Origin of the sequence: Neisseria sp. HMSC70E02, assembly GCF_001838645.1 — a bacterium.
Taxonomy (GTDB): Bacteria; Pseudomonadota; Gammaproteobacteria; order Burkholderiales; family Neisseriaceae; genus Neisseria; species Neisseria macacae.
In genome coordinates this window covers 459-57,180 of record NZ_KV838147.1, presented here as the reverse complement: position 1 = coordinate 57,180, position 56,722 = coordinate 459, and the positions used below count along the sequence as shown (strand labels likewise).

The following is a 56,722-nucleotide window of genomic DNA, read 5'->3' as shown; positions in this document are numbered from 1 at the left end:
CGCCGTACTGGTTTAAAGTTAATCCACTATAGAAAGTTTAAACTTAATTAACCTATGAAGAAGCCGAGAATAAGAAAAACGACCGATACGCTGTATCGGTCGTTTTTTACGAATACCTGCTAAATTAGAACCAAGCTTTGATCAAAGCGGCAGTACCTGCGATACCGCCAATCAAGCCGACTGCATTGGCTGCGGTACCCATTGCGCCGTTGACTTGGTCACGTTTGTCTTGACGTTTTTCGCGTTCCAATGCCAACTCTTCTGAAACATTGGTACGTTGACGGCGGTGTTGTTCCAGCTCGGCACGGGAGAGTTGTGCAGATTCGCGGTTGCGGCCAGCTTTGATGGCTGCGGAATCGCTACCGATAGCCAAATCGCCTACGGAGCCTCCGGGCGCAGAGCAACCGGTGATAACGAAAGAAGTCAGGAGCAGGGCTGCGATTTTATTTTTCATGATGTTACCTGTTTGAAATATAAGTATTAGGAATCCAATAATCCGTAAGGACCGGTGATCAGTGAAGGATGTAGATGCGGTTGTTGCGGTTTGCGCGGTTGATAGCGTCGGCTTCATCCATCATTTCTTGACGGCGCTCGCGGCGGCGCTCTGCACGTTCTGCACGTTCGTCAGCTTGAACGCGGCGGGAGTCGGCACGCATGGTGGCTTCTTGTTCATAGGATGGTGAGTAGTGCATATGGCCGTAAGTACAGCCGGTAAGCGCACCAATCAGAGCAGTCAGTAAAATAGCTTGTTTTAACATAGGTAATAATCTCAGATGAAAAGAAGGGCTGGTGAAAAATTTTCTGTATATTATTTTAATCTTATGGAATTTACAAGTTAAAACTTCTGTCGTAATTCAAAAAAGTATATTAACGAATGTTTTGGAATTTATTTCATATATGGAAGAAACAAATCAAATCGTTTTTTGCAATGAAACTGTATGACAATATTGGGTTTTATGGAAGTTCCTCGATAAATTATTACTTGGAAAACTTATTTAAATCTTACGAAAAAAGAATTTCAGAGATTAAATGAGAAATACTTAGGTTTGCTGCTGAAACAACGAAAAAGATGTCTACTATTTAGAATATTATGATAATAGAAATTTTCCCGCCGTTTTGTCAGCATGTCTTTAGAGTCATCAATCAAAATTTTGGGATAAGTCAAACTAAGCAGGGAAATTCTGGTCTGAAGGGTTGTTTTCTCTGAATTATGGGAAACATTCAATCTTATTTATATTAAGATTCGGTTTATTGTAAACAGGCGAATTGTGTCATGAGCGAACATTTGGAAGAGCAGGCTGTAGGCTTGGGTATTGATTTGGGTTTCCACGACATCGGTGGAATTTATCATGCGACCAAGCCCGAGGTTTTGGAAGGGATTATTAAGGCTTTGCAGCAGGACGGTTTTTCAGACGACCTTTATGCGGATACTTTGGTCGCGCATGAAAACGGTCGGGAATCTTTGCAACTGCCTGCTGAGTTTCATGACGCGGCTGAAATTTGCTTGGAAGACGAAGCGGGCGGACGGCAGGTTTTGGTGTTGAGCCATGGCGAAGACGGCGCGCTTTGGGTTGCGCTGCCGGCTTTGGCTTGCGGCTATTACACTTTGTCTGCGGAAGTGGAAGGCGGCGTCCGCAAGGTGCGGCTGGTGGTTGCGCCGCAGTCGGTTTATCAGCCGAAAACGCTGGAACACGGTTTGCGCATGAACGGACTGACAACGCATCTGTACAGCCTGCGTTCGCAACGGAACTGGGGCATCGGGGATTTTACCGATTTGCTGGATTTGATGGCGTTTGCGGCGGATAAGCAACTGGATTTCGTCGGCATCAATCCGCTGCATGCGCTTTTCAGTGCCAAGCCTGCTTTTGCCAGCCCGTACAGCCCGTCTTCGCGCGAATGGCTCAATCCGATTTATCTGGATGTGGAAAAGGTCGGCGCGTTTACTTACAACGAAAAGCTGAAAAACTGGCTCAAGCAGCCGAATATCTGCCAGCGCATTGCGGCGTTGCGGATTACGGAAACCGTCGCTTATACGGCGGTTTGGGCGTTCAAGCGCGATGCTTTGCAGAGGGCGTTTGACGCGTTTGAAAACGACGGATGCGAAGCCGCCGAACAAGAGCGGGCGGCATTTGACGCCTTTGTCGAAGAACGCGGCTGGGCTTTGGAAGGCTTCGGTTTGTTTGAGGCGTTGGATCAGTATTACAACCGCTCCGGTGAAGTGGGTTGGCTGTCTTGGCCGGCGGAGTTTCATGATCCGCATGGTGAGGCAGTTCAAAGATTTGCACAGGGCCATCGCCGCGAAATCCGTTTTTATATGTGGCTGCAATGGCTTTGCGCGGAGCAGTTGCGCGAAGTGAACGAGACGGCTGCGGCGCGCAGCGTGAAGCTGGGGATTTACGGCGATTTGGCGGTCGGCGTAGCACGCGGCAGCGCGGACACTTGGCTTAACCGCGCCGATTACTGCATGGATATGGCGGTCGGTGCGCCGCCCGATCCATTCAGCCCGACGGGGCAAAACTGGGATTTGCCGCCGCTCAATCCGATGATGTTGAAGCACACGGGTTATGAGAAGTTCGTCCGCCTTTTGCGTGAAAATATGCGGCTTTACGGCATCTTGCGCATCGATCATGTGATGGCTTTGTGTCGTCTGTGGTGGGTTGCGGGCAAGACGGCGGACTTTGGCGCGTATGTGCATTACGACGCAGATGTGATGTTTGCCATCCTGGCTTTGGAAAGCCGGCGGAACCAATGCGTCGTTATCGGCGAGGATTTGGGGACGGTACCCGATCAGGCGCGGTATTTGCTGAACCGCTATCAGGTGTTTTCTTATAAGGTCGTGTATTTCAGCAAAGGCTGGCACGGCTTTGAGTTGCCCGAAGAATATCCCGAACAGGCGATTACGGTGGTCAGCACGCACGATGTCGCGCCCTTGGCAGGCTATTGGACGGGCAAGGATTTGGATTTGATGTTCCGCTTGGGTACGATTCCCGATGCGGAAACTTTTCAGACGACCTTGGAAGCGCGCGAACACGATAAGGCGGATTTGTTCGATAAGTTGAAACACGCAGGCTGCCTGCCTGCCGACGCCGAGATGTCGTCTGAAATTGATGAAACGCTGTTAACCGCCTTGCACTGGTATGCCGCCATGAGCCGCAGCAAACTGTATGCGGTGCAGCTGGAAAACCTGCTGGGCATGAGCGACAACCTGAATGTGCCGGGCGTTTCCGAGGGTTATCCTAACTGGGCGCGCAAAATGCCCGTCGCGCTTGAAGATTTTCCCCACAACCGCCTGATGGGCGGCCAACTTGCCATGATTGGAGAGGTACGCATGAAGAAAAACAGCCGGATGAAGCCTTATCACGAGCTTGACCAAGTCGAACGCGACACGGTCGAAAGCCTGTTTCTTGCCACCCACAGCGATTTGTTCGCCTATTTGGGACGACACCGCCTTGCCGAAGGCGACGAGGTCGTGCGGACCCTGATTCCGAACGCTTCGGGCGTGGATATTGTCAACCGAGAAAGCGGCGAGGTGATTACGTCGTCTGAAAAAGTCGATGAACGCGGATTCTTCGTTGCCGTGCTGCCCGAAGGCGCGCCCGACTATGCTTTGAACGTCCGTTATACCGAAGATGCCGAGCCTGTGCGCGAAGAAGACCCATACCGCTTCGGCTCCGCCTTGAAAGACATGGATTCTTGGTTGCTGGCGGAAGGCAAACACCTGCGTCCGTATGAAACTTTAGGCGCGCATTTTGCCGAAGTGGACGGCGTGAAAGGCGTCAGCTTTGCCGTATGGGCGCCGAACGCGCAGCGCGTATCCGTCATCGGCGAATTCAACCACTGGGACGGCCGCCGCCACGTCATGCGTTTCCACCGCGACAACGGCATTTGGGACATCTTCATCCCCGCCGTCAAACTCAACGCCCTCTACAAATTTGAAATCCGCGATGCCAACGGCAATGTTCGGCAAAAAACCGACCCGTATGCCTTTGGCGCAGAGTTGCGCCCGAATACCGCGTCTGTCGTGCGCGGTTTGCCGGAAAAGGTGGACACACCCGACTTCCGCGCCCGTGCCAACGCCATTGATGCGCCTATCAGCATTTATGAAGTGCATTTGGGTTCGTGGAAACGCAATCCCGAAAACAACTTCTGGCTGACTTACGAACAGCTTGCCAAAGACTTGGTAGCATACGTCAAAGACATGGGCTTCACCCATATCGAGTTCCTGCCCGTGTCCGAATATCCGTTTGACGGCTCGTGGGGCTATCAGGCGACAGGATTGTATGCGCCGACCAGCCGTTTCGGTTCGCCCGACGAATTGCGTGCCCTGATTAAAGCCGCCCACAACGAAGGCATCGGCGTCATTCTCGACTGGGTGGTCGGACACTTCCCGACCGACGACCACGGGCTTGCCAAGTTTGACGGTACCGCGCTGTACGAACACGCCGACCCGCGCGAAGGCTACCACCAAGACTGGAACACCCTGATTTACAACTTCGGCAGAAACGAAGTCAAAAACTTCCTGCAAGGCAATGCCCTGTATTGGATAGAGCGTTTCGGTTTCGACGGCATTCGCGTAGACGCCGTCGCCTCCATGATTTACCGCAACTACTCGCGCAAAGACGGTGAATGGATACCCAACCAATACGGCGGCCATGAAAACCTCGAAGCCATCGCCTTCCTGCGCGATACCAATACCATGCTGAAAGAGGTCGTCCCGTCTGCCACCGAAATCGCCGAAGAATCGACCTCGTTCGCCAACGTAACCCGCCAAGAAGGCTTGAACTTCAGTTACAAATGGAACATGGGCTGGATGAACGACACTTTGCGCTACATGATGGAAGACCCCATCAACCGCAAATACCACCACAACAAAATGACCTTCGGCATGATGTACCAATACAGCGAAAACTTCGTCCTGCCGCTCTCGCACGACGAAGTCGTACACGGCAAACGCTCGCTGCTCGGACGGATGCCCGGCGACTGCTGGCAGCAATTCGCCAACCTGCGCGCCTACTACGGCTTCATGTACGGCTTCCCCGGCAAAAAACTCCTGTTTATGGGCAACGAGTTCGCGCAAGGCAGAGAGTGGAACTACAACGAAGGACTGGATTGGTTCCTGCTCGACCAAGAAGGCGGCTGGCACAAAGGCGTACAAAACTTCGTGCGCGATTTGAACCGCGTCTATAAAGACACCGCGCCGCTTTACCAGCTCGACCAATGGCCGGAAGGCTTCGAATGGCTGGTTGCCGACGACGGCAACAATTCCGTCTTCGTCTTCGAACGCCGCGACCGCGAAGGCAACCGCGTCATCGTCATCAGCAACTTCACGCCCGTCGTCCACGACAGCTACCGCTTCGGCGTGAACGAAGCCGGCGAATACCGCGAAATCCTCAATTCAGACGACCCCGGCTACAACGGCAGCGGCGTATCCGCCGGACAAACCCTGCAGACCGAAGAAATCTGGTCGCACGGCAGACCCAACTCGCTCGCCGTCAAAGTCCCGCCGCTGGCAACGGTTTACCTCTACAAAGCCGCCGAGCCCAGGGCAACGGACTCAGCCGATCAGGCAGAAGGCGAAGCGTAAGCTTGAACTGAACTTGTTTTTGAACGCAGAAAGACAGCTTCAAACCAACCGCTTTGTCTGTTTCAGACGACCTTTTGAGATGAAGGGGTCGTCTGAAATTTTTTTGGGGGAACGAATAAGGTTTCGTCTTGTTATAGTGGGATTAAATTTAAATCAGGACAAGGCGACGAAGCTGTAGACAGTACAGATAGTACGGAACCGATTCACTTGGTGCTTCAGCACCTTAGAGAATCGTTCTCTTTGAGCTAAGGCGAGGCAACACGCCGTACTGGTTTAAATTTAGTCCACTATATTTTCATTTATGTTTGCTCAGCCGTTGTTACTCGGGCAAGAATGGCGGCAAACCGTCAGGCTTGCAGTTCAACGATACTGGGTTTTAAGGGTATTGGTTTATGTTAGTGCCTCCTTCAAATCGTCTAAAACCGTTTTTTCAGACGACCCATATCTTCTCAAAACAAATTTAACTATCGGATTTTAATGATAATTGGAAGATAGCTTGCATTGAAGGCGGGGGCGGTTTGTTATATAGTGAAATAAAAAAACAGACAGGATGACGGAATCGGGGCGTTTTGCGTGCTCATTATAGTGGATTAACTTTAAACCAGTACGGCGTTGCCTCGCCTTGCCGTACTATCTGTACTGTCCTGCGGCTTCGGCGCCTTGTCCTGATTTAAAGTTAATCCACTATAAAATAACGGTTGGTTGGCATTTGTATCGGCTCGGCTTGGGATGGGGCGTTGGTTTGCAACAGTAGCGTCTGAAGGCGGTCTGATATTTCAGAAGATTTTTGTTTCATTTGAGTCTTGGATATTTGTCCTATGACAACAATACAGGCAGATGAGGTGAAGATAATGAACGGTGTGACCAGTGCGCAATTTATTTCTGCAGGCATTCATTTTTATCCCAGATGCGGCTACAAGCGGCTGTCCGAGCAGGCGATCGCGGAGCATTTGAATTCGAATTTGGAAACGTTCAATAGGATGTTTGCCGATAAAGACGAATTCGTGAAGGCGATGTTGATTGAGTACAGCAATCGGGCTTTGGGGCGGGTGTCGTTCGATTTTGCCCAAAATATCGAAGATACGGAGCGGCTGTATCAGATTGTCTGGCGGCTGGCGGTAACGATACGCGAACATTTGGCGTGGATACACAGGATGCTGCTGGACAGCGAAGAAGGCGTGGATTTGATTACCAAAGCGTTGAAAAAGCAGCATAAGATGCTTGCCTGCGGGATGATTCAGCATATTAAGGCGTGCAACGGCAGGGAGGATGTGCCGGAACTGGCTCTGTTTAATCAGTTTGAGTTTCTCAACGGCGCGGTCATCTCGCCGATGATTATGAACACGCGCTACCGTATGCTGGGGATACTGACCGATGAGATGAACGGGCGGCATGAGGATTTGCTGACCGATTCGTCCATCCACCAAAGGATAGATTGGGCGTTTGCCGCGCTGTTTCCGCATTACCGCTCTAAGGCGCGTCCGTTTTGACGATTAAGGTGTAACGCAACATGAAAAAAGCTGTTATTGCTTCTCTTGCCGTCGCGCTGGCTGCGGGCGGCGTGTGGTATGTCCTTCAAAACCAAAAAGAAACCCTACCGGCATGGATTGCGCAATCCAACGGGCGGCTGGAGCTGAACCGCATTGATGTCGCCAGCCTGTATCCGGGGCGGGTGAAGGCGGTATTGGTGGAAGAGGGCGCGGACGTGAAAGAGGGCGATATTCTGGCGGAACTGTCGTCTGAAACCAGCAACAGCCGTTTGGAAGAAGCGCGGGCGGCAGAATTGCGGCAAGAAGAGGCGGTCGGGCGCGCCAAAGCCGCCGAAGCGCAGATGAAACAGACGGTTGCGCGCGCGCAGGCGAATGTGGACGCGAACAGGCAGCAGCTTCGTGTGGCGAAAATGGAGCTGGACAATGCGCGCAAATTGCTTGCCGACCAGCTGGTGTCGCAATCGGAAGTCACCAAGCGTCAGGCGGATTATGAACGCGCTGTCGCAGCGGTCAAAGCGGCAGAAGCGGCGCGGGACGAAGCGCGGGCGACGGTGGCGCAAAGTACCGCCGCGCAAGCGGAAGCGCGCGCCGGTGTGGAACAGGCGAGGGCGGCAGTCAAATCGGCCACATCCGCCAACGATGATATGAACATCCGCGCGCCGATAGCCGGCAGGGTGGAATACACCATTGCGGAAGCGGGCAACGTGGTCGCGGCGGGTTCGAAAGTGGTCAGCCTGCTTGATCCTGCCGATGTTTCGATGAATATTTTCCTGCCGACCGACAGCATGAGTCGTCTGAAAGTCAATGATGATGCGCGTATCCGTTTGGACGGCATTGACGCGGTGTTTCCCGCCAAAATCAAATTTATCGCGACGGACGCGCAATTTACGCCTAAGTCGGTGGAAACGGTCGATGAACGCGCGAAGCTGATGTTTAAAGTGAAATTGCAAGTGCCGCGCGAAACGGCGGTGAAATACAACCGCCTGCTGAAAGGCGGGCTGACGGGCAATGGTTTTGTAAAAACCGACGCTAAGGCGGCTTGGCCTGCCGATTTGGCGGTGAGGTTGCCGAATTAATAGCGCTCAAATTCGGACTACCTCAAGTTAAAACAAAGGTTTATGGCTGGAAGAGGTCGTCTGAAAACGGGATTTTGCTTTTCAGACGACCTCTTTCCCTTCAAGCATCACCACATTATAGTGGAATTAACATAAATCAGGACAAGGCGACGAAGCCGTAGACAGTACAGATAGTACGGAACCGATTCACTTGGTGCTTCAGCACCTTAGAGAATCGTTCTCTTTGAGCTAAGGAGAGGTAACGCCGTACTGGTTTAAAGTTAATCCACTATAAAAAGAACATCTATCCGGAAGCGCAGCCCGAAGCGTCTCCATCAAATCAGGACAAACAAAATGAAAACCAAAACATGGCGCATTGAAGAAGGTGCGCCTTATCCGATGGGCGTGTCGCTGACTGAGGAAGGGGCGAATTTTGCGCTGTTTTCCATCCATGCCGAAAAAGTCGAGCTGTGCCTCTTTGACAAGGGAAAGGAAACCCGTTTGGAAATGCCTTCGCGGCGCGGGTCGGTATTTTACGGCTTTGTGCCGGAGGTTAGGGCAGGGCAGCGGTATGGTTTTCGTGTTTACGGACGCGCTGATGCGCCGGGCGGCTCGTGTTTCAATCCAAACAAATTGTTGATTGACCCGTATTCCAAAAAAATCGATGGCAAACCGAGTTATCGGGACGAGGAGGAAATGGCATGGTTTCGTCCGGAAGACGGGCGGGACAATGCGGCGGTGGCGCCCAAAAGTGTGGTAGTGGGCGATGATGATTTTGATTGGGGCGGCGACCGCCGTCCGAACCATCCGTGGGGCAGGACGATAGTGTATGAAGCCCATGTGAAAGGGTTTACCAAGCAGTTCCCCGATTTGGAACACGCGGGAACGTATCAAGCGCTGACCGATCCGCGCGTGATTGATTATTTGAAAACTTTGGGCGTTACCGCCGTCGAGCTGCTGCCGGTACACCAGCATTTGGACGAATACCACTTGCAAAAAAAGGGCTTGAGCAATTATTGGGGCTACAACACTTATTCCCATTTTGCCGTCGAGCCGTCTTATGCCGCCGATGCCGAGCGTGCGGCAGAAGAATTGAAGCAGGCGGTCAAAGCCTTGCATCAGGCGGGCTTGGAAGTGATATTGGATGTCGTGTACAACCATACCGCCGAGCAGGATGAAAAAGGTCCGATGCTTTGCCAGCGCGGCATAGACAATGCTTTGTGGTATTGGCTGAAGCCCGACGGCAGCTATGAAAACTGGTCGGGCTGCGGCAATACGTTGAACATCGTCCGCCGCGACGTAACCCGTTGGGCGGCGGACAGCCTGCGCTATTGGGCGGAAACGTTTCATGTGGACGGTTTCCGCTTCGACTTGGGAACGGTATTGGGGCGCGAACCCGATTTTCAGGCTTACGGACGCTTTTTTCAGGTGGTGTACCAAGACCCCGTGTTGGCACGCTGCAAACTGATTGTCGAGGCGTGGGACATTGGCGAAGGCGGCTATCACTTGGGCAATTTCCCGCAGCCTTTTGCCGAGTGGAACGGACGTTTCCGCGACGATATGCGCGCGTTTTGGGTGTGGGAAAGCGGCAATTTAGGTGCGTTTGCCGAACGTCTGGCGGGGTCGTCTGATATTTTCAACCACAGCGGCCGTCATCCTTCCGCCAGCATCAATTTCATCACCGCACACGATGGTTTTACGCTGCGCGATTTGGTCAGCTACAACGAAAAACACAACCATGCCAACGGCGAAGACAACCGCGACGGGCATAACGAAAACATCAGCTATAACCACGGCATCGAGGGCGAAACCGAAGATGCGGCAATTTTGGAAGACCGCTCCTACACCGTCAAAGCCTTGCTTGCTTCGCTGTTCCTTGCCAACGGCACGCCCATGCTGCTGGCGGGTGACGAGTTCGGCAACAGCCAACAGGGGAACAACAATAGTTATTGTCAGGACAACCCGATTACTTGGCTGGATTGGCAGCAGGCGGACGAAGCGTTGCAAGGCTATACGCGCGATTTAATCCGCCTGCGCCAAGAAATCAAATTATTGGGCGATGATGTCTGGTGGAAACAAGAGCGCGTCCGCTGGCTCAATATTCAAGGCGAACCGATGAGCGAGCTTTGTTGGCACAACCGCGGCGCAAAAGCCATGCAGATCGTTTTGGATGATGAATGGCTGCTGTTGATCAATGCCAAGCGTAGTCAACAAATATTTAACCTGCCTCAAGGAAGTTGGCAGATTTCTTGCGTACCATCCGAGAAGTTTAATTACAATGCAGACGGCAAGCTGACAGTCGAACATATGGGTATTTGGATTTTGCAACGTAAAAATACATCGCCGAATATATGACATATGTCATTAATAAGATGTTTTTAAAAGAAACCCTATTATTTAAACTGCCTCAGTTATAATGTCGAAGATGAGTAATAAATTTACCTGCTTGACTTGCTTAACGGAACATAAAGGCATACGGCTTTTCAGACGACCTCAGACCGCCAAAAGATACAAATTCCCCGCTTCATCATCCCATCCCCAACAGAGAAAGGCTATCATGGCTAAGAAAAAACAACCCATTTCAGGTTTTGATTATGTCATGCCGAAACCGGATGCCGAAACCATCCGCAAGTCCATCGTCTATAAATTGATTTTCATTTTGGGCGTCGATCCGAAAGAGGCGACCGAACACCAATGGCTCAACGCCGCCATGCTCGCCGCGCGCGACCTGATTGCCGAAGACTTCCTGCAAACACGCCGCGCCCACATCGACAACGGCAAACGCATGGTTTACTACCTTTCCATGGAATTCCTGTTGGGACGCGCCTTCGTCAACGCTTTGATTAACGAAGGCGTGTATGCCGAATTTGAAGAGGCGTTCAAACAACTGGGTAAAGAGTTCGCCGACATCTGCGAACAAGAACAAGACCCCGGCTTGGGCAACGGCGGTTTGGGCCGCCTGGCCGCCTGCTTCCTCGACTCGCTCGCCACCTTGCGCATTCCCGCCATGGGCTACGGCATCCGCTATCAATACGGTATGTTCAAACAAGAAATCGTGGACGGCCAGCAGGTCGAAAAACCCGATTTGTGGCTCGACCAAGATTTGGCATGGCAAATCGGCCGCCCGAGCAAACAATACGCCGTCAGCTTCGGCGGACAGGTCATCAATATGGGTGACAAAAAAGAATGGCATCCGAGCGAAGAAATTTCCGCGATGGCATACGATGAAATCATTCCCGGCTACGGCGGCGACGTCGCCAACCCGTTGCGCCTGTGGACGGCTCACGCCGGTAACCGCTTCGACTTGGCAGACTTCAACCGCGGCGATTACGCTTCCGCAGTCCGTGCGCAAAACAGTGATGAAAATATCTCGCGCGTCCTCTATCCGAACGACTCCACCGACAGCGGCCGCGAACTGCGCCTGAAACAGGAATATTTCTTGGTTTCCGCATCCGTACAAGACATTGTGGCGCGCCACAAATGCCGTTTCCCCAGCATCAAAAACCTTGCCGACAAAGTCGCCATCCACCTGAACGATACCCACCCCGTGCTGGCGATTCCCGAGCTGATGCGCATCCTGATTGACGAAGAAGGCATCGCATGGACCGAAGCATGGAATATGTGCTGCAAGATTTTCTCTTACACCAACCACACCCTGATGAGCGAAGCCTTGGAAACTTGGCCGGTCGATTTGATGGGCCGCCTGCTGCCGCGCCATTTGGACATCATCTTTGAAATCAACGCCTACTTCCTGAACGCCCTGCGCGCCATCGGCAACTTCGACGACGACTTCGTCCGCCGCGTGTCCATCATCGATGAGAACAACGGCCGCCGTGTCCGCATGGCATGGCTGGCAGTCATCGGTTCGCACAAAGTCAACGGCGTGGCGAAAATCCACTCCGACCTGATGACCACTTCCATCTTCGCCGACTTTGCCAAAGTGTTCCCCGAACGTTTCACCAACGTGACCAACGGCGTAACCCCGCGCCGCTGGATCAACATTGCCAATCCGCCGCTGACCACCTTCCTCGACAAACATCTCGGCGAAGACGACTGGCGCCTGCATTTGGACAATCTGACCAAGCTCAACGAAAAAGTTGACGATGCAAGCGTGCAGGCAGAATTCGGCGCAGTGAAAAAAGCCGCCAAAGAACGCCTCGCCAAATACATCGAAACCGAATTGGGCATCAAGGTTAACACGGACGCGCTGTTTGACATTCAAATCAAACGCATCCACGAATACAAACGTCAGGCGTTGAACGTGATGCACATCGTCGACCGCTACAACAAAATCTTGGAAAACCCAGATTTCGACTGGCAGCCGCGCGTTTTCATCTTTGCCGGTAAAGCCGCATCCGCCTACTACATGGCGAAAAAAATCATCCGCCTGATTAACGACGTAGCGAAAACCATCAACAACGACGAACGCATCCGCGACCTGATTAAAGTCGTCTATATCCCGAATTACAGCGTCAGCCTCGCCCAAATCATCATCCCCGCCGCCGATTTGCACGAACAAATCTCATTGGCAGGCACAGAGGCATCGGGTACCAGCAACATGAAATTCGCCCTCAACGGCGCGCTCTGCATGGGTACGCTGGACGGCGCGAACGTTGAAATTCTGGAAAAAGTCGGCGCGGACAACTGCTTTATCTTCGGCAACACCGTCGAGCAAGTGGAAGAACTTCGCCGCAACGGCTACGATCCGCTGGGCTACATCGAACGCGATCACGACCTGCGCCGCGTCGTCAACCAAATCAGCAGCGGCACATTCTCCCCCGAAGAGCCGAACCGCTATAACGACGTCCTGCAACCTTACGGCGATTTCTATCAACTGATGGCGGATTTCCGCAGCTACATCGACACGCAATACAAAGCGGACGAACACTACCGCAATGTTGCCGCATGGCGAAGATCCGCATTGATCAACATCGCCAATATGGGCTTCTTCTCGTCCGACCGATCCATCGCCGACTACTGCCGCGATATTTGGTACATCAAGCCGCTGACTTTGAAAGAGCTGCCTAAGCACCAATTAGTTTGATATGAATGAAGCAGTAAACGAAACAGCCGATACGGGAAAGTATCGGCTGTTTTTGCTTGTATGGCTTAGTTCAAGGAGAACCCTGTAAGAAGGGTCGTCTGAAAACCATTTTCCTTGGTTTTCAGACGACCTCTGTTCTCTTTATATCAAGGCTATTCGGTGCAATCAGATATATTGAACCGAAATAATGTCGTATTCGCGAACGCCGCCGGGGGCTTGCACTTCGGCGACATCGCCTTCCTCTTTGCCGATTAGGGCGCGGGCAATGGGGGAGCCGACGTAGATTTTGCCTTCTTTGATGTCCGCTTCGTCTTCGCCGACGATTTGATAGGTAACGTGTTCTTCGGTTTCCAAATCTTCCAGTGTTACGGTCGTACCGAAGACGATTTTGCCTTCTGCGTGGATCTCAGCGGGATTGATGATGTGCGCCATGGACAATTTGTGTTCCAACTCGGAAATTCGTCCTTCGATAAAGCCTTGTTTTTCTTTGGCGGCTTCGTATTCTGCGTTTTCGGACAAGTCGCCGTGCGAACGGGCTTCGGCGATGGCTTCGATGATTTCGGGACGGGCAACGCTTTTGAGGCGTTGCAATTCTTGTTTGAGCAATTCTGCGCCGCGTACGGTCAATGGAATTTTTTGCATGGTTTGTCATCTCCGCAAAAGCGTTTGGACTGCTTTTGCCTGGTAAAAACACGGTAAATATAGTGGATTAAGTTTAAATCAGGACAAGGCGACGAAGCCCGAAGACAGTACAGCACAGTACTGGTTTAAACTTAATCCACTATAAAATCCGCAAAATGAAAATAAAAATACAAGCCGCCTAAATCTCGGCGGCTTGTCTGTGTAAGAATGAATGGCGGTATTGTACCAAAATCGGGGGAAACTGCAACGGCAATCGGCTTTTTCCCTGCTCTGGTGTGGCTTTAGTCCAAATGTTCGCTGCTTTGCGCCAAAACGGTACGGTTGCCGTTGGTTTCGGCAGGCGAAACGATGCCGTCTGCTTCCATTTGGTCAATCAGGCGGGCGGCGCGGTTGTAGCCGATGCGTAATTGGCGTTGGATACCGGAAATGCTGGCTTTGCGTGTTTTCAGAACGACGGAGACGGCTTCGTCATACATCGGATCAACTTCGCTGTCGCTGCTGCGGCTGATGCCCGGCAGATCGTCGGTTGTGCCGCTCATCAGAATATCGTCGATGTAATCGGGTTCGCCGAATTGTTTCAAATATTCGACTACGCGGTGTACTTCGTCGTCTGAAGCGAATGCGCCGTGGACACGTTGCGGATAACCTGTACCGGGCGGCAGGAACAGCATATCGCCTTGTCCGAGCAGGTTTTCCGCGCCCATTTGATCGAGAATCGTGCGGCTGTCGATTTTGCTGGACACTTGGAAAGCGATGCGTGTCGGGATGTTGGCTTTAATCAGACCTGTGATGACATCGACGCTGGGGCGTTGCGTGGCAAGGATCAAATGGATGCCTGCCGCGCGGGCTTTTTGGGCAAGGCGGGCAATCAGTTCTTCGATTTTCTTGCCTGCGGACATCATCAAATCGGCAAACTCGTCAACCACGACTACGATAAACGGCAGTTTTTCCAAAGGTTCGGGATCGTCGGGCGTCAGGCTGAACGGGTTGGCAATTTTCATGCCTTGTGCGGCAGCTTCCATGATTTTTTGATTGAAGCCCGCAAGGTTGCGAACGCCCACATGGCTCATCAAACGATAGCGTTTTTCCATTTCGTTGACGCACCAGTTAAGCGCGTTGGCCGCCAGCTTCATGTCAGTAACGACGGGCGCGAGCAGGTGCGGAATGCCTTCGTAAATGCTCAATTCCAGCATTTTCGGGTCAATCATAATCATGCGCACGTCTTCAGGTGTCGCTTTGAAGAGCATAGATAAAATCATGGCATTAACGCCGACCGATTTACCCGAACCGGTCGTACCGGCAACCAGCAAATGCGGTGCTTTGCCCAAGTCGGTAACGACGGACTGACCGGTAATGTCCTGACCGAGCGCGAGCGTCAGCTTGGATTTGGATTCGGCAAACGCGGGTGAATTGAAGATTTCGCTCAGGCGTATCATTTGGCGTTTCGGGTTCGGCAGCTCCAAGCCCATGCAGGTTTTGCCGGGTATGGTTTCGACGACGCGGATAGAGGCAACACCGAGCGAGCGGGCGAGGTCTTTTTCAAGGTTTATGACCGAATTGCCGCGCACGCCGACATCAGGTTCGATTTCGTAACGTGTAATCACCGGACCGGAATAGGAATCCACGACTTTGACTTTAACCTTAAATTCCGCCAGCTTTTCTTCGATGGTGATGCTGTTGTTCAGCAATTCTTCTTCGGTCTGCGTGGCGGCAGGGTCGAATTGGGGCGGGAGGAGCAAGTCTGTGGTTGGCAGTGGGTACTTCAGGTCGTCTGAAAACTTGTAAAACGCCCCGGTCTCTTCTTCTGAATCTGCATCAGCATCATCGGCAGCATAACCTGTCGCAAGATCGGCATGATGTATCGGCTGATGATGTTCAAAGGCAGAAATTTCCGCATCTTCCGTATGGGTGGATTCGGTTTCAGCATTTCTCTGTATATTTCCGCCTGCGACTTCATCCTCCGTTTCGGATTCACTGATTAAGTAATCATGAATCGAGCGGACAGGATTATCGCTGACATGCGCATTGACTTCAGAATGGAAAGCAGGGATTTCCCAAGCGGGGCGCGCTACCGGAGGATCGACGATTTCAGGTGCAACAGCTGGCGGCGTAAAGCTCGGCGGTGTCGGGATATCGATTGGCGTCGGGGTAACGGTCGGTACTTCGGGCGGCTCGACTACGGTTGCGGTAGGGGCGGGCTGTCTTGAAATATAGACTGCTTTTTCTTTTGGCGGAGCGACAGGTTCGGTGCGAAGCGTTTTAGGCGGGAACAGCGGTTTGCGTGTGACGGAACGCTCAACCGTTTGCTCAGGTCGCAGATCGGCTTCTTCCGACAATTTCACCTGCGCGGCAGCAGATTGCTGCTTGCGCGCCAGTTTTTCCGCCGCCGCTTCAGCATGGCGAACCGTCCGTCGGCGGCTTGCAGGAATCAGGTTTGCCAAAATTTCATCGTTTTGAATGATTTGCGGCTGGAAATCGCGCACAGGCGCAACAGCGGCGGCAAGGCGCTGGCGTGCTGCCGTACTTCGAGCTAATGTGTTCCGAATGTCCGTCACATCAATCTCTGCACGGCTATCCAGATTGTCAACGACAGGCAAAATGGCTTCGCGCTCGGCCGTGCGCAATGCGGTTTGCACGGTTTCGATATGTGGCGCACTGGCTTTGGGGATTTGGATGCCATTGACGCCCGCCATGACGCGCTCGCGGGTCCGGCGCAGTACGGGATCGTTGAAATCGATAATCTGCAAACCTTTCATCGGTGTTACCGATGCGCGGATGGGTTGGATTTCCCCGTCATCGTTATTCCGGTCGCCTGCAGGATGGCTGACGGTCTGCTGCTCTTCCCATTCCTGTAACGCCGCTTCATTGAGCGAACGGGTTGCTTCTTCCAAAGTGATTTCTTCAAAGCCTTCGTCTTTAACGATACGGGGAATATATTCAGGCTCTTCGGTTTCGACAAAAGGAACGATATACGGCGTATCTTTCCTTTCGGCTGCGTGTTGTTGAGGCGGCTCGGCTTGGGGGACTTGTTCTGCCGACGGATTTTCAGACGACCTTTCAATATCGGCATCTTGATGATATTCGTGTTTTACTTCTTGGCTTTCGAAGAAACCCTCTATGTCTTCCATACCGGTCTCAGATTCTTCGTGTTCAGTGTTTGCCGGTTGCTCGGATAATTGCTCCTGCTGCGGAGTGTAACGCGCCGCCATCAGGCGCAGGCGTGCGATGGTTTTTCCGTATGCCGCTTTGGCATCTTCTGAAAATTGATGTGGAGAATCAGCATCCTGACCGTTAGGAATATATTTGCCCTCTTGCATGCCGCGCTCTAAGCGCGCCAATTCGTGCTGCCACTCACGTTCTTGTTTTCTGTGCAGCCAAAATACGCCGCAAATGGCACACAATAAAATGATAATCAGCACTGTCCAAAACATTCGCTGTTTCCCTTGAAATAAACGGCAAAGGTCGTTATTTTAGCGTGTTTCAGCACTAAACAAAACAAGTCCGCAGCGAATTTCGTCTGCGGGGTATAATGCAGGTCGTCTGAATATTTACCCTCGGTCTGGTTTCGTATGAATTTTCAAGCCGCATGGTTTTCCAGTTCGATTTTAATCGCCGCTTGGCTGCTGTTGTCTACTCTGCTTCTCGCTTGCGCGCGTCCGGCATGGCGATCCATGCAGAAACACCATTCCGCCTTCATCCTCTCGGCCCTGATACTGACGACCGCATGGTGCCTGAATGCAATGACTGACGAAGGGCAGCTCGCGCAAATGAGCTACCACCTGCTTGCCATGAATTTGGTTGCCTTAATGATTGGCGCACCCGCTGCATTATGGCTGGGTTCGGCTTTGCTTCTTCCTTATCTTTTATTGTTCAACGGTGGCGACGGATACGCCTATCCCGTCAACGCCCTCGCCTTGCTCTTACCGCCGCTTATCGTCAATCAGCTCTCTTGCCGCTTGGTCAACCGTCTTCCCGCTAATATTTTTATCTTCATTTTTGTCAACGGCTTCATTGCGTCCGCCGTAGGCATGATGCTGACCGGATTGGTACTGGTCAGCGTTTTGGATATCAGCCATGCCTTCCCAACCTCCGTACTTTGGACCACTGCCTTTCCTATTTTCATCCTGATCGCCTGGGCGGAAGCCTTTCTCAGCGGCATCACTACCGCCATTTTCATCGCACTCAGACCGCAATGGATCAACACTTTTGACGACAACCGATATTTGAAATCCAGCAATAAAATTTGGTAAACGGTAAAGGGTCGGTAGTACATGAGGAATTGATATTTCAAGTTATAGACCGCAATGAGGTCATAAGGTCATAATGATGGATATAACATCTTTCTTAAAAACGGGCAGATTTAAAGATTTATTTGTTGGTATGTCGTATAGTGACTTTCACAAGCATAAACGGTTTAAAAAGCTGACTAAATGGTTATACGACGAAGGTAACGTAGAGGGTGGTTTTTCCATTTTTTGGAAAGGATTGGAGGTTGGGGTTACGGATGATATCGTTTATTCATTGTCAATAGACCCTTGTTTTAAAGGCGTTACCATTGCAAAGCAATATAAAATTAATAGAAAATTAACTATTGAGAAATTGATAAAATATTTGTTTTTTGCTGATATTGGATGGCAGTTTGTATCTAGAGACGAGTGGGAACATGAGTGTGAAATAAAAACCGAAGGTGGCGTTTCTATTGTCTTTTCATTTGATTTAAAAGGGGTAAAAATTTCTAAATTTTCTATTTCATGGGAAGAGGGAATATAAGGCTATACTCCAAAATCGCCCTCTACTTGAAATTAAAAAAACAAACAGTGAGTAAGTTATGGAAACCTTTTTTAACTATGTTATATCTCTAGCAGTGTCATCATCTAGTTTGCCTTATATTTCAAACTATTATTACGACTCGCAATATGAATGGTTAAAAATATCCATATCTAAAAACAATACTACAAAAGTGTGCGGAAATATCGATATAAGCAAAACCAATCTGCAATATAAACTGCTTTGCGGAAAAGAAAATGGAAAGGGGCTGATTTCATTGGATAAAATAAAATTTCATTACGAAAAGAGCATCTTTTCTGCACAAAGTACCACAAGTGGAAAAGTGCTTTTTTCAGTTTCCTGCACGCAAGAACAATGTAGAGATATAGAAAAATATATTGAGAAGTAATAAGGCTTGAATACATTTTCAAACTCTTTAGGTCGTCTGAAAACCAATTTTCAGACGACCTTTTATCTGAGATACGGATATCATCAAACCATCTTCAAATATCGTCATTTATGAATGATTTTTCTCTTTCTTACTCAAAAAACTCATGTTAAGCGGAGTAAAGCCCATGCGGAAGCGTGGTACAATATTGTCAACAATTTAAGGCGTTTTCCTCGCGGAGAACGCTGTTTTTCATTCGACATCAAGAGGCTTTTATGAAATTTTTAGACCGTGAGGCGACGATTGCCAAGCCGGGTTTCAACCGTTGGCTAGTGCCGCCTGCCGCTTTGGCGGTGCATCTTGCCATCGGGCAGATTTATGCGTATTCCGTGTTTAACGCGCCGCTGACCAAGCTTATCGGTATTACCGAATCGGCTGCCGGGGATTGGAAGCTGACGACTGTGGGCTGGATTTTCAGTATCGCGCTGGCTATGTTGGGCGCGTCTGCTGCTTTGTTCGGCACTTGGATGGAGCGTGTCGGCCCGCGCAAGGCGATGTTTGTCGCGGCGTGCTGTTTCAGCTTGGGCTTTTTTGTGTCGGCACTCGGCGTCAGTACGCATAATCTGTTTCTCCTGTATTTGGGCAACGGCGTGATCGGTGGCATCGGCTTGGGGCTGGGCTATATCGGGCCTGTGTCCACTTTGATGAAGTGGTTTCCCGACAAACCGGGCATGGCGACGGGTTTGGCGATTATGGGGTTCGGCGGCGGTGCGATGCTTGCTTCGCCGTTGTCCGTATCATTGATGAATGCGTTTTCAGACGACGTGTCGGTCGGCGTTGCACCGACTTTTGTCGTTTTGGGGCTGTTTTACCTTGTATTGATGATGTTCGGTGCATTCACCATCCGCGTGCCGGCGGAGGGTTGGAAACCTGAAGGCTATGTCGCGCCGAAAGTGAAAAACAAGCTGGTCAGCAGCAATCATGTCAATGTTTCCCAAGCGATGAAAACGCCGCAATTTTGGCTGTTGTTTTGGGTGTTATGCCTGAACGTGACTGCCGGTATCGGCGTTTTGGGGCAGGCTTCGGTCATGATTCAGGAGCTGTTTTCAGAGGCGTCGGTCGGCAAACAAGCGGCAATCGGCGCGGGGGCGGCGGCAGGTTTCGTCAGCCTTTTGAGCCTGTTCAATATGGGTGGGCGGTTTTTATGGTCCAGCGTTTCCGACAAACTCGGACGTAAAAATACCTACACCATCTTTTTCGTACTCGGTTCGCTGCTGTATTTTGCCGTTCCGTCCATTGGCGAGAGTGGAAACAAGGCTTTGTTTATTATTGGATTTTGCGTCATCATTTCCATGTATGGCGGCGGTTTTGCCGCGATTCCGGCTTATTTGAAAGACTTGTTCGGTACTTATCAGGTCGGCGCGATTCACGGACGTATTTTGCTGGCGTGGTCAACCGCTGCCGTAATCGGTCCGGTCTTGGTGAACTACATCCGCCAAAGCCAAATCGACAGCGGTGTTCCCGCCGCGCAGGCATACGGCGTTACCATGTATATCATGGCGGGATTGTTGATTGTCGGATTGCTGTGCAACCTTGCCGTCAGATCGGTTCATGAAAAACACCACGAAACCGACATTAAAACAGCGGCGCACAGCGGCAATCCCGATGACGAAACCGCCGTTTCCGATGCCTACTTGCTGCAGGAAAAAGTTGCGGCAGGCGGTTTTTCGGTTTGGTGGCGTTGGACGTTGGTCGGCGTCCCGCTGGCTTACGGCGTGGTGATGGTGTTCGTCAAGGCATTGGATTTGTTCCGTTAGGCTTTCGGATGCCGACGTTAGGTCGTCTGAAATGCAGATATGGGTTTTCAGACGACCTTTGAGCGGAAAGACCGGCTTTTGTTTGTATAACCGTCTGATTGGTAAAAGCATTAGTGTGCAATGCCGATTGAGATAAGGTTTACACGAAGTATGGCGGGGTAAATCGGCAATTTATACCGGACCGGATTTGTGATACATTTTTGCCTTCACAAACCGCAGCAAGCTGCCGGTCAAACGGGAAATCTGTCTTCTTCCCGTTTGTTGACCCATGATAGGAAAAGAAATGTTTTGGTATATCGTAGGATTTTTTGCTTTCGTAGTTGCCGTCCTTGCGCTTTGGGTGAATGCCAGCGCATTTGGTATGCAGGAGGACGGCACGCCGCAATCGGAATATGAAAAACGCTTGGGTTTGGGGGCAAAATTGAAGGATAAGGAAACTGCTATGAAAGAACGCGAAGCAGCAAGGTTTCATCCTGATGATTGATGCTGCATTGCGATTCTTCCTTCGGATATGCGGTGGATTCGGTGTTCTGAAACCTTAGACCATCATGTAAAAAGGTCGTCTGAAACCTAAATTTGGTTTTCAGACGACCTTTTCATTTACGGCTTTACCGTTTATTCAATGACAACGCGCGCGTTAAGCGGCTGGACGGGGCGGCTGTTGTGCGAACCGATGGCGCGGGTGAATTTTTCTGCCTGCGCCTGGTCGATGTGGTCGTAGGTTTTCAACAGCAGCCACGATACGCCTTCGCTGCACGGCGGCGTGGTCAGCGAACCGGCAAAGCGGTAGTAATTCAGCCGTTTCGGCAGCAGGGTGGCGGCGTCGAAGGCTTTGTCGAGATTTACCTTTCCTTCTTTCATCGGCATCACGTTCCATATAGGCGCGAGGCGGTCGTTGGTTTTGCCAGCTTCGTACAATACTGCCAATACCAAAGGCTGGCGGTTTTCGTCCAAGTGGACGAAGTGGGCTTCCATCGGGAAGGTGCGGCCTTTGATTTGGTTTTCACTGGGTACATGGAAATGGAATTGTTTCAGGGTGTAGGTGCGGCCGTTCACGCTGAGGGTATTGCCGCCTTCCGGGTAGTTGACTTGAATGGTGTGGCCGTTGTTTTCCACGTCAACCGCGCTCGGTTTGTAATTGACTTTGATGGCAGGCAGTTTGCCGGAGACGGTTTCGGTGATGTTGACGGGGGATTGGTTTTTGCCTGTGGAACACAAACGGAACTCTTCAGACAGGCTGCCCCAGCTTTCGGGGGAATCGTGTCCGGTGTAGCCCCAATGGGTGTGGTTTCCATGTGCGGCGGCGGAGAATGCTGCGAAGGTGGACAGCAGGAAAACAGTCAGGCGAGGCAGCGTGAGGTTCAAGCAGGGCATTGCAATATCCTTTCTGTAAGGAGGAGGGAAAAAAGCATTGCGGTGCGTATGTAGATTATTGTTATTTTTTATTTAACAATAGCCATATTAAATCATTAGGTCAAGCCTTCTTGGGTTAATTCTGTTAAGGCTATGAAGTTAAGGCGAATTCATTTTTTAAAAAACGATATTGTCGTTTTGAAAATTGATAATAATTTGAAATAGAAAATGCCTATTTTTCATCCCTTAAAAATTTAAGGAAAGCCGACTTATGAAAAAGGTCGTCTGAAAACCTGAATTTGGGTTTCAGACGACCTTTTGCCTTGCCTGACAAGGGTTATTTGTGCAGCCCGCATTCTTTGCTGTCTTTGCTTTCCCACCACCAGCGTCCGGCGCGGATGTCTTCGTCTGCTTTGACGGGGCGGGTGCAGGGTTCGCAGCCTATGCTCGGGTAGCCTTGGAAATACAGGGCATTGAGCGGGACGTCGTAGGCTTGCGCGTATGCCCAGACGTCGTTTTCTTCCCAGTCGAAAATGGGGTTGAACTTGGCGATGTTGCGGCTGTGGTCGGTTTCTTCAAAATCCAATTCGCTGCGGGTTGCCGATTGGCTGCGGCGTTGTCCGGTCAGCCAGGCGGGGGCGTTTTTCAGGGCGCGGTTGAGCGGCTCGATTTTGCGGATGTGGCAGCAACGGCGGCGCAGCTCGACGCCGTCGTACATGGCGGTTGCGCCGAATTCCTGCTCAAACTGCCGCGCGCTTTCGGGGTCGGGGTGGAAAACTTCCAGCTCGGTTTGGTAGCGGACGTTGACGGCGGTAATCAGGGCGGCGGTTTCGGGATTGAGCTTGCCGGTGTCGAGGGTGATGATGCGCAGGGGGAGTTTCAGGCGGCAGATGGCGTCGGTAATGATCATGTCTTCGACGGCAAGGCTGGAGGCGAAGACGGCTTGCGGATAGCGGCGGGCGATGTGTTTGAGGCGGGTTTCGAGCGTGGCGGTCAACTCGGGCAGCCGGCGCCGTTCGGCTTCGCCTGTTGTCGGGATGCGCCAAAGCTGGGGGCGGAAGAGGGACATGGTTGGCTTGTTCCTTGGTTTTTGTTTTCAGACGACCCCCTCTTGCGGCAAAGGGGTCGTCTGAAAGTTTGTACGGAACATTATTGTCAGGCGGTCTCACGCGAAGGGGAAAGAATGCTTTTCTATTTCTTTATAACCAAAGCGATTGCTGCTGGTCTTTCGGCACGAGGTGGTTCACGCCTATGCCGATCAGGCGGAAAGCGTCTTCGCGCTGGGGCGGCACGCGCTGCATCAGGGTTTGCGCGGCGCAAAGCAGGGCGTCGGTGTCGGGCAGGACGGAGGAGTAGGTCAGGGAGCGGGTGATGATGCGGAAATCATGGGTTTTCAGCTTGAGGGTTACGCCTTTGGCTTCGACGTTTTTGCGTGCGATTTGCCGCCACAGGTCTTCGGCAAGGTGAGGGAGGTGTCCTGCCGCCTGTTCGAGCGACAGGTCTTCGGGCAGGGTGATTTCGGTGGAGATTTGGAGGCGCTCGCGTTCGGCTTTGACGGGGCGTTCGTCCGTACCACGTGCCAAATCATAAAGGCGGTAGCCGTAGCGTCCGAAATGGTTTAACAGTTCGCCGCGCTCGAAACGGCGCAAATCGCCTGCCGTCTGCATACCCAGCGACTGCATTTTTTTCAACGTTACCTTGCCCACGCCGGGGATTTTGCCCAAGGGCAGGGTTTCCAAAAATGCCATGATTTTGTGCGGCGGCAGGACGAATTGCCCGTTCGGCTTGCGCCAGTCAGATGCGATTTTCGCCAAAAATTTGTTCGGCGCGATGCCTGCGGAGGCGGTCAGGCCGGTTTCCGCAAAAATGGCGGCGCGGATTTCTTTGGCAACTTCGCTGGCGTAAGGGATGTTTTTGAAATTATGGGTCACGTCAAGATAGGCTTCGTCCAGCGACAGGGGTTCGATTAAATCAGTATAGCGCCTGAATACGGCGTGAATCTGCGCGGAAACCTGACGGTACAAATCGAAATGCGGCGGCACATACACCGCTTGCGGACACAGCCTTTTCGCCGTCGCCACCGACATCGCGGAATGCAGCCCGAACTGCCGCGCCTCATACGATGCGGCGCAAATCACCGAACGCGCGCCCTCCCACGCGACGACCACGGGCAGCCCTTTCAAATGCGGCTGCTCGCGCAGTTCCACCGATGCGTAGAACGCGTCCATGTCGATATGGATGATTTTGCGCTGGGACATTGAAGACGGTTGTGAAGAAAAAAGAGACGGGTATTTTAGCGGAAAACGATAGAGGAAGGTCGTCTGAACGGTATTTGGTTTTCAGACGACCTTTTATCAGGGGGCAAACAGGTTTTAAAGATTTTAAATCTACGCCGTTTCATGCGCCCATTGGGGTAGGGTGGTTTTTTGTTTGCAAAAAGCGAACAGACGCTGCCCATTGCACTTTTCAAACATCAGCTCTACGCCGCTTTGCAAACGCAAAATCAGGGCGGAAGGCGTATCGATTTTGATGAAGTCGATATGGTGTTGCACAAGTTTGGCAATGGCGGAATACAAATCAAGCTTGTCCGCGTGCCTGAAAAACCAAGGGTTTAAGCTCAACCAACGCCCGCCGTTCAGCGAGGTGCCGGGTTGGAAGTCCGCCCGGATTTGAGTCAGGCGGTCGTCTGAAAAATGCAATTCGATATCGCCGTAGAGCCAAATGTTCCACCCCTTTTTTACCAAAAGCCCTTTGGGCACGCATTCGGGTGCAGGGAACATTTGCAGGATCATCTCCGCCGTCTGCCCGATCTCCAGATAATCAAATCGGCCTGTGGTCAAAAAGTCGTACATATCGACGGAAATCGGGAAATGGTAGCGCATGGTCGTTTCAGACGAGGTGTGAAATATGGGCTATCTTAGTTCAAAATACAAATGCAATCAATTCTTATTTTTATTTATTTTGCTCATTAAAAGAAATTTGTCGGTAAGGCTGATTACTCAAAACAATATTAAGATATTGATAATGAGTTTTCCAATACGCAAATTTGCCATATGATTATCCGCGTTTCATCATCATTTATTCAGTTTATCAGCTATGGCATACATTTTTATATTTTTAGTCGGATGCTTCATTTTCATCCTGATTGCCCGCAGAGTACGGCCAGCGCCTGAAATCATTTGGGAAAACGAACCGCTCATCTGCATCAGTCTCGGTAATTTATTGGATAACGAACGGATTTATTTTGGCAAAAACGAGATTTTCATTTGTGAAGGCAGTGAAATCAAAGCACGTCATCCTCTTCAAGATTTGATTTATTTGAGTAGGACGATGATGGCCCTTTTCGGTACTCATGTTTGGCGGCTGGAGTTTAGAGCGGATGGAAGTCAAGTTGCTTATCATTTTTATCCCAAAGCCGACGGATTCGCTATTTTTTATAAACAACTGGTTCAAAATCATCCGCGTACCATTATGGACTGTTGGAGTGAATGGAGGAGATAGGCAGTTTGGGGCTGCGAATGAATAATTTTAGCCCTAGGTGCGATTATTCGCGTTGAGTACATAAAAGGTCGTCTGAAACCTGTTTCAGACGACCTTTTATTGTAAAAATCTATAAATTTAATAGATAATAACTAATCTCATATTATCAAACTGGAAAAGATAACCCGCTGATTAGCTTGATATTTAACATAGTTAAATTATGTTAACTAAAACATACACTATCCAAACCTGATTTCACAATTGATTTAAATCATAATATCTTGTGTCCAAATCTCTAAAATACCCGAAATCATACTAGATATTGATTTTCGAATAACAAACCACAAGAGTTGAGGAACGCAAAATGCCGAAAATCCCTGAGTTGGTTTGTCCCGCCGGTAATCTGCCCGCTTTAAAGACGGCGGTGGACAATGGCGCGGACACGGTTTATATGGGGCTGAAAGATGCGACAAATGCGCGCAATTTTCCGGGGCTGAATTTCGATATGAAATCGGCGCAGGAAGGGGTGGCTTACGCCCATGCGCGCGGCCGAAATGTGCTGATGGCCATCAATACTTTTGCCCAAGCGGGGCAAATCGAGCGGTGGCATCGGGCTGTCGATACGGCGGTGCAACTGGGGGCGGACGCGATAATCGTCGCCGACCCTGCGATTATGGCTTATGCCGCCGAGCGTCATCCTGATTTGAGGCTGCACATGTCGGTGCAGGGTTCGGCGACCAATTATGAAGCCATCAATATGATGAAGGAGCTGTTTGGCATCCGCCGTGCCGTGCTGCCACGCGTTTTGACCGTGGATCAGGTCAAGCATGTGATTGACAATACGGATGTGGAAATCGAAGTGTTCGGTTTCGGCAGTTTGTGCGTCATGGTGGAAGGGCGCTGCATTTTATCGAGTTATGCGACGGGCGAATCGCCGAATATGCAAGGCGTGTGTTCGCCGGCGAAGGCGGTGCGCTGGGAGCAGCTGCCAGACCGTATGAATGTGCGGCTGAACCAAGTGTTAATCGACCAATACAAACCGGACGAACCGGCAGGCTATCCGACCTTGTGCAAAGGCCGTTTCGAGGTGAACGACGAAACCTATTACGCGCTGGAAGAGCCGACCAGCCTGAATGTTTTGGAAATGTTGCCTGAACTCATCAAAATCGGTGTATCCGCCATCAAAATCGAAGGCCGCCAGCGCAGCCCGATGTACACGGCGCAGGTAACCAAATCGCTGCGGCAGGCTTTGGATGCGGCCGCTGCCAATCCGGCACATTTCAAAGTCAATCCGCTATGGAACAATGCTTTGAGCAAGGTTTCGGAAGGGCATCAGACGACCTTGGGCGCATACAGCCGTCCGTGGAAATAAGGGGAGGGAAAATGAATCCGATGAAACTATCGTTGGGGCCGGTTTTGTTTTTCTGGCAGAAGGAAGCGCTGCTGGAATTTTACGCCGCCATGCTGGATGCGCCGGTGGATACCATTTATTTGGGTGAAGTGGTGTGTTCGCGCCGCCAGAAAATGCGTTTTGCCGACTGGGTCAGCCTGGCGGAAGATTTGGCGGAAAGCGGCAAGGAAATTATTCTGTCGTCGCAGGTGCTGCTGGAAAGCGAATCCGATTTGAAACGCCTGCGCAAAATCATGGGGCAGGACAAATTCAAAGTCGAAGCTAACGACATGGGCGCGGTCAAGCTGGCGCGCGAGCACGGCATTCCCTTTGTCGCCGGCGCCAGCCTGAACATTTACAACGAAAGCACGCTGGCGCTGTTCCAAAAACTGGGCGCATATCGCTGGATTGCGCCGTCCGAGTTGAGCCGTGATAAAGTTGCCGAAATCATCAAGGCTTCAGACGACATTGAAACGGAATTGTTTGCTTGGGGCAAAATGCCTTTGGCGTACTCTTCACGCTGCTTTACCGCGCGGCATTACAACCTGAACAAAGACGGCTGTGAATTCCGCTGCTTGGATTACGAACAAGGCATGGACATGAATACCCGCGAGGGCAAGCCGTTTTTAACCATCAACGGCATCCAAACCATGTCTTACGGCTGCCAAAACCTGCTGCCGCACCATGAGGATTTGCGGCAAATCGGTGTGAACATGCTGCGCCTGTCGCCGCAAATGCACGGTATGACGGAAATCGTCCGTATCCACCGCGACGTATTGGACGGCAAAGCCGCATTGGCGGATGCGCTGCCCGAATTGGAACGACTGACCACCGGCACGCTGGTGGACGGCTATTGGCACGGCCAACCGGGTATCGAAGCCGTGAAGGAGGAATATTATGGCGTTGCCTGAAATCGTATTGCCCGCATGGGCGGGAAAAATCGGCGGTAAATTACCGGGCAGGCCGCCGCGTTTCGCTTTGGTTTTTGCCCTCAACACCATGCTCAAACGCGGATTGCTGCCCGCCGACATGAGCCTGTTTGACGGCAAAAAATTCGAAATCGACGTATTGGACGCAGGCATCAAGGTGCGTTTCACTGCCAATGCCGAAAAATTTATCGATGCGGACTTCTTCGGCACGCCCGATTTGCGCCTTGCCGCCAACGGCATCGACTTTATGCGCATGATGATGCGCGAGGAAGACCCCGATACTTTGTTTTTCAACCGCAAACTGCAAATTGAAGGCGATACCGAGCTGGGGCTGATTACCAAAAACCTGCTCGACAGCGTGGACTGGCCGTTCGGCGATTGGTTTTTGAAACGGCAGTTGTCCGACTGAACGCAGAGTTCACACATTTGGATTTGAAGTGCAAAGATTTTCCAAGCAGGAAGTCTAGTGCACATTAGTGGGATCAGGAATCGAATGAAAATACTAATGAGCCGCTTTGACAGTATTTTTTGAAAGGGAAGGATTTCAGGCAAATTTAGACATGTCCTGGTACACCATATACAGTAGTGCCGAACAACACACCTACATAACTGTTGTGTTATTCGGCACCAAATGAGGTACTTATTAAACGGGTTTGCTCAATTAAATCAGATGTTGCACTTAAAACCTAGATCCTCCAACTACTTTGCTCATCTATCGTAACGGAGCAAACTTAGCGCCTATCATGTTGTTGCATATGTTCTATCCAGAATTCGGCATTCTCAATCCCGGCTACACGCGGGTCGAACGCCGGATCAAGGCCGGCTTTTTTCTGGCGGTCGTAATCATGCAGCGCACGTAAGGCGGGTTTACTGAGAAATACGATAGCAATCAGGTTGAGATAACACATGCTGCCGAAGCCTATATCACCCAAGCCCCACATCAGGCTGGCGGACTGTACGCTGCCGGTAAACACCACCGCTAAAAACACCAACCGCAGAATCATACTGAGTATCGGGTATTTCAGCTTTTGGTCGAGATAGAGCAGCGCAGTTTCGGCGATGTAGTAATAAGCCAGCAGGCAGGTAAAGGCAAAGAAGAAGATGCCTACCGCCACAAATGCGCCGCCGAAATTACCGAACACAGTACCCAATGCAGCCTGCGTGTAAGCAGAGCCGGCTTCCACGCCGGGAATATTTTCCACAAGCGGCGTTTTCATGCCGACCGGATGTACGTTATACATACCGGTAATCAGAATCATGATAGCGGTGGAGGTGCAGACAATCACGGTATCGATATACACCGAAAAGCCTTGCACCAAACCTTGTTTCACAGGATGGCTTACTTCAGCGGCAGCCGAGCTGAACGTTGCTTCGCCTGCACCGGCTACGTTTGAGAACACGGCGCGACGCACCCCCCAGGAAATCGCGCTACCGACAATTCCGCCGAATACCGCGTCCGTACCGAATGCGCTACCGATGATCAGGCTTAAGGTTTCGGGGATTTTAGATGCGTGGTTTATCAACACAATCAGCATCAAGCCTACATAACCTAACGCCATTAGGGGGATAATGCGGTCAGCAGCACGGGCGATGCGTTTGGTGCCGCCGAAAATCAGAAACGCCAATATCATGGAAACTGCAGCACCGGTGCTCCATGCAGGCAGTGCGAAGGCGTTCTCAAACGATGTAGCAATGGTATTGGCCTGAATGCCCGGCACTAACACGCCGTAGCTCAGGAAAATCACTACGGCTACCAGCACTGCAAAGGCTTTCATCTTTAAGCCGCGCTCGATATAATAAGGAGAGCCGCCGCGGTATTCCGTACCGACTTTGGTTTTATAAATCTGCGCCAAAGTGGATTCTACAAACGCGCTGGCACCACCCAACAGAGCCATCACAATCATCCAAAATACAGAGCCCGGACCGCCTGCGGCAATAGCGGTCGCTACGCCGGCGATGTTGCCGACACCAATGCGTCCCGACAGCGACATGCAGAATGCCTGAAACGAAGAAATACCCGCACCGGACTCCTGCTTTTCATTCAGTAGGCGGATCATTTCAGGCAAATAGCGGAACTGCACTCCTCTAGTAATAATAGTGAAATATAAACCGACGGCTAAAGCCAGATAAACCAAGCCGTTGCCCCAGATATAATCCACCAGTGTACTGACGATCTTTTCCATCTCTTCTCCTTTGCGGTTTTGTGTAGTTATTAGAGGTCGTCTGGAAAAAGGTTTGTGTTTGTTACAAGCCTGTCGGTTTCAGACGACCTGAGCTTTATTTTGTGTTATTCCATAAACCAAATGGTTTTTGCCTGCGTGTATTGCTCAAACGCTTCCACACCTTTGTCGCGACCGCCGAAACCGGATTGTTTATAACCGCCAAACGGTGTGGCAATACTGCCTTCTGAAAAACCGTTTACCGATACCGTACCTGCCTGAATTTTGCGAGCAACACGGTGGGCGCGGCTTACATTGGATGTGTAGAACGAAGCGGCCAGACCGTAATCCGATTGGTTTGCCAAACGGACGGCTTCTTCTTCGCTGCTGAATGTGGTTACCGCCAGCACCGGGCCGAATATTTCTTCCTTAAACACCGTCATATCCGCAGTTACACCGTCGATAATCGCCGGATCGAAATACCAGCCTTCGCCGGTTTGACCGCCGGTGATCAGTTTGCCGCCCTCTTTCAGCGCGGTATCGAAATAACGGCACACCTTATCAAAATGAGCTTCTTCCACCATCGGACCGAGGTTGGTTTCAGGCAGGCGTGGATCGCCGACTTTCCAGCCTTGCTTGAGGTCGTCTGAAAGTTTGGCCAGCAGGGCATCTTTGATACTTGCTTCCACAATTAGGCGCGAACCGCAGCTGCAGTTTTCGCCCATATTCCAGAACGCGGCGGCTAAAATCGACGGTACCGCTTTGTCTATGTCCGCATCGGCAAACACGATTTGCGGACTTTTGCCGCCGCATTCCAAGACGATTTCTTTCAAATTGCTTTGCGCCGAATATTCCAAGAAATAGCGTCCGACTTCGGTCGAGCCGGTAAAGGCCACCATGTCCACATCTTGATGCACACCCAAAGCCTTGCCGACCGTTTCCCCCAAGCCGCAAACCAGCGTCAGCGCTGCTTCAGGCACGCCCGCTTCATGCGCCAGTTGCACCATGCGGTAGGCGCTCAGCGAAGTCAGTTCGGCAGGTTTTACAATCACCGAATTGCCCGCCGCCAAAGCAGGTGCCACTTTCCATGCAAACATCTGCGCGGGGAAGTTCCACGGCAACACTACGCCGACCACGCCGACCGGATCATACACAATCAAACCCAGTGCGTCGTTGCCGGTTGGCGCAACGCGACCGAAGGCTTTATCCACATATTCGGCATAGAAATAAAAGGTTTCGATGGTGGCGGGCATATCGGTGTTGATACACTCGCTGATGGGCTTGCCAGCGTCGATACAGTCCAACGCAGCGAGCTCTTCGGCGTGTTCTTCAATCAACTGCGCCCAACGCAGCAGTACGGCACGTTTTTCAGATGGGCTTTTGCCTGCCCAAAGGTCGTCTGAAAACGCAGAACGCGCGGCACGCACGGCGGCATCTATATCCTGTTCACTGCCGTCGGCGATGTAACCGATGAGTGAATTGTCGATGGGCGTGCGGTTTTCCAGCTTTCTGCCCGAATCGGCGTGGTTCGGAATCAAATTTCCCGCCCACAGGCTGCCTGTTTTGGCGGCCTCGAAGATTTGTTCAATGGTTCTCATGTGGTAGCTCCTTTATTTCAACAAAGCCGTAAATTCAGCAGCATCCTGCATGGTCAGATTGTGCAGCGGCAGGCGCACTTTGCCGGCGGGTTTGGTACCGTTTAAGCAGCCGATTTTAGCTTTTTGGTTGTAGTCGCCCGACTCCATCGAATGCAGGGCGGGATAAAGGTCGGTAAGAATCTGGCGGGCTTTATCCCAATCTTGGGCTTGGGCGGCGTTAAACAGGGCAACCTGCTCACCCGGGAACACATTGGCCGCACCTGCAATCCAGCTTTTCACGCCCCAGAAGAAGAAATCCAAAGGTTGGTCGTCGCAGCCGCACACGACTTGGAAATTGTCGAATTTCGCCTGGATCATACGCAGCGCGTTAGAGAAATTGCCAGTGCTTTCTTTGATACCGACGATGTTGGGATGCTTCGCCAAATGCACCACAGTTTCAAATTCGAGTTCTACGCCGATGCGCGCGGGAAAGTTGTAGAGAATAATCGGCAAGTCGGTTTTAGACGCCACATATTCAAAGTGCTCGATAATGCCTTGCTGCGACGGCAGGCTGTATGGCGGCGCCGACAACATCAGCCCGTCGTAGCCTAATTCTTTAGCTCGGGCGGCGCGTTGTGCAGCCACTTCGCTCGACATATCGCTGACACCGGCAATCAGCGTACAACGGCCGGCAGCGGCCTTCACGATGGTGGTCAATACGGTTTCGCGCTCGGCTTCCGACAAAGCGTAATACTCACCCGTGGTGCCGCAGGCTACGATGCCGCGCACGCCTTTAGCAATAAACGCGTCCACCAATTCGGCCAGCAGCGTGGTATCCACTTGATTGTCGGCGGTAAACGGGGTAACGATGGGAACTAAAATACCTTCGATATTCATATGTTTCTCCTCTTGAAATGAATCGTGATTCGGTTTGTTCGCTTCAGAAACGGCTAAAACGGTAAGGGCTTAAATCTATTGCAGGCTGTTCTCCAAAATACAGGGCTTTCACCAGTTTTGCGGTGAGCGGTGCTTGGGTTAAGCCTAAATGCTGATGCCCGAATGCCAGCAAAATGTTTTCTTTTCGGTCGATTACCGGCAGAGAATCAGCAATCGACGGTCGGAACCCCATCCACGGCACGGCACCTTGCCGGTTCAGACGACCTTTGAGCATAGATTCTGCCAAGTGAAAGAGCTGCTGAGCCCGTTCTATATTCGGCGGTGCATCCAGCCCGGCAAACTCCACTGTACCGGCCAGGCGCAAGCCTGCGTTCATGGGCGTCATGATGAATTTGCGCTCAAAGCTGCTCACCGGCACGTTCAAAATATTTAGGCTTTGCGGCAACATCAGGTGGTAACCGCGTTCCGTATCAAGCGGTACGTCGCTGCCGCACAGTTTTTTCAACCATGGTTTAGAAAACGCACCGGCAGCAATCACCACATGTTTGGCTTCAAACGCCTTACTACCGCCTATGATGCGGAACAGGTCGTCTGAAAATAATTGGATATCGGAAACGTCGGTATGTTCACTGATCGTACCTCCCGCCTGTATGAAAGCGTGCTGTAAATCAGCCGCCATACCTGCCAAATCGACCACATGACCGGTATGAGGGTAAAATAGCGCACCGCGTTGCGTATCGGCCAGCGCAGGTTCGCGTTCATGCAGACCGGCATAGTCAAGCCATTCGTTGACCGCACCTAATTCATTCAACACCCTGCCGTGTTTCTGTAACGCTGATTGCCCGTTTTCGGTTTCGCACACCAACAGCGAACCGTCGATACGGATATGTTGTTCCACTCTCCATTCTTGTGCAAACTTCCTCCATGCAGCCAAAGCAAGACTGTTTAGTGCCATCAGGGCGCGGTGGCTGTGCTGGAAGCGTTTGGGCGTAAGGTTGTACAGCAGGCTGAACAGCCACGGCGTGATTTTAGGCAGGTATTTCCAGTCCAGCCGCAACGGTCCAAGCGGGTCGAGCAGCATTTTCGGCAGTTGCTTGAGCACGTCCGGCGATGCAATCGGAAACACCTGCTCGGTGGCGATATGCCCGGCATTGCCATAAGATGCTCCTCCGCATACAGTGTCCCGCTCTAACAACAGTACGCTTTCGCCGCAACGCTGCAATTCCAGCGCGATGCTCAATCCGACGATGCCGCCGCCAACCACGGCTGCAGAAAAAATTTGGCTGCTCATGATGTTTCAATTCCGTAGCGGAACGGATCATCCGCGTTTACAAAAATTTCCGATGCCGCATGAATATGTGCCTCTCCCTTGATGGTGGGGATTATCAGACCTTCCGAATGAAGGTCGTCTGAAAGTGTTTCATAAGAAGCAGCAAAGCGGCTGCCGATTATGCTTTCCTGCACCCACTCTTTTTCAGATGGCCACACGCCGTCTGCAGCCAAACAGGCCATCTTCGCGCTGGTGCCCGTGCCACAAGGCGAGCGGTCGTAAGCTTTGCCGGGACAGAGCACAAAGCTGCGGCTGTCTGCATTATCGGTTTTCCCGAACAGCTCGATGTGGTCTATTTCCTGCCCATCTTTGCCGGTAATGCCCTGCGCATTCAGCGCGGTGCGGATGCGCCATGAAATATCAGTCAATTGCTCCAGATTGTCGGGCGCGATGGTGCAGCCGTGGTCATTCACCAAGAAAAACCAGTTACCGCCCCAAGCAATATCGCCGGTGATGCTGCCAATGCCCTCAACGTCAAGCGACACATCTTTACGGTAGCGGTAAGACGGCACGTTGCGCACGCTGACCGAGCCGTCTTCATGCAGCGTACAGCGCACATCGCCCACCGGCGTTTCGATGGTATGCGTGCCGATATCAATGCGTTTGAGGTGTTGCAGCGTTTTAATCAAACCGATGGTGCCGTGGCCGCACATACCCAAATAACCGCTGTTGTTAAAGAAAATTACACCGGCGCTAGAGGCGGGGGATTTCGGCTTGCACAACAACGCCCCTACCAAAACCTCCGAACCACGCGGCTCCAAAATCAGCGCACGACGCAAATGGTCGAAACGTTTGGCAAAATCTGCGCACTGCTCTTGCGGGCTGTTGCCGGAAAGCTCGGGAAATCCGTCATACACTACACGGGTCGGCTCACCGCCGGTATGGGAGTCAATCACGGAAAAAGTATATTCGGTATGCGGCATAGCAAAATCCTATCGCTAAAAAACTTCCGTTAACCTTACAAAATCGCTGCTGCTGCCGTCTTGATGAATTTCCCGTTTTTTATGCGGAAATGTGCACACTCAGACACACTTAAAACAAAAAATGCCTGTCTGAAAACTATTTTCAGACAGGCATTTCCGTACGGTTACTGTTATCTTGATTTCTTAAATTCAGATGGTACCAATCCTACCAATGCCTTAAACTGACGCGTAAATGCACTGTGATCTGAATAGCCGCAGCGGGCAGAAATTTCCGTTACCGACAAGCCTGTTTCCAACATCGCCATGGCTGCTTCGATGCGTATTTTTTGAATATATTGCGAAGGTGTGATGTGGAAAATCTTTTTGAAATAACGCTCGATTTGGGCGGTGGAAAGACGTGAAACGGCTTCCAAGTCTTTCATTTTTATGTTTTGGTCGAAGTGGCCGGCAATGTATTTTTCAATCAGCGCGACTTTTTTATTCAGCTCAGGGCGGTTGCTGTCATTGGTTTCCACATCCACAGACACACCAAGCATGGCAATAATTTCACCCAAAGGATTGCGCACCGGCATTTTATGCGTGATACACCAGCCCAGTTCTCCCGAAGCATAAGTATGCAGCTCCAGCTTATTGTTGATGATTTTGCCGTCGTTCAAAACTTCCCTGTCCTGCTGTGTATAACGTTGTCCCCATTCCGACTGAAACAGGTCTTCCGATGTTTTCCCAATCAAAGCCGCCATATCTGACAATTGTAAGCGGTGCAACAGCGTATCGTTGGCATAGACATACTCCGCCCGCATGTTTTTTACAAAAAACACCGTACTGGGCAATACCTGCAAGACAGGTGCAAACATGTTCAGACTGCGGATAAGGTCATTCACATTTTCCGGACAAACTGAAAGAGGAAAAGGGCTGGAAGGCATGGTTGTTGGTATCCGTGAAAGTTACGATAATAAAATATCTCGAATCATTGCAGCTATACATCTAAATACACTTTGAACATACGCGAAGCCAAAGTTGCCGTCCAGCTTGAATTTTCAGATTCATTAGTAGCGCCGCCCATCTTTTTCATAAAAATAGCAGAGGTGGTAAAAACATACTTGACTAAATAATCATGTGTTTTCCTGATTTTTACTGCTGATTTTGATTTCAAAATAAAGAAGGTCGTCTGAAACCTGTTTCCAGTTTTCAGACGACCTTCTTTCATCTGCATCCGTTTTAAACCGTCATTAGTCTTTCAATGCAGCCAATACTTTGTCGGCGATTTCATTCAAGCCCACGGTTTGTGCCTGATTGTCGCGGCGTTCGGCGTATTCGACATTGCCTTCTTTCAAGGCGCGGTCGCCGATGACGATGCGGTGCGGGATGCCCAGAAGCTCGGAGTCATTCAGCAGCACGCCTGCACGTTCGTCGCGGTCATCCAACAATACATCCGCGCCTGCAGCCAGCAGTTCGGCGTAAATTTTGTCGGCGGCTTCGCGCACGGCGTCTGATTTTTTGTAGTTCATCGGTACGATAACGACTTCAAACGGTGCCATCGCTTTTGTCCAGATGATGCCTTTTTCGTCGTTGTTCTGCTCGATGGCGGCGGCAACGACGCGGGTGATGCCGATGCCGTAGCAGCCCATTTCCATGATTTGCGATTTGCCGTTGTTGTCGAGGAAGTTTACGTTCATGGCTTGGGTGTATTTGTCGCGCAATTGGAAGACGTGTCCGACTTCGATGCCGCGCGCCAGTTTCAGACGACCTTGTCCGTCGGGGCTTTCGTCGCCTTCGACGACGTTGCGCAAATCGACGAATTCAGGCTCGGCGGCGTCGCGGACGAAGTTGAAGCCGGTATAGTGGTAGTCGTCTTCGTTCGCGCCGATGACCCAGTCCGCGCCTTTCTCGGTGGCGAAATCGGCATAGACTTTGCCTTTAAAGCCAACAGGGCCGAGCGAGCCGCCGTTTGCGCCGAACTGCGCACGGATGGCGGCAGGGTCTGCCATGGTCAGCGGCGATTTCACGCCTGCGAGTTTTTCGGCTTTGATGTCGTTGAACTCATGGTCGCCGCGCAACAGCAATAAGACGATTTCGCCTTCGTTTTCGCCTTCGACTACGATGGATTTCAGTGTTTTTTCAATCGGAATGCTAAGGAAGTCAACCAGTGAATCAATGGTTTTGACGTTCGGCGTGTGTACTTTGGTCAGCTCTGTCTGAGCGGCCGCGCGTTCGCCTTTGAGCGGCAAGGTAGGTGCCAGTTCGATATTGGCGGCGTAATCAGAAGTGTCGCTGTATGCAATCACATCTTCGCCGCTTTCCGCCAACACTTGAAACTCGTGCGAACCGGTACCGCCGATGCTGCCGGTGTCGGCGGCGACGGGGCGGAACTCCAAGCCCAGACGGGTGAAGATACGGCAGTAAGCGTCGTACATGGCATCATAGGTCGTCTGAAGCGAGGAGTAGTCGGCATGGAAGGAATAAGCATCTTTCATGACGAACTCGCGCGCGCGCATGACGCCGAAGCGCGGACGCACTTCGTCGCGGAATTTGGTTTGGATGTGGTAAAAGTTTTTCGGCAGCTGTTTGTAGCTGTTGATTTCTTTACGCACGATGTCGGCGATGACTTCCTCGCAGGTCGGACCCATGCAGAAATCGCGGTCGTGGCGGTCTTTCAGACGCAGCAGTTCTTTACCGTAAAATTCCCAGCGGCCGGATTCCTGCCACAGCTCGGCAGGCTGCACCACCGGCATCAGCAACTCCACGCTGCCCGCGCGCGCCATTTCTTCGCGCACGACGTTTTCGACTTTACGCAACACGCGCAGCCCCATCGGCATCCAAGTATAAAGGCCGGATGCGTTGGCTTTAATCAGACCGGCGCGAATCATCAACTTGTGGCTGGCAAGCGCGGCTTCGGCAGGGGCTTCTTTCAGGGTGGAAATGAAAAATTGGCTGGCTTTCATGGTGTGTTTTTCTGTGTAAAAAAGTAAGCGCGTATTGTAACGCGAAAGGCAGGGGGATTGAAGTTTTTCCCCATAGGGAGGTCGCCGCTGCCTTGCTTGTTCAGTCAACTCATTTGACATTTATCGGGCGTGTCAATCACTTTTTATACACAATCCCGCATTGGCTTGTTTTGCTTATAAATTTTTCCCAAAAAGGCTTTAAAATTTATTATTTTTATAACCAATTGATTTTATTGTATTTTATTTGACTATTTTTTAAGCGCCGAAAGGCTTGGGTTGTTCCAAAAGCAAAAATTCCGATTACCCAAAGCTTATCAACAAACTTATCCACAGAGTTTGTGTATAGATTGGTGTCGTCTGAAACCATACCGTTCGATAGGTTTTTAAAAGCCCGTAACGCGATCTTTCTGTTAAGATGATGCCTTCACTTTTTTCACGCCATACTATCTATGTCCGCACACGAATTACACCTGCTTTCCCGCGCCAAAATGTTCAACGGTCATCAAGAGCAATACCGCTGCTTTTCCAAAACCTGCCAAACCGATATGACTTTCGGCATCTACCTGCCGCCGCAAGTATTGAAAGGCTATCCCGCGCCGGTTTTGTATTTCTTGTCGGGATTGCACGGCGACGGCTCGGAACTGATACGCCAAACCGGCATTCAGCGTTTTGCCGCGCAATGGAACATCATCGTCGTTTTTCCCGACACCTCGCCGCGCGGCAGCCATATCAGCGACAGTACGGACGAGTTTATCGGACAAGGCGCGGGATTTTACGTCGATGCGGCCGAACAGCCGTGGGCGGCGCATTATCAGATGTACAGCCATATCAGCCGCGAATTGCCCGACTGGGTGGAACGGCATTTCCCCGCCACCCAAGAACGCAGCATCGCAGGTTTCAGCATGGGCGGACACGGCGCGCTTTCCATCGCCCTGAAAAATCCGGGACGCTATGCCGCTGTTTCCGCGTTCGTCCCCTTGTGCCATCCGACCGCCAGCCGGGGCGGAAAGCAGGCGTTTGCCGCCTATCTGGGCGCGGAATCGGAGGCTTGGCAGGCTTACGACAGCACATCGCTCGTTCAGACGACCTCCCGCAAGCTGCCGATACTTATTGACCAAGGCGGTGTAGATCCATTGTTCCCCGACGAACTGCAACCCGAAGCCTTCGTCAACGCCGCCCGCGCCAACGGCTTCAATGTGCAATATAAAGTCCGCCCCGGCTACGGACACGATTATTTCTTCATCGCCAGCTTTATCGACTCGCATATCGAGTTTCATGCTGAGGCATTGGGTTTGTAAATCCACTATAAATTTAATCCACTATATAAAGAAAGGTCGTCTGAAAACTTTTTCAGACGACCTTTTTGATCTTTCACACTCAATTAGTGTTGATGATGATGGTGTTCATGCCGTTCAGCCGCGCGTTTCGTTCCGACGGGCATAATCAGCGTTGCATAGGCATTGTCTTGTTGGCAAACACTTTTATCGGCATAATCCGCCTGATGGGCGGCTTTGATTTTCCACAAACCTTCAATCAAAGGAATCACGTTGACGACGCCGTCTTTATCCGTTTTCCCTGAAAAACCTTGCGGCTCGCGGTGGTCGTGCGTAGCCGCCAAATCCATTTCCGCCAGCGTATCCGAGCTTGCCGTTACCGTCGCTTTTGCCAACGGTTTGCCTTTATAAAGCACTTTAACCGGCAACAGACCGCCTATCTTGACTTCATTCGGATTTTTCAGCGGAACCAGTTCCAATTCATGACCGACCGGACGGGTCAACACGCTTTCATCCACGCCTGCGCTGCCCACTTGCAAAAACGCCTTGCCGAACATCTGAGCCTGTTCGCAATAAGTCGCGCCGGGCAGGTCTTTCAAGGTTTTCTGTTTCCAGCCTTCACTGTTTTGCGACCAGAACGTCGGTTTGTACACCGCGCCGACCCAATAAGAGCCGTCTTTCAGGCGGGATTTGGAAACATATTGGTAATTTTCACCTTTATTCGTCAAATCAACGGTTTTTCCGGATTTGTCCGTCAATTGCAGCGGTTTGAAAATATGCACACGGTCGTCGGCGATTTTTTCGACATTCGGGAAATCATGGCTGTAACCCAAATCCGCTTTCAACGTACTGCCCGAATCCAAACGCACCGGAGCCGACACCCACAAATCATGCGCCTGCGCCGCCATGCTCAAGCCCAATGCGCCAAGTATCCATAATTTTTTCATGTTTCTTCCTCAAATTTGATTGTTTACGGTTCAAAAGCCAACGGAAAGCCCGAAAAGCAAGGCAACCTTACTCTTTTTATTTCGAAATGTAAATATTATTGATGATTGTTTTTAGTTACAAAGAACTATAAATCTTTAAGGGGTAACAGAAAACAAGAGGTCGTCTGAAAACCTTGAAATTAGGTTTTCAGACGACCTTTCAGTATTGGGAAGATGGATTATTGCGCTTCCAGTTTTTTCAGCAGATCAGGCATGGCTTCCTCGTTGTAGCGGTAATAGCGGACGCTGTCCGTACCTTCTTTATTGGTCATCTCCAATACGTTGGGTTTGCCTTCCAGCTTCAGCAGCAGCGGAACTTTGAATTTGACGGTTTTGCCGATTTCGTCAGGTTTTTGTTCGGGCGCGCCATCGTTGTGGCTGACGGTGTAGTTGGTTATGGTTTGACGGAATTCTTGTCTCCAACGGCTGAATTTCCATTTGAAGTCTTGGGTAATGGTGGTCGTATCGCCGGAATTTGCTTGGAAATGGATCAGGTCGCGGCCGGTACCGTCGGGGCGCATCAGGCTGGCGTTGAGCAGGGAGCCGTCAGCGTTTTTACTGGTGTTGCCCCACATGCCGAACAAGTCTTTGCGTTTGACTTTTTTGGCGGTAACGAGCTGGTTGGGTTCGGTAACGTGCAGACCCGGTACATAAGCCGTCTCCGCCACGGCGGCAGAAGTCAGGGTCAAGGTGAACGCGGCGGCGCCAAGTAGGGTTTTCCATGTTTTCATATTGTTTTCCTTATATGTAATGAGCAGTTGAAGAATCGGGCGCAGGCGGCGAATCCGTTTTTTGGGGTTTTCGCGTTTGCCCACAATGTTGATGGTTTGTGTATTTACTGTTTTATATCGAAAAATCGATTGAAATACAAAATCGCCTGACCGTCAGTTTACACAAGGTAAACCGACGATTCAATTTTCAGACGACCTTTCGTTTGCCATGCCGCATTAACGGATGTCCATAGGCGCGAAGGATTTGACGGTTTCGTCCACGGCTTTGACGCGGGTCAGGAAGTCTTCCAGCTGGGCGAGCGGCAGGGCGCTGGGGCCGTCGCATTTGGCTTGGTCGGGGTTGGGGTGTGATTCGAGGAAGAGGCCTGCGAGGCGGGTTGCCATGCCGGCGAGCGCCAAGTCCAGCACTTGCGCGCGCCGTCCGCCGGATGCGGCGGCACCGGATTCGCGGGTTTGCAGGGAGTGGGTGACGTCGAAGATGACGGGCAGGCCGCCGCAGGTTTGCTTCATGACGCCGAAGCCGAGCATATCGACGACGAGGTTGTCGTAGCCGAAGTTGGCACCGCGTTCGCACAGTATGATTTGTCCGTTGCCTGCTTCTTGGAATTTTTCGACGATGTTTTTCATCTGCGAGGGGCTGAGGAACTGTGGTTTTTTGATATTGATGACGTTGCCGGTTTTTGCCATGGCGACGACGAGGTCGGTTTGGCGGGCGAGGAAGGCGGGCAGTTGGATGACGTCGCAGACTTCGGCGACGGGGGCGCATTGGTAGGGTTCGTGGACGTCGGTGATGACGGGTACGTCAAATTCGCGTTTGACGGCTTGGAAGATTTTCATGCCTTCGTCCAAGCCGACGCCGCGGAAGGAGTGGATGGAAGAGCGGTTGGCTTTGTCGAAGGAGGCTTTGAAGACGTAGGGGATGCCGAGTTTGTCGGTCACTTTGACGTATTGTTCGCAGGCTTTGAGGGTGGAGTCGAGGTCTTCTAAGACGTTGATGCCGCCGAACAGGGTAAAGGGGAGGTCGTTGCTGACGGTGAGGTTGTTGATGCGGATGTTCATGATGATGGGGCTTTCTCGAAGGTCGTCTGAAAATGGCTGAAAGGTCGTCTGAAAGCGGATTTTGCGGTTTCAGACGACCTTTGTGTTTTATAGGACGGTGTGCGGCGGCTCGTAGGAGAGGATGTCGCAGATTTTGTTGTGTTCGTCCACGAGGACGACTTTGGGTTCGTGCGCGGCGATTTCGGGTTCGGACAGCATGACGTAGGACATGATGATGACGATGTCGCCTTTTTGGACGAGCCGTGCGGCGGCACCGTTGAGGCAGACGACGCCGCTGCCGCGTTCGCCGGGGATGGTGTAGGTTTCGAAGCGTTCGCCGTTGTTGTTGTTGACGATGGCGACTTTTTCGTTAACGAGGATGCCTGCGGCGTCGAGCAGGTCTTGGTCTATGGTGATGCTGCCGACGTAGTTGAGGTCGGCTTCGGTAACGGTGGCGCGGTGTATCTTGCCGCCGAGCATGGTGCGGAACATGGGTTTCCTTTTGGTTTGGGATTGCGGATGCAGACTTATAGTGGAATTAACATAAATCAGGACAAGGCGACGAAGCCGCAGACAGTACAGGTAGTACGGTAAGGAGAGGTAACGCCGTACTGGTTTAAAGTTAATCCACTATAAGGTCGTCTGAAAATCAAAAGCCGTCATTATAGTGGACTTCCCTGTAAATTCATAATGATGCTTGGGCGTTTTTCATACGACGCGGCTGTTTTATCAACCTAAATTCTGTTTCAGCCAGCGCAAATAGGGAGCGTATCCGCGCGAGACGTTTTGCATCAGGATTTGCGGGCAGTCGTAGCTGTGGTTGGCGATGATGTTTTTTTGGATTTCGTGGTAGCAGTGGCGCGAGGTTTTGATGGTGATGCGGATTTCGTCGTCGCGGCAGATTTCGCCGTTCCAAAGGTATTGGCTGGTGATGGCTTCGTATTGCACACAGGCGGCAAGTTGCTTTTCCAGCAACAGGCCGCCGATTTTTTCGGCTTCTTCGCGGGTCGGGGCGGTGGTGGTAACGATGACGGGTTTGAATGCGGACATTTCAGACGACCTATTGGTTTTTAAACTCGATGGTTCCTTTATATTTCACCCAGTATCCGGCGGCTTTGTATTTGTCTTTTTTGGCGGTTGCCACGGCTGTTTCGTCGAGTCCTTCATAACCGCTGGATTCGAGGATGCTGACTTCTACGGCTTTGCCTTCGGGGGAAACCAAGATAGACAGTTTGACGGGTTTGATGGGTTGCGCGGGATTTTCGGATGCGGGGGCGTATTCTGCCGGATTGACGGTTTGCGCGGCGGCGGGGAGGGTAAAGGCAAGCAGTAGGGCGGGGATGATGGCGCGGATGGGCATATTGTTTTCCTTATTTGTAGATTTGTAGAGATTTTAGAGGGATTTGTTTTTTTCAGACGACCTTTTGTTTTCGTGGGTGAAGCCCACGTTACGGTATTGCATCCGTTTGGCGGCGGGTGCGGTTTTGCTTATTTGAAGTTTAATATCGGCCAACCTTTTGCTTTGGCTTCTTTTTCTAACTCGGCATCGGGGTTGACGGCGACGGGTTCGTTGACGAGGCGCAGCAGCGGCAGGTCGTTTTTGGAGTCGCTGTAAAAATAGGTTTTGCCATAGCTTTCGAGCGTTTCGCCGCGTTCGACGAGCCATTGGTTCAGGCGGGTGATTTTGCCTTCTTTGAGGCTGGGCGTGCCGATGTAGTTGCCGGTGTAGCGGCCGTCGGCACCGGTTTCGAGTTGGGTGCCGATGATGTTGGTGATGCCGAAAAGGTGGCAGATGGGGGTGATGATGAACTCGTTGGTCGATGAAATCACGAGGGTTTCGTCGCCCGCCATTTGGTGGCTCTGCACCAGCATACGCTGCATGGGCGAGATGTGGGGTGTGATGAATTCCGCCATAAATTCGCGGTGAAATTCCGCCAGCTCTTCTTTGCTGTAACGGGCGAGCGGGGCGAGGTGGAATTTGAGGAAGGCGTCGATGTCGAGGCAGCCGTTTTGGTAGTCGCGGTAGAATTTTTCGTTTTGCGCTTCGGTTTCGGCAGCGTCAACCAGCCCTTTTTTGATGAGGTATTGCGGCCAAGAGTGGTCGGAATCGGTGTTGATGAGGGTGTTGTCGAGGTCGAAGATGGCGAGGTTTTTCATTGGGTTTCCTGTTGTTTCAAAAGCTGGCGAAGAAGCGGCAGGGTGATGCGTTTGCCCATGGTAACGGCGTAGTTGTCCAGCGTGTCGAGCATCTGCATCAGGCTGTCCATGTCGCGCCGCCAGTGGTTGAGCAGGTATTCGAAGATTTCGGGGTCTATGGTCACTTGGCGCGCCGCCGCCATGCTGACGAGCGCGTCGATTTTTTCTCGGTCGGTCAGGGGTTTGACTTCGTAAACGAGGCAGTACGCCATGCGGGTGCGCAAGTCTTCGCGGATGATGAGCTGTTGGGGGGTGTGTTCGGAGCTTAACAGCAGAAAGCCTTTGCCGCTGTTGCGGAAGCGGTTGAATACGGCAAACAGGAGGGCTTGTTCTTCGTTGCCCAGTTTTTCGATTTGGTCGATGGCGAGGTATTCGGCTTCAAAAGCGGCTTCGGTCAGCGGCGTGGCGGCGGCGTCGATATAGACGGCTTTTTTCCCCGCGTCGAGCGCTTGGGCGACCCACGCGCGCAACAGGTGGCTTTTGCCCGCGCCTTCTTCGCCCCAGACGTAGATAAACGGGTCGTGTTTATGCTGTAACACATAGACCAGTTCGGCATTTTCCGTTCCGAGGAATTTGTCGAAACCGGGATAGCCGCGTTCGGCGAAGTCGAAAATAAGCTGGTTCACAAAGGCATACCGGATGGGTTGGAATCGGGTTTATTGTACGTTGTTTTGTCAGGGCGCATCAAGGCGCAGGGTCGTCTGAAAAAGGGGCGCGCGGCATGGGTTTCATATACAATGGCAGACATTTGGCAACGCGTCTGTTTTCAGACGACCCCTGTCTTTTTTATTTCAGGAAAATCTCGTGATTTCGACCCTTATTGATTTTATCCTCCACATCGACCAGCATTTGGTCGAGATTTCCGCGCAATACGGCGTATGGATTTACGCGGTGTTGTTTTTGATTATTTTCTGCGAAACCGGCTTGGTGGTTACGCCGTTTCTACCGGGCGATTCGCTGCTGTTTGCCGCGGGCGGGATTGCCGCGGTCGGCAGCATGAATATTCATGTCATGATTGCGCTGCTTTTGGCCGCCGCGATTTTGGGTGATGCCGCCAACTTCATGATCGGCAAATTTTTCGGGCGCAAACTCTTTGCCAACCCCGATTCCAAAATCTTCCGCCAGTCCTATTTGGAGAAAACCCACGCGTTCTACGAAAAACACGGCGGTAAAACCATCATCATCGCCCGCTTCGTCCCGATTGTGCGGACGTTCGCCCCGTTTGTCGCGGGCATGGGCAGTATGCACTACGGTACCTTCATCCGCTACAACATCATCGGCGCGGTATTGTGGGTCTTGTCGTTTTCCTATGCCGGTTATTTCTTCGCCAATATTCCGGTTGTCAAAAACAATCTGGCTTTAGTGATGGTCGCGATTATCGTGATTTCCATCCTGCCGGGCGTGGTCGAAGTCATCCGCGCGAGAAGGGCGGCGAAGAAGTAAGAGATAATTTGAACCATATAAAAAGGTCGTCTGAAAACGTTTTTCAGACGACCTTTTTGTATTTTTCCTACTGCTTACTTGGTAAAGTTTTTCAATATCGCCGAAGCAATATCGTCCAAACCGAATCCGTCCGCATCCTGCGCAGAACCGTTCGGCGTGGCTTTGTCCACCAGATTGGGCAGAATCTGCGCCAGCATATCGCCGGCTTGCTGGCTGTCGAGACCGAATTTTTGCGCCACTTGACTGATGGCATCTCTGCCCAAAGCATTTTGCAAATCGCTGCCGGATACGGGCAGGTTGCTTTGTTGGTTGGAAACCCAGCTATTTAATACATCACCCAGCCCGCCTTGTTGCAACTGATTAATCAGATTGCCCACGCCGCCTTGTTGTTGTACCAAATTCATCGCCATGTCGGTCAGCGAGCTTTGTCCGTTTTCATCTTTGCCGCCCAAGGCTTGCGCCGCCGCGTTCAACAAACTGTCCATTAATGCCATAAAGCCTCCTTATGTGATGTGTGAGTGTGAAGTGTAAAGAAACCAGAGTGTAACAAAATTCGACGCTTGTTTGCCAATTTAACCCAATTAAACAACGAACTGACGGGCTGCAGTAATTTTCCAGAGATTCCAGAAATCCAAAGTGTTGGATTCTCGTCTCAGCCTGCCTTCGCGTAGACTGAGGTGGGAATGACGGTATTCAATATCCCCTTTCCAAACTTTTACAAACCCTCTGTCATTTCTTTTTCCTATCCCTGTTCACCGCATCATAGCGTCCTGCCTGTTTCGCATTTTTCTACCCCGTCTTCCGCATAAAACAAAATGAAACAAAATTACCAAATTTTATACAAAAATTATTATCAATCCTATCAATCTATTGTTTGAACTTGAAAAGGAGAATTTGTAGCAATGAAGTTTTACCATTTGAGCGCGCCGCTGTTACTTATCCTGCCTGTCTGCACGCAGGCGGCGGACGCATACGTTCCCGCCGATGCCGAACCGGCAGCAGTCACCCTTTCCACTGTTACCGTGCGCGGTAAGCGGCAGAAGTCGTTGAACAAGGGCTATACCACTTCGGGCACTTACGCCGCGACGGGGATGCCGCTGACGCTGCGCGAGGTGCCGCAGAGCGTGAGCGTGGTAACCGACAAACAGATGAAGGACCAAGGCAAGCGCAGCGTTTACGACGCGCTCTCATGGGTCAACGGTATCAGCGGCAATCCGGCAAGTTCGCGCTATGCGGTAACCAACATGTATGCGCGCGGCGAGGCGGTCAACGATTACCAGATAGACGGCATGACCACCGAAATCGACGGCAACCAACTGCTGAACTCGGGCGCGTACGAGCGGGTGGAAGTCGTGCGCGGCACTTCCGCCTTGCAGGGCAGCGTGGGCGACCCGAGCGCGACGGTGAACCTGGTACGCAAGCGTCCGACCAAAGAGCAGCAGGCTGAAATTTCCGTCGGCATCGGCAGATGGCGGCGTTGGAATGCCGAGGCCGACGTGTCCGGCCCGCTCAATGCCGACGGCAGCCTGCGCGGTCGCGCCGTGGTCAACGCCGAGGGCGGGCGACATTGGACCGAGGGTTCGCGCAACCGCTCCGACATGGTTTACGGCATTGCCGAATACGATTTCTCGCCGCAAACCACCGCCTACGCCGGCATCAACCACCAGCGCGCGCGCGAAAAAGAATTTTACGGCGGGGACCTGCCCGTTTACGACAGTGCAGGCTACCCCACCCGCTTCGGCATCCGTGACAACAACAAAATCAAAGGCAGCAGGTATAGGGAACGCGCGACGGAACTCTTTACCGGACTGGAACACCGCTTTGAAAACAACTGGAAAGCCAAGCTGGAATACCGCTACAACCGTGAGAAAACCCTCAATCCCGGCATGGGTGACGCCCCATACAACTATCTCAGGCACGACGACAGCTCAGCCGGAGCCAATTTTTATAAAATGGCCGACAATATCGTCAGCCATGCCTTCAGCTTCAAGCTCAACGGGCAATACGATTTATGGGGGCGCAAACACGAAGCCGTATTCGGCATCGGAGGCTACCGCACGCGGGACAAACGCGCCTGGGCAAACCAAGAAAGCAACTATTCCATAGACGACATCTACGATTTCATACGCCACCGCGACTATCCCGCCATCGCTTCCGTCAACGACTGGAAATGGGAGGGAGACACCATCGCAACACGCCAAATCAGCGGCTATGCCGCCACCCGCCTGCACGCCACCGACAAACTCTCGCTGCTTTTGGGCGCCAACTACGCCCGCTACCATTACCAAGCCATACCGGTTGGCGGCAGCCCGAATACGGAAGCCAAAGAAGGCCGCTTCGCCCCCTACGCCGGCATCACCTACGACCTCACCGACAACCTCTCCGCCTACGCCTCCTATAGCCGCCTGTTTATGCCGCACGAAAACGGCGAAACAGACATCAACCGCCGCCCCATCGATCCGATTACCGGCCGCACCGTCGAGGCTGGACTGAAAGGCGAATGGCTCGAAGGCCGTCTGAACGCCTCGTTGTCGGTGTTCCAATCCAAACGGCGCAACGTCGCCGTCGAAGCGGGCAAATTTGACAACGACGACACCTACTACCGCGCAGCGAATACCAAAGCCCACGGCTGGGAAGCCGAAATTAGCGGCTCGCCCGCCGAAGGCTGGGACATCAGCGCGGGCGTGCAGTCGCACCTGACCCGCGAAGAAAACGGCAACCGGCCCAACAGCCAATACGACCCGCGCCACAGCTTCAAACTCTTCACCACCTACCGCCTGCCCAAAACCCGCTGGACCCTCGGCGGCGGCGTGCGCTGGCAAAGCAAGACCTTTGTGGACAAATACAGTGACCTCAGCAATATCGAGTTTGACGACGATGAAGCCAAAGAACGCGCCCGCGTCCTCTCCCGCCAAAAATCCTTCGCCGTGGTCGACCTGAACGCGCAGTACCAAGTTTCGAAAAACGCCGAACTGACGCTGAATTTCGACAACGTATTCGACAAACGCTACCGCATGGATACGGCGTACCACGACTACGGCCAGCCGAGGAGTTTGTCGGGGACGCTTAGGTATAAGTTTTGACGGGGTTTAGGGTTGCTGTAATTCTTGAAGGTCGTCTGAAACTTATAGTGGAATTAACATAAATCAGGACAAGGCGACGAAGCCGTAGACAGTACAGATAGTACGGAACCGATTCACTTGGTGCTTCAGCACCTTAGAGAATCGTTCTCTTTGAGCTAAGGAGAGGTAACGCCGTACTGGTTTAAAGTTAATCCACTATATAATCCGTCATTCCCGCGCAGGCGGAAATCTAGGAATCTTTGGGATTCGGCGATTTTTAGAGATTCCTGAAACTCCAAAGGTCTGGATTCCCGTTTTCACGGGAATGACGGTCGTGAGGTTGCCGTACTCTGCAAAGGCTGTCTGAAACCTGTCATTTCTAAAGGTCGTCTGAAAAATACCCAATCGAATAAAAGTAACGAATATCCCAAGGAAAACCATATGAGTCCCATCCTGCCACGCCCGCTGCACATCGCGGCGCGGATTGTGCTGGCTTCGGCCGGAAGCTACTGGGTATCCGCGCTGGCGGCGGGTACGGTTCCGCTTTATGCGGGCGGGTCAACCAATGCCGTTTACGGCGGCACCCTCCTAGGCATCACGCTGCTGCCGCTGGTATTTCTGTGGGCGTTGGCGGCGCGGCGGCTGCGGACGGTGTTTTGCGTGCTGTCGCTGTCGGTGTTGCTGCTTTCGGCGACAGGGGGGCTGCCGCATGGCTAAGGAGGCGGGGCTGCGCAAGGTAATGGCGGAAATCCACACATGGACGGGGCTGATCTGTTCGTGGGTTTTGTTCGTAATATTCCTTGCGGGAAGCATTGCGTTTTTCCGTGCCGAACTGGATGTATGGATGCAGCCGGAGCTACCGTTTTCAGACGGCCTGCCGGACGAACGGGTTTCGCTGGCGACCGCCCTGGACTATCTGCGCCGCCATGCGCCGAATGCGGCAGAATGGTCGGTTTCTCTGCCGACCGAACGTTCGCCGTACTTGGATTTGGGCTGGACGGAGCGTGGGACCGAAGAGGCGTCCTATACCACCATCAGCCCTTATCCTAACGCGCCGCAGTCCAAACCGCGCGAAACGGCGGGGGCGGGTTATCTGGTTTCCATCCACAGCAACCTCGCGGCGGCGGAATACGGCGGTTACTGGCTGACGGCTGCGGCCGCGGTGGTCGCGCTGGCGGCGGTAATCAGCGGCGTGATTGTGCATAAAAAGATTTTGGCGGAGTTTTTCACTTTCCGCGCAGGCAAAAAGCTCAGAAGCTGGCTGGACGCGCACAACCTGCTGGGCGTACTGCCGCTGCCGTTTCATGTGATGATTGTTTACAGCGGCCTCTTGCTGACTTCGCATACGGTGATGACCTACAGCCAAACGGCGGCGGAGTTGTCGGGTGAAGAATTCGAGGCGCGCTCCGCCTATGTGTCGAGGTCGTCTGAAAACGCGGGGAAGCGGTGGGAGATGGCGGATTGGTATCCGACGGTGCAGAGGCTGCGCCCGAACGGGACGGACAAGGAAATCAACTTGACCATCACCGACCCCGACCGCGAAGAAGCCGTGTTGTCGGCGGATTATTTCGACAAAAGAAGCGTCGGCTCGAACCCTGATTTGTCGGTGGCGGTACGTTTGCGCGACGGGGCGCAGGTGTACCGCAAAGATGCCTACGGCGGCTTCGAACAGGCCTACTCTTCGCTCTACAGCCTGCATACGGCGGGCTTTGCCGACTATCCGACGCTCTGGCTTTATTTCTTCAGCGGTATGGCGGGTTGCGGTATGATTGCGACGGGTGCGGTAATGTGGCCAATGAAGCGGCGCAACCGCAAACAGCCGCCCCTGCGCGGGATTGCGTGGGCGGAACGCATCAACATCGCCGTGTTCGCCGGCTTCCCGCTCGCCTGCGCCGCCTTTTTCTGCGCCAACCGCCTGCTGCCCGCAGACTGGGACGGGCGCGAAATTTGGGAAGCGCAAAGCCTCTTTGCCGTCTGGGCCGCCGCTGCGGTTGCCGCCTTCTTCCCCTACCCCGCGTATATCAAATGGCGCGGCCTGTTTTACGCCGCCGCCGCACTGTGCACCCTGATCCCGCTCTTGGATATTTATGTCGGACGGCCTCTCTGGCTGTCAATTCGGTCGGGGGACACGCTCTATTGGACGGTGGAACTGTGTTTCCTGACATTTGCGGCAATATTCTTCCTCATCGCCCGCCGCATCGCAAAGGCGCAATGACCATGCTGTATTTCCTGATGTTTTCCCTCTGCTCCGGCGGCTTTTTCTGCCTCATGCTCTCGCAAACGCCCCACGCCAAAACCATGCTCGGACGACCCGTGCAACACCCCGCCCGCCTGCGCCTCGCCGGCGCAACCCTCCTTGCCGCCGCCCTTGCCGCCGCACTCGCTTCGCCCCATCCCGCCGCCGCCAGCACAAGCTGGTTCGGCTGCCTGAGCGCAGGCGCGGCCTTGTGCGCGGTTGCGGTTTATTTTCGGGGAAAGGGAGCCCGCAGGAAGTAAAATTTATCGGATTAAAATCAAAAGTCGTCTGAAACAAAACAACGTTTTCAGACGACCTTATTTATATAGTGAATCAACATAAATCAGGACAAGGCGACGAAGCCGTAGACAGTACAGATAGTACGGAACCGATTCACTTGGTGCTTCAGCACCTTAGAGAATCGTTCTCTTTGAGCTAAGGAGAGGTAACGCCGTACTGGTTTAAAGTTAATCCACTATAATGTTTTGAATAAACGAAGGTAAAAAGCATGGATAAGGTTTCAGACGACCCAAAACGTCGTCTGAAAATCCAATCATCGAAAAGAAAAACCGGATTCCCATCAAAGGAATCCGGTTTGTTTTATTCCAAACTTAGAAATCCATTCTCACGCCTAGACAGACGGAGCGTCCCGACTGCGGGGCGATGTATTTAAATAAAAAAGAAACGTTTTCAGACGACCTTTTTTATACAACCCTCTTATTTCCGCATTTCAACCAACATCCGACACACGCCCAATCCTGCCGCCGCCAAGATCGCGGCTACAAATCCGATGTTGGAAATACCTGCCCACACGGTAACGTAATGTCCCAAAAGCGCGCCGCCGCCGATACCGACGTTGTAGAGGCCGGAGTAAATCGAGTTGGCTACGTCCGTCGCATCCGAGGCAAAGTCCAATACTTTGGAGACCATGCCGAGACTCAAGACGACGATGGCGATACCCCAGACAAACACCAGCGCGTAAACGGCTATCGGGTAAGCAGCAAGAGGCAGCAGGCAGAGCGTTGAAGCCATGATGACGGATACCGAGGTCAGCAGGAATATGCGCTGGTGTTTGGCAAACCATTTGCCGAACAGATACGACGCGGCAAATCCCGCCAGCCCGTACAGGCTCAAGACGATGGTCACTTGTTCGGGCGCGAAGCCGCCAGCTTGCAGGACGAAGGGTTCGATATAGCTGTATGCCGTAAAGTGGGCGGCAATCAGGAGGACGGTCAGCGCGTAGAGCAGCATGAGGTTTTTGCGCTTGAGCAATCCGGGCAGGCTTTTGAGCGAACCTGTGTTTACGCTGGGCAGCAGCGGCAGGTTTTTCGCCAATATGCCCATGACCGCCGCCGCGCAAAGTCCGATAAGTAAAAAGCTGAATTGCCAGCTTGAGTGTTGCCCGATAACGCGCCCAAGCGGAATGCCTGCCACCATCGCCATGACCGTCCCCGTACTGAGTAGCCCCAAAGCCTGATTGCCTTTGCCCTGCGGCGCGACACGTACCGCCAGCGAGGCGGTAATCGACCAAAACACGGCGTGCGTCAGGGCGATGCCGATGCGGCTGATGAGCAGGATTTCGAAACTTCGGGCGAAATAGGAAACGATGTGGCTGAGGGTAAAGAACGCGAAGAGGATGAGCAGCAGCTTTCGGCGTTCGATGTTTTTCGTTACCAGCATCAGCGGCAGTGACAATAGCGCGACAATCCAGGCATACACGGTAATCATGATGCCGACTTCGGTCGGCGGAATATTGAAGGTTGCGCCAATGTCGCTCAATAGGGCAATCGGGATATATTCGGTGGTGTTGAAAATGAATGCGCCGACCGCCAGGGCGATGACGCTTAGCCATTGTTTGTTTGTGTTTGCTGACATTGGGGTTTCCCTTTTTATATTTGTCTTCAAAAATTTATCGATTTTGTAATTATACTACTTTCAGACGACCTTCCCACTGCGCCGACACAAAATTCCGCCCTAGACGCTCCCGCATCATCGGCATACAATCTTTGCATGAACACCAAACGCCCCAAGCTTTCCCGTTTCGCCCACATTTACGGCATGAACGGGCAATTCGTCCTGTTGGAACAGCATTCCGAGTGGATGCCGGTCAACGATGCCGACTACGACAATGCGCCCGCATTGCCGGAGGGGTTCGTGTTTGCGGACGAAGCGTTCTATACGACCGATGGCAACTTGCCGCCGCTTGTCCTGCCCGACAACATCAAAATCTTCAACGAAGAAGCGCGCAAACTCGAACGCCGCAGGCTCGATGCGCTGGCTTTGGAAGAGTTGGGCAAAAACCTCGCCGCCGCCCAAGCCGAGACCGACCTCGAAGCCCTGCTCGAAAAAATCGACTTTCATTTGAAACAAGACAATCTGTTCAAATAAAACTTTTCAGACGACCCTCCAAGCAGCAAAGGGGTCGTCTGAAAGATAAAATCGTTGACAATCCAAACCGATTTGGTACATTGTTCAACACTTATCAATCCCCGTTTCCCAACCGACAAAGGAGTCGAGAAGATGTTTTCAAAAAGCGTCAACCTAGCCCAATATGATCCGGAGCTGGCAGCCGCCATCGCCCAAGAAGACCAACGCCAGCAAGACCACGTCGAACTGATTGCTTCCGAAAACTACGTCAGTTGCGCCGTGATGGAGGCACAAGGTTCGCAATTGACCAACAAATACGCCGAAGGCTACCCCGGCAAACGCTACTACGGCGGCTGCGAATACGTCGATATCGTCGAACAGCTGGCAATCGACCGCGTCAAAGAACTCTTCGGTGCGGAATACGCCAACGTCCAACCCCATTCCGGCTCCCAAGCCAACCAAGCCGTGTACGCCTCCGTCCTCAAACCCGGCGACACCATCCTCGGCATGAGCCTCGCCCACGGCGGCCACCTGACCCACGGCGCCAGCGTCAACATTTCCGGCAAACTCTACAACGCCATTACCTACGGCTTAGATGAAAACGAAGTCCTCGATTATGCCGAAGTCGAACGCCTCGCGCTCGAACACAAACCCAAAATGATCGTTGCCGGCGCATCTGCCTACGCCCTGCAAATCGACTGGGCGAAATTCCGCGAAATCGCCGACAAAGTCGGTGCCTACCTCTTTGTCGATATGGCACACTACGCAGGCCTGATCGCCGGCGGCGAATATCCCAACCCCGTCCCATTCTGCGACTTCGTGACCACCACCACCCACAAAACCCTGCGCGGCCCGCGCGGCGGCGTGATTTTGTGCCGCGACAACACGCATGAAAAAGCGTTGAACTCTTCCATTTTCCCAAGTCTGCAAGGCGGCCCGCTGATGCACGTCATCGCCGCCAAAGCCGTTGCGTTCAAAGAAGCCCTGCAACCCGAGTTCAAACAATACGCGAAACAGGTGAAAATCAACGCCGCAGCGATGGCGGAAGAATTGGTCAAACGCGGCTTGCGCATCGTTTCGGGCCGTACCGAAAGCCACGTTTTCCTCGTTGACCTGCAACCGATGAAAATCACCGGCAAAGCCGCCGAAGCCGCATTGGGCAAAGCAAACATCACCGTCAACAAAAACGCCATTCCGAACGACCCGGAAAAACCGTTCGTTACCTCCGGCATCCGCATCGGCTCCGCCGCCATGACCACGCGCGGCTTCAACGAAGCCGACGCCCGAGTCCTTGCCAACCTCGTTGCCGATGTTTTGGCAAATCCTGAAGATGAAGCAAATCTGGCAAACGTCCGCAAACAAATCACCGCGCTTTGCGACAAATACCCCGTTTACGGCGCGTAACCGGCTTGCCCGTTTAAGCATTTTGTCACACGGAAAGGTCGTCTGAAAATCTTGAAAAAGGGTTTTCAGACGACCTTATTTGTTTTTGACACTTGATTCTTGCAGCGGCAGCCAAAAATCCCGCATTTGCCCCTTTCTTTCCGCCTGCAAACGGAGTACATTTACCCCCATTGTTAACAATTTTACGGAACACACATCATGGAGAAATTTCCCAAGTCGTCCAAGCTGGACCATGTTTGCTACGACATCCGCGGCCCGGTACACAAAAAAGCCCTGCAACTCGAAGAAGAAGGCCATAAAATCCTCAAGCTCAATATCGGCAACCCTGCGCCGTTCGGCTTTGAAGCGCCCGATGAAATTTTGGTGGACGTGATCCGCAACCTGCCGACCGCGCAGGGCTATTGCGATTCCAAAGGGCTGTATTCCGCCCGCAAGGCCATCGTTCATTACTATCAAACCAAAGGTCTGCGCGACATTTCGGTCAACGACGTTTACATCGGCAACGGCGTGTCCGAGCTGATTACCATGTCCATGCAGGCGCTTTTGAACGACGGCGACGAAATCCTGATTCCCGCACCCGATTATCCGCTGTGGACGGCTGCCGCCACTTTGGCGGGCGGTACGGTGCGCCATTATTTGTGCGACGAAGAAAACGACTGGTTTCCCAACCTTGCCGATATGGAAGCCAAAATCACGCCCAAAACCAAAGCCATCGTCGTCATCAACCCCAACAATCCTACCGGCGCGGTGTACAGCAAAGAAATCCTGCTCGAAATCGCCGAGTTGGCGCGCAAACACGGTCTGATCATCTTCGCTGACGAAATCTACGACAAAATCCTCTACGACGGCGCGGTACACCACCACATCGCCGCACTCGCGCCCGACCTGCTGACCATCACCTTCAACGGACTCTCCAAAGCCTACCGCGTTGCCGGATTCCGCCAAGGCTGGATGGTACTCAACGGCCCGAAAGAACATGCCAAAGGCTATATCGAAGGCCTCGATATGCTCTCGTCCATGCGCCTATGCGCCAACACGCCCATGCAACACGCCATCCAAACCGCTTTGGGCGGCTATCAAAGCATCAATGAATTCATCCTGCCCGGCGGTCGCCTGCTGGAACAGCGCAATAAAGCGTGGGAAATGGTGAACCAAATTCCCGGCATATCCTGCGTCAAGCCGATGGGGGCGCTTTATATGTTCCCCAAAATCGACACCGAAATGTACGGCATCTATGACGACATGAAATTCATCTACGACCTGCTCGTGCGCGAAAAAGTCTTGTTTGTCCAAGGAACGGGGTTCAACTGGATACGACCCGACCACTTCCGCATCGTTACCCTGCCGTACACCCACCAAATCGAAGAAGCCATGGGCAAACTCGAGCGCTTCTTGCAGACTTATCGGCAATAAGGCGGGACAACGATATGAAAAAATGCGTTGTCCTGACCGGCGCGGGAATCAGTGCCGACAGCGGGTTGCTGACTTTCCGCGATGCGGGCGGTTTGTGGGAAGGGCATAGGGTTACAGATGTCTGCACGCCCGAAGCCTTGGCGCGCAATCCTAAGCTTGTGATTGATTTTTATAACCAGCGCAGGCTTCAGGCAAACGCCGCCGAGCCGAACGCCGCGCATCTGGCGTTGGTCAAGCTGGCACAATATTACGATGTACACATTATCACGCAGAATGTGGACGCGCTGCACGAAAAGGCAGGCAGCAGCAAAGTATTGCACCTGCACGGCGAGCTGAACAAACTGCGCAGCACCGTCGATGACGACGAAATCATCGAATTTACCGGCGAGCAGACCGACGATATACGCGACAGCCAAGGCAATCCGATGCGCCCGCATATCGTGTTTTTCGGCGAACAAGTACCGATGTTTGACGCGGCGGTCGAAGAAATGCGCGATGCCGATGTGGTCATGATTGTCGGCACGTCGATGCAGGTTTATCCGGCGGCTTCGCTGATTCATTACGCGCCGCCCGCTGCGGAACGCTATCTGGTCGATCCGAACCCGCAAGGCGTGGGCGCGGATGTCGAAGTGATTCAGAAACGCGCGGCGGAAGGCGTGCCGGCATTGGTCGAGCATTTGATTAGTCGGGCTTAAGACGGTTTGAAAATGCGGAAACGTCGTCTGAAAACGGGCAATGCTTGTTTTCAGACGACGTTTTGTTTTTGCAATGGTTATAGTGGATTAAAATAAAAATGAGACAAGGC

At 52.2% G+C, this 56,722-nt stretch carries 51 protein-coding genes and 1 pseudogene; 25 read left to right on the top strand and 27 right to left on the bottom strand.

What is annotated here, in order from left to right; genetic code table 11:
- Positions 1 to 124: 124 nt before the first annotated feature.
- Both HMPREF3277_RS12720 and HMPREF3277_RS12715 read right to left on the bottom strand, forming a co-directional pair.
- Positions 125 to 454 (bottom strand): NGK_0946 family protein, encoded by a 330-nt coding sequence (locus tag HMPREF3277_RS12720; RefSeq protein ID WP_003761187.1) that lies wholly within the window; start codon positions 452 to 454, stop codon positions 125 to 127.
- Between the two features lie 58 nt (positions 455 to 512).
- Positions 513 to 758, bottom strand: coding sequence for a hypothetical protein (locus HMPREF3277_RS12715; RefSeq protein ID WP_003761186.1), 246 nt, complete (start codon positions 756 to 758; stop codon positions 513 to 515).
- Between the two features lie 515 nt (positions 759 to 1,273).
- Here HMPREF3277_RS12715 and glgB point away from each other — a divergent pair.
- The 5 genes from glgB to HMPREF3277_RS12690 all read left to right on the top strand — a co-directional run bounded on the left by glgB (position 1,274) and on the right by HMPREF3277_RS12690 (position 13,173).
- Complete coding sequence (gene glgB, locus HMPREF3277_RS12710) at positions 1,274 to 5,584, top strand: 1,4-alpha-glucan branching protein GlgB (RefSeq protein ID WP_070871329.1); 4,311 nt, start codon at positions 1,274 to 1,276, stop codon at positions 5,582 to 5,584.
- An 818-nt stretch (positions 5,585 to 6,402) separates the two neighbouring features.
- Positions 6,403 to 7,074, top strand: coding sequence for a TetR/AcrR family transcriptional regulator (locus tag HMPREF3277_RS12705; protein WP_003779018.1), 672 nt, complete (start codon positions 6,403 to 6,405; stop codon positions 7,072 to 7,074).
- Between the two features lie 20 nt (positions 7,075 to 7,094).
- Positions 7,095 to 8,150 carry an HlyD family secretion protein gene (locus HMPREF3277_RS12700; RefSeq protein WP_070871328.1) on the top strand — a complete coding sequence of 352 codons (1,056 nt, stop codon included), beginning with the start codon at positions 7,095 to 7,097 and terminating at the stop codon, positions 8,148 to 8,150.
- Between the two features lie 333 nt (positions 8,151 to 8,483).
- Positions 8,484 to 10,484 carry a glycogen debranching protein GlgX gene (gene glgX, locus HMPREF3277_RS12695; protein WP_070871327.1) on the top strand — a complete coding sequence of 667 codons (2,001 nt, stop codon included), beginning with the start codon at positions 8,484 to 8,486 and terminating at the stop codon, positions 10,482 to 10,484.
- A gap of 202 nt (positions 10,485 to 10,686) precedes the next feature.
- A complete protein-coding gene (locus HMPREF3277_RS12690; protein WP_070871326.1) occupies positions 10,687 to 13,173 on the top strand; it encodes a glycogen/starch/alpha-glucan phosphorylase in 2,487 nt (828 codons plus the stop codon).
- Between the two features lie 165 nt (positions 13,174 to 13,338).
- Here HMPREF3277_RS12690 and greA read toward each other — a convergent pair whose 3' ends face one another.
- Together greA and HMPREF3277_RS12680 are read right to left on the bottom strand one after the other, a co-directional pair.
- Positions 13,339 to 13,815 carry a transcription elongation factor GreA gene (greA, locus tag HMPREF3277_RS12685; RefSeq protein WP_003742680.1) on the bottom strand — a complete coding sequence of 159 codons (477 nt, stop codon included), beginning with the start codon at positions 13,813 to 13,815 and terminating at the stop codon, positions 13,339 to 13,341.
- Between the two features lie 281 nt (positions 13,816 to 14,096).
- Positions 14,097 to 17,246, bottom strand: a complete 3,150-nt coding sequence (locus HMPREF3277_RS12680; protein ID WP_070871325.1) for a DNA translocase FtsK — start codon at positions 17,244 to 17,246, stop codon at positions 14,097 to 14,099.
- Positions 17,247 to 17,384: 138 nt separating this feature from the next.
- On the opposite strand from HMPREF3277_RS12680, the gene HMPREF3277_RS12675 reads away from it, so the two are divergent.
- The 5 genes from HMPREF3277_RS12675 (at position 17,385) to HMPREF3277_RS12660 (ending at position 21,271) form a co-directional block, all read left to right on the top strand.
- Positions 17,385 to 18,065: an energy-coupling factor ABC transporter permease gene (locus HMPREF3277_RS12675; RefSeq protein WP_070871324.1), complete on the top strand. Its 681-nt coding sequence runs from the start codon at positions 17,385 to 17,387 to the stop codon at positions 18,063 to 18,065.
- A 73-nt stretch (positions 18,066 to 18,138) separates the two neighbouring features.
- On the top strand, positions 18,139 to 18,585 hold the full coding sequence (locus tag HMPREF3277_RS12670; RefSeq protein ID WP_246830818.1) for a hypothetical protein: 447 nt from the start codon (positions 18,139 to 18,141) through the stop codon (positions 18,583 to 18,585).
- Between the two features lie 58 nt (positions 18,586 to 18,643).
- A complete protein-coding gene (locus HMPREF3277_RS14195; RefSeq protein ID WP_003779004.1) occupies positions 18,644 to 18,991 on the top strand; it encodes a hypothetical protein in 348 nt (115 codons plus the stop codon).
- A gap of 254 nt (positions 18,992 to 19,245) precedes the next feature.
- Positions 19,246 to 20,787: an L-lactate MFS transporter gene (locus tag HMPREF3277_RS12665; RefSeq protein ID WP_003765386.1), complete on the top strand. Its 1,542-nt coding sequence runs from the start codon at positions 19,246 to 19,248 to the stop codon at positions 20,785 to 20,787.
- A gap of 283 nt (positions 20,788 to 21,070) precedes the next feature.
- On the top strand, positions 21,071 to 21,271 hold the full coding sequence (locus HMPREF3277_RS12660) for a hypothetical protein (RefSeq protein ID WP_003765401.1): 201 nt from the start codon (positions 21,071 to 21,073) through the stop codon (positions 21,269 to 21,271).
- A 131-nt stretch (positions 21,272 to 21,402) separates the two neighbouring features.
- Here the strand turns inward: HMPREF3277_RS12660 and cah are convergent, their stop codons facing one another.
- From cah to HMPREF3277_RS12640, 4 genes are all read right to left on the bottom strand, one after another.
- Positions 21,403 to 22,161: a carbonic anhydrase gene (gene cah, locus HMPREF3277_RS12655; RefSeq protein WP_070871323.1), complete on the bottom strand. Its 759-nt coding sequence runs from the start codon at positions 22,159 to 22,161 to the stop codon at positions 21,403 to 21,405.
- Between the two features lie 316 nt (positions 22,162 to 22,477).
- The gene (locus HMPREF3277_RS12650; RefSeq protein ID WP_070871322.1) at positions 22,478 to 23,209 is read right to left on the bottom strand and encodes a phosphoadenylyl-sulfate reductase; all 732 of its coding nucleotides are present in this window, start codon (positions 23,207 to 23,209) and stop codon (positions 22,478 to 22,480) included.
- Between the two features lie 130 nt (positions 23,210 to 23,339).
- Positions 23,340 to 24,398: a DNA polymerase IV gene (gene dinB / locus HMPREF3277_RS12645; RefSeq protein WP_070871321.1), complete on the bottom strand. Its 1,059-nt coding sequence runs from the start codon at positions 24,396 to 24,398 to the stop codon at positions 23,340 to 23,342.
- A gap of 129 nt (positions 24,399 to 24,527) precedes the next feature.
- A complete protein-coding gene (locus HMPREF3277_RS12640; RefSeq protein WP_003756439.1) occupies positions 24,528 to 25,022 on the bottom strand; it encodes a hypothetical protein in 495 nt (164 codons plus the stop codon).
- A gap of 214 nt (positions 25,023 to 25,236) precedes the next feature.
- Here HMPREF3277_RS12640 and HMPREF3277_RS14185 point away from each other — a divergent pair, with 214 nt between their 5' ends.
- From HMPREF3277_RS14185 to HMPREF3277_RS12620, 4 genes are all read left to right on the top strand, one after another.
- A complete protein-coding gene (locus HMPREF3277_RS14185; RefSeq protein ID WP_003778993.1) occupies positions 25,237 to 25,641 on the top strand; it encodes a hypothetical protein in 405 nt (134 codons plus the stop codon).
- 343 nt (positions 25,642 to 25,984) lie between these two features.
- Positions 25,985 to 26,992, top strand: a complete 1,008-nt coding sequence (locus HMPREF3277_RS12630) for a ubiquinone anaerobic biosynthesis protein UbiU (RefSeq protein WP_070871320.1) — start codon at positions 25,985 to 25,987, stop codon at positions 26,990 to 26,992.
- An 11-nt stretch (positions 26,993 to 27,003) separates the two neighbouring features.
- Positions 27,004 to 27,921, top strand: coding sequence for a U32 family peptidase (locus tag HMPREF3277_RS12625; protein ID WP_036492002.1), 918 nt, complete (start codon positions 27,004 to 27,006; stop codon positions 27,919 to 27,921).
- Positions 27,908 to 28,348 carry a ubiquinone anaerobic biosynthesis accessory factor UbiT gene (locus HMPREF3277_RS12620; protein WP_003765348.1) on the top strand — a complete coding sequence of 147 codons (441 nt, stop codon included), beginning with the start codon at positions 27,908 to 27,910 and terminating at the stop codon, positions 28,346 to 28,348. The genes HMPREF3277_RS12625 and HMPREF3277_RS12620 overlap by 14 nt, the downstream gene beginning before the upstream one ends.
- Before the next feature lie 322 nt (positions 28,349 to 28,670).
- Here HMPREF3277_RS12620 and HMPREF3277_RS12615 read toward each other — a convergent pair whose 3' ends face one another.
- The 8 genes from HMPREF3277_RS12615 to HMPREF3277_RS12580 form a co-directional block, all read right to left on the bottom strand.
- The gene (locus HMPREF3277_RS12615; RefSeq protein WP_003765435.1) at positions 28,671 to 30,122 is read right to left on the bottom strand and encodes an alanine/glycine:cation symporter family protein; all 1,452 of its coding nucleotides are present in this window, start codon (positions 30,120 to 30,122) and stop codon (positions 28,671 to 28,673) included.
- A gap of 104 nt (positions 30,123 to 30,226) precedes the next feature.
- On the bottom strand, positions 30,227 to 31,696 hold the full coding sequence (locus tag HMPREF3277_RS12610; protein ID WP_003765429.1) for an aldehyde dehydrogenase: 1,470 nt from the start codon (positions 31,694 to 31,696) through the stop codon (positions 30,227 to 30,229).
- Positions 31,697 to 31,708: 12 nt separating this feature from the next.
- A complete protein-coding gene (gene dapA / locus HMPREF3277_RS12605; protein WP_070871319.1) occupies positions 31,709 to 32,572 on the bottom strand; it encodes a 4-hydroxy-tetrahydrodipicolinate synthase in 864 nt (287 codons plus the stop codon).
- A 43-nt stretch (positions 32,573 to 32,615) separates the two neighbouring features.
- A complete protein-coding gene (locus tag HMPREF3277_RS12600; RefSeq protein ID WP_070871318.1) occupies positions 32,616 to 33,863 on the bottom strand; it encodes an NAD(P)/FAD-dependent oxidoreductase in 1,248 nt (415 codons plus the stop codon).
- Entirely contained in the window at positions 33,860 to 34,825 is a 966-nt protein-coding gene (locus tag HMPREF3277_RS12595) for a proline racemase family protein (RefSeq protein ID WP_003756414.1), read from the bottom strand. The genes HMPREF3277_RS12600 and HMPREF3277_RS12595 overlap by 4 nt, the downstream gene beginning before the upstream one ends.
- 170 nt (positions 34,826 to 34,995) lie before the next feature.
- Entirely contained in the window at positions 34,996 to 35,706 is a 711-nt protein-coding gene (locus HMPREF3277_RS12590) for an AraC family transcriptional regulator (RefSeq protein WP_003765346.1), read from the bottom strand.
- Positions 35,707 to 35,801: 95 nt separating this feature from the next.
- On the bottom strand, positions 35,802 to 36,038 hold the full coding sequence (locus tag HMPREF3277_RS12585) for a hypothetical protein (protein ID WP_141765237.1): 237 nt from the start codon (positions 36,036 to 36,038) through the stop codon (positions 35,802 to 35,804).
- A gap of 16 nt (positions 36,039 to 36,054) precedes the next feature.
- On the bottom strand, positions 36,055 to 37,767 hold the full coding sequence (locus HMPREF3277_RS12580; RefSeq protein WP_070871317.1) for a proline--tRNA ligase: 1,713 nt from the start codon (positions 37,765 to 37,767) through the stop codon (positions 36,055 to 36,057).
- 449 nt (positions 37,768 to 38,216) lie between these two features.
- On the opposite strand from HMPREF3277_RS12580, the gene fghA reads away from it, so the two are divergent.
- Complete coding sequence (fghA, locus tag HMPREF3277_RS12575; protein WP_070871316.1) at positions 38,217 to 39,065, top strand: S-formylglutathione hydrolase; 849 nt, start codon at positions 38,217 to 38,219, stop codon at positions 39,063 to 39,065.
- A gap of 83 nt (positions 39,066 to 39,148) precedes the next feature.
- Here fghA and HMPREF3277_RS12570 read toward each other — a convergent pair whose 3' ends face one another.
- The 4 genes from HMPREF3277_RS12570 to panD all read right to left on the bottom strand — a co-directional run bounded on the left by HMPREF3277_RS12570 (position 39,149) and on the right by panD (position 42,288).
- Positions 39,149 to 39,988, bottom strand: a complete 840-nt coding sequence (locus HMPREF3277_RS12570) for a DUF4198 domain-containing protein (protein ID WP_070871315.1) — start codon at positions 39,986 to 39,988, stop codon at positions 39,149 to 39,151.
- Between the two features lie 218 nt (positions 39,989 to 40,206).
- On the bottom strand, positions 40,207 to 40,758 hold the full coding sequence (locus tag HMPREF3277_RS12565) for a hypothetical protein (protein WP_009312874.1): 552 nt from the start codon (positions 40,756 to 40,758) through the stop codon (positions 40,207 to 40,209).
- A 216-nt stretch (positions 40,759 to 40,974) separates the two neighbouring features.
- Positions 40,975 to 41,817, bottom strand: coding sequence for a 3-deoxy-8-phosphooctulonate synthase (gene kdsA / locus HMPREF3277_RS12560; RefSeq protein ID WP_070871314.1), 843 nt, complete (start codon positions 41,815 to 41,817; stop codon positions 40,975 to 40,977).
- A gap of 87 nt (positions 41,818 to 41,904) precedes the next feature.
- Complete coding sequence (gene panD, locus HMPREF3277_RS12555) at positions 41,905 to 42,288, bottom strand: aspartate 1-decarboxylase (RefSeq protein ID WP_070871313.1); 384 nt, start codon at positions 42,286 to 42,288, stop codon at positions 41,905 to 41,907.
- A gap of 36 nt (positions 42,289 to 42,324) precedes the next feature.
- Between panD and HMPREF3277_RS15455 the strand changes: the two are divergent.
- Positions 42,325 to 42,387: pseudogene (locus tag HMPREF3277_RS15455) on the top strand (transposase); the annotation flags it as partial.
- Between the two features lie 138 nt (positions 42,388 to 42,525).
- On the opposite strand, the gene cutA reads toward HMPREF3277_RS15455, so the two are convergent.
- The 5 genes from cutA to HMPREF3277_RS15765 all read right to left on the bottom strand — a co-directional run bounded on the left by cutA (position 42,526) and on the right by HMPREF3277_RS15765 (position 44,740).
- On the bottom strand, positions 42,526 to 42,846 hold the full coding sequence (gene cutA, locus HMPREF3277_RS12550) for a divalent-cation tolerance protein CutA (protein WP_070871312.1): 321 nt from the start codon (positions 42,844 to 42,846) through the stop codon (positions 42,526 to 42,528).
- 10 nt (positions 42,847 to 42,856) lie between these two features.
- Positions 42,857 to 43,156: a TonB family protein gene (locus HMPREF3277_RS12545; protein ID WP_070871311.1), complete on the bottom strand. Its 300-nt coding sequence runs from the start codon at positions 43,154 to 43,156 to the stop codon at positions 42,857 to 42,859.
- 128 nt (positions 43,157 to 43,284) lie between these two features.
- Entirely contained in the window at positions 43,285 to 43,953 is a 669-nt protein-coding gene (locus tag HMPREF3277_RS12540) for a histidinol-phosphatase (protein ID WP_070871310.1), read from the bottom strand.
- Positions 43,950 to 44,618 carry a DnaA regulatory inactivator Hda gene (hda, locus tag HMPREF3277_RS12535; protein WP_070871309.1) on the bottom strand — a complete coding sequence of 223 codons (669 nt, stop codon included), beginning with the start codon at positions 44,616 to 44,618 and terminating at the stop codon, positions 43,950 to 43,952. The genes HMPREF3277_RS12540 and hda overlap by 4 nt, the downstream gene beginning before the upstream one ends.
- Entirely contained in the window at positions 44,615 to 44,740 is a 126-nt protein-coding gene (locus HMPREF3277_RS15765) for a hypothetical protein (protein WP_261729546.1), read from the bottom strand. The genes hda and HMPREF3277_RS15765 overlap by 4 nt, the downstream gene beginning before the upstream one ends.
- Positions 44,741 to 44,796: 56 nt before the next feature.
- Here HMPREF3277_RS15765 and HMPREF3277_RS12530 point away from each other — a divergent pair, with 56 nt between their 5' ends.
- Positions 44,797 to 45,435 (top strand): DedA family protein, encoded by a 639-nt coding sequence (locus HMPREF3277_RS12530; RefSeq protein WP_003756379.1) that lies wholly within the window; start codon positions 44,797 to 44,799, stop codon positions 45,433 to 45,435.
- A 74-nt stretch (positions 45,436 to 45,509) separates the two neighbouring features.
- Here HMPREF3277_RS12530 and HMPREF3277_RS12525 read toward each other — a convergent pair whose 3' ends face one another.
- Entirely contained in the window at positions 45,510 to 45,929 is a 420-nt protein-coding gene (locus HMPREF3277_RS12525; protein WP_070871308.1) for a YidB family protein, read from the bottom strand.
- A gap of 408 nt (positions 45,930 to 46,337) precedes the next feature.
- Here HMPREF3277_RS12525 and HMPREF3277_RS12520 point away from each other — a divergent pair, with 408 nt between their 5' ends.
- The 4 genes from HMPREF3277_RS12520 (at position 46,338) to HMPREF3277_RS12500 (ending at position 50,993) form a co-directional block, all read left to right on the top strand.
- The gene (locus tag HMPREF3277_RS12520) at positions 46,338 to 48,518 is read left to right on the top strand and encodes a TonB-dependent siderophore receptor (RefSeq protein ID WP_070871307.1); all 2,181 of its coding nucleotides are present in this window, start codon (positions 46,338 to 46,340) and stop codon (positions 48,516 to 48,518) included.
- A 420-nt stretch (positions 48,519 to 48,938) separates the two neighbouring features.
- Complete coding sequence (locus tag HMPREF3277_RS12510) at positions 48,939 to 49,214, top strand: transporter (protein ID WP_070871305.1); 276 nt, start codon at positions 48,939 to 48,941, stop codon at positions 49,212 to 49,214.
- On the top strand, positions 49,207 to 50,712 hold the full coding sequence (locus tag HMPREF3277_RS12505; RefSeq protein WP_070871304.1) for a PepSY-associated TM helix domain-containing protein: 1,506 nt from the start codon (positions 49,207 to 49,209) through the stop codon (positions 50,710 to 50,712). The genes HMPREF3277_RS12510 and HMPREF3277_RS12505 overlap by 8 nt, the downstream gene beginning before the upstream one ends.
- Positions 50,709 to 50,993 carry a DUF3325 family protein gene (locus tag HMPREF3277_RS12500; RefSeq protein ID WP_070871303.1) on the top strand — a complete coding sequence of 95 codons (285 nt, stop codon included), beginning with the start codon at positions 50,709 to 50,711 and terminating at the stop codon, positions 50,991 to 50,993. Before HMPREF3277_RS12505 ends, HMPREF3277_RS12500 begins: the two co-directional genes overlap by 4 nt.
- A 457-nt stretch (positions 50,994 to 51,450) precedes the next feature.
- Here HMPREF3277_RS12500 and HMPREF3277_RS12495 read toward each other — a convergent pair whose 3' ends face one another.
- Entirely contained in the window at positions 51,451 to 52,608 is a 1,158-nt protein-coding gene (locus HMPREF3277_RS12495) for a sugar transporter (protein WP_070871302.1), read from the bottom strand.
- A gap of 135 nt (positions 52,609 to 52,743) precedes the next feature.
- Here HMPREF3277_RS12495 and HMPREF3277_RS12490 point away from each other — a divergent pair, with 135 nt between their 5' ends.
- The 4 genes from HMPREF3277_RS12490 (at position 52,744) to HMPREF3277_RS12475 (ending at position 56,612) form a co-directional block, all read left to right on the top strand.
- Positions 52,744 to 53,121 carry a hypothetical protein gene (locus tag HMPREF3277_RS12490; protein WP_070871301.1) on the top strand — a complete coding sequence of 126 codons (378 nt, stop codon included), beginning with the start codon at positions 52,744 to 52,746 and terminating at the stop codon, positions 53,119 to 53,121.
- A gap of 132 nt (positions 53,122 to 53,253) precedes the next feature.
- Complete coding sequence (gene glyA / locus HMPREF3277_RS12485) at positions 53,254 to 54,504, top strand: serine hydroxymethyltransferase (RefSeq protein WP_003756352.1); 1,251 nt, start codon at positions 53,254 to 53,256, stop codon at positions 54,502 to 54,504.
- 198 nt (positions 54,505 to 54,702) lie between these two features.
- Complete coding sequence (locus HMPREF3277_RS12480; protein ID WP_070871300.1) at positions 54,703 to 55,917, top strand: pyridoxal phosphate-dependent aminotransferase; 1,215 nt, start codon at positions 54,703 to 54,705, stop codon at positions 55,915 to 55,917.
- A 14-nt stretch (positions 55,918 to 55,931) separates the two neighbouring features.
- The gene (locus tag HMPREF3277_RS12475; RefSeq protein ID WP_070871299.1) at positions 55,932 to 56,612 is read left to right on the top strand and encodes an SIR2 family NAD-dependent protein deacylase; all 681 of its coding nucleotides are present in this window, start codon (positions 55,932 to 55,934) and stop codon (positions 56,610 to 56,612) included.
- Positions 56,613 to 56,722: the final 110 nt, after the last annotated feature.

Excerpts from the sequence above, each read along its gene's own strand:
- HMPREF3277_RS12565 (WP_009312874.1), bottom strand. The coding sequence starts at position 40,758 with ATGAAAACATGGAAAACCCTACTTGGCGCCGCCGCGTTCACCTTGACC.
- HMPREF3277_RS12620 (WP_003765348.1), top strand. The coding sequence starts at position 27,908 with ATGGCGTTGCCTGAAATCGTATTGCCCGCATGGGCGGGAAAAATCGGC.
- HMPREF3277_RS12545 (WP_070871311.1), bottom strand. The coding sequence starts at position 43,156 with ATGCCCATCCGCGCCATCATCCCCGCCCTACTGCTTGCCTTTACCCTC.
- HMPREF3277_RS12650 (WP_070871322.1), bottom strand. The coding sequence starts at position 23,209 with ATGTCCCTCTTCCGCCCCCAGCTTTGGCGCATCCCGACAACAGGCGAA.
- HMPREF3277_RS12705 (WP_003779018.1), top strand. The coding sequence starts at position 6,403 with ATGACAACAATACAGGCAGATGAGGTGAAGATAATGAACGGTGTGACC.
- HMPREF3277_RS12595 (WP_003756414.1), bottom strand. The coding sequence starts at position 34,825 with ATGCCGCATACCGAATATACTTTTTCCGTGATTGACTCCCATACCGGC.
- HMPREF3277_RS12700 (WP_070871328.1), top strand. The coding sequence starts at position 7,095 with ATGAAAAAAGCTGTTATTGCTTCTCTTGCCGTCGCGCTGGCTGCGGGC.
- HMPREF3277_RS12540 (WP_070871310.1), bottom strand. The coding sequence starts at position 43,953 with ATGAAAAACCTCGCCATCTTCGACCTCGACAACACCCTCATCAACACC.
- HMPREF3277_RS12615 (WP_003765435.1), bottom strand. The coding sequence starts at position 30,122 with ATGGAAAAGATCGTCAGTACACTGGTGGATTATATCTGGGGCAACGGC.
- HMPREF3277_RS12640 (WP_003756439.1), bottom strand. The coding sequence starts at position 25,022 with ATGCGCTACCATTTCCCGATTTCCGTCGATATGTACGACTTTTTGACC.
- HMPREF3277_RS12520 (WP_070871307.1), top strand. The coding sequence starts at position 46,338 with ATGAAGTTTTACCATTTGAGCGCGCCGCTGTTACTTATCCTGCCTGTC.
- cah (WP_070871323.1), bottom strand. The coding sequence starts at position 22,161 with ATGCCCTGCTTGAACCTCACGCTGCCTCGCCTGACTGTTTTCCTGCTG.
- HMPREF3277_RS12480 (WP_070871300.1), top strand. The coding sequence starts at position 54,703 with ATGGAGAAATTTCCCAAGTCGTCCAAGCTGGACCATGTTTGCTACGAC.
- dapA (WP_070871319.1), bottom strand. The coding sequence starts at position 32,572 with ATGAATATCGAAGGTATTTTAGTTCCCATCGTTACCCCGTTTACCGCC.
- HMPREF3277_RS12490 (WP_070871301.1), top strand. The coding sequence starts at position 52,744 with ATGAACACCAAACGCCCCAAGCTTTCCCGTTTCGCCCACATTTACGGC.
- HMPREF3277_RS12600 (WP_070871318.1), bottom strand. The coding sequence starts at position 33,863 with ATGAGCAGCCAAATTTTTTCTGCAGCCGTGGTTGGCGGCGGCATCGTC.
- greA (WP_003742680.1), bottom strand. The coding sequence starts at position 13,815 with ATGCAAAAAATTCCATTGACCGTACGCGGCGCAGAATTGCTCAAACAA.
- HMPREF3277_RS12525 (WP_070871308.1), bottom strand. The coding sequence starts at position 45,929 with ATGGCATTAATGGACAGTTTGTTGAACGCGGCGGCGCAAGCCTTGGGC.
- kdsA (WP_070871314.1), bottom strand. The coding sequence starts at position 41,817 with ATGAACATCCGCATCAACAACCTCACCGTCAGCAACGACCTCCCCTTT.
- glgX (WP_070871327.1), top strand. The coding sequence starts at position 8,484 with ATGAAAACCAAAACATGGCGCATTGAAGAAGGTGCGCCTTATCCGATG.
- HMPREF3277_RS12660 (WP_003765401.1), top strand. The coding sequence starts at position 21,071 with ATGTTTTGGTATATCGTAGGATTTTTTGCTTTCGTAGTTGCCGTCCTT.
- HMPREF3277_RS12500 (WP_070871303.1), top strand. The coding sequence starts at position 50,709 with ATGACCATGCTGTATTTCCTGATGTTTTCCCTCTGCTCCGGCGGCTTT.
- fghA (WP_070871316.1), top strand. The coding sequence starts at position 38,217 with ATGTCCGCACACGAATTACACCTGCTTTCCCGCGCCAAAATGTTCAAC.
- HMPREF3277_RS12690 (WP_070871326.1), top strand. The coding sequence starts at position 10,687 with ATGGCTAAGAAAAAACAACCCATTTCAGGTTTTGATTATGTCATGCCG.
- HMPREF3277_RS12495 (WP_070871302.1), bottom strand. The coding sequence starts at position 52,608 with ATGTCAGCAAACACAAACAAACAATGGCTAAGCGTCATCGCCCTGGCG.
- HMPREF3277_RS12505 (WP_070871304.1), top strand. The coding sequence starts at position 49,207 with ATGGCTAAGGAGGCGGGGCTGCGCAAGGTAATGGCGGAAATCCACACA.
- HMPREF3277_RS12510 (WP_070871305.1), top strand. The coding sequence starts at position 48,939 with ATGAGTCCCATCCTGCCACGCCCGCTGCACATCGCGGCGCGGATTGTG.
- HMPREF3277_RS12570 (WP_070871315.1), bottom strand. The coding sequence starts at position 39,988 with ATGAAAAAATTATGGATACTTGGCGCATTGGGCTTGAGCATGGCGGCG.
- panD (WP_070871313.1), bottom strand. The coding sequence starts at position 42,288 with ATGTTCCGCACCATGCTCGGCGGCAAGATACACCGCGCCACCGTTACC.
- HMPREF3277_RS12580 (WP_070871317.1), bottom strand. The coding sequence starts at position 37,767 with ATGAAAGCCAGCCAATTTTTCATTTCCACCCTGAAAGAAGCCCCTGCC.
- HMPREF3277_RS12675 (WP_070871324.1), top strand. The coding sequence starts at position 17,385 with ATGAATTTTCAAGCCGCATGGTTTTCCAGTTCGATTTTAATCGCCGCT.
- HMPREF3277_RS14185 (WP_003778993.1), top strand. The coding sequence starts at position 25,237 with ATGGCATACATTTTTATATTTTTAGTCGGATGCTTCATTTTCATCCTG.
- HMPREF3277_RS12715 (WP_003761186.1), bottom strand. The coding sequence starts at position 758 with ATGTTAAAACAAGCTATTTTACTGACTGCTCTGATTGGTGCGCTTACC.
- HMPREF3277_RS12585 (WP_141765237.1), bottom strand. The coding sequence starts at position 36,038 with ATGCAGATGAAAGAAGGTCGTCTGAAAACTGGAAACAGGTTTCAGACG.
- dinB (WP_070871321.1), bottom strand. The coding sequence starts at position 24,398 with ATGTCCCAGCGCAAAATCATCCATATCGACATGGACGCGTTCTACGCA.
- HMPREF3277_RS14195 (WP_003779004.1), top strand. The coding sequence starts at position 18,644 with ATGGAAACCTTTTTTAACTATGTTATATCTCTAGCAGTGTCATCATCT.
- glyA (WP_003756352.1), top strand. The coding sequence starts at position 53,254 with ATGTTTTCAAAAAGCGTCAACCTAGCCCAATATGATCCGGAGCTGGCA.
- HMPREF3277_RS15765 (WP_261729546.1), bottom strand. The coding sequence starts at position 44,740 with ATGTCTGCCATTGTATATGAAACCCATGCCGCGCGCCCCTTTTTCAGA.
- HMPREF3277_RS12680 (WP_070871325.1), bottom strand. The coding sequence starts at position 17,246 with ATGTTTTGGACAGTGCTGATTATCATTTTATTGTGTGCCATTTGCGGC.
- HMPREF3277_RS12670 (WP_246830818.1), top strand. The coding sequence starts at position 18,139 with ATGATGGATATAACATCTTTCTTAAAAACGGGCAGATTTAAAGATTTA.
- glgB (WP_070871329.1), top strand. The coding sequence starts at position 1,274 with ATGAGCGAACATTTGGAAGAGCAGGCTGTAGGCTTGGGTATTGATTTG.
- HMPREF3277_RS12610 (WP_003765429.1), bottom strand. The coding sequence starts at position 31,696 with ATGAGAACCATTGAACAAATCTTCGAGGCCGCCAAAACAGGCAGCCTG.
- cutA (WP_070871312.1), bottom strand. The coding sequence starts at position 42,846 with ATGTCCGCATTCAAACCCGTCATCGTTACCACCACCGCCCCGACCCGC.
- HMPREF3277_RS12720 (WP_003761187.1), bottom strand. The coding sequence starts at position 454 with ATGAAAAATAAAATCGCAGCCCTGCTCCTGACTTCTTTCGTTATCACC.
- HMPREF3277_RS12665 (WP_003765386.1), top strand. The coding sequence starts at position 19,246 with ATGAAATTTTTAGACCGTGAGGCGACGATTGCCAAGCCGGGTTTCAAC.
- HMPREF3277_RS12630 (WP_070871320.1), top strand. The coding sequence starts at position 25,985 with ATGCCGAAAATCCCTGAGTTGGTTTGTCCCGCCGGTAATCTGCCCGCT.
- HMPREF3277_RS12625 (WP_036492002.1), top strand. The coding sequence starts at position 27,004 with ATGAATCCGATGAAACTATCGTTGGGGCCGGTTTTGTTTTTCTGGCAG.
- HMPREF3277_RS12475 (WP_070871299.1), top strand. The coding sequence starts at position 55,932 with ATGAAAAAATGCGTTGTCCTGACCGGCGCGGGAATCAGTGCCGACAGC.